The organism is Levilactobacillus tujiorum (genome assembly GCF_012641185.1).
Taxonomy (GTDB): domain Bacteria; phylum Bacillota; class Bacilli; order Lactobacillales; family Lactobacillaceae; genus Levilactobacillus; species Levilactobacillus tujiorum.
This window is the reverse complement of record NZ_JAAXLK010000002.1, coordinates 115,344-173,014: the sequence shown is the minus strand read 5'-3', so window position 1 is coordinate 173,014 and position 57,671 is coordinate 115,344. Positions and strand designations below refer to the sequence as shown.

General features: G+C 49.3%; 48 protein-coding genes (2 of these 48 cut by a window edge). 9 read left to right on the top strand and 39 right to left on the bottom strand.

Annotation, left to right across the window (positions count from 1 at the left end):
- The 3 genes from comGA to HF569_RS01615 all read right to left on the bottom strand — a co-directional run.
- Positions 1-491, bottom strand: partial view of a competence type IV pilus ATPase ComGA gene (gene comGA / locus HF569_RS01625; RefSeq protein WP_168901087.1) — the 5' portion only. The gene continues 475 nt to the left of window position 1, outside the view; only the first 491 of its 966 coding nucleotides appear in the window; it begins with the start codon at positions 489-491; its stop codon lies beyond the left edge, outside the window.
- Between the two features lie 138 nt (positions 492-629).
- A complete protein-coding gene (locus tag HF569_RS01620) occupies positions 630-3,755 on the bottom strand; it encodes a YhgE/Pip family protein (RefSeq protein WP_168901086.1) in 3,126 nt (1,041 codons plus the stop codon).
- 268 nt (positions 3,756-4,023) lie between these two features.
- The gene (locus tag HF569_RS01615) at positions 4,024-4,761 is read right to left on the bottom strand and encodes a YebC/PmpR family DNA-binding transcriptional regulator (RefSeq protein ID WP_168850198.1); all 738 of its coding nucleotides are present in this window, start codon (positions 4,759-4,761) and stop codon (positions 4,024-4,026) included.
- A 298-nt stretch (positions 4,762-5,059) separates the two neighbouring features.
- On the opposite strand from HF569_RS01615, the gene HF569_RS01610 reads away from it, so the two are divergent.
- The gene (locus tag HF569_RS01610; RefSeq protein WP_408610783.1) at positions 5,060-6,517 is read left to right on the top strand and encodes an ABC transporter substrate-binding protein/permease; all 1,458 of its coding nucleotides are present in this window, start codon (positions 5,060-5,062) and stop codon (positions 6,515-6,517) included.
- Complete coding sequence (locus HF569_RS01605; protein ID WP_168850196.1) at positions 6,510-7,250, top strand: amino acid ABC transporter ATP-binding protein; 741 nt, start codon at positions 6,510-6,512, stop codon at positions 7,248-7,250. Before HF569_RS01610 ends, HF569_RS01605 begins: the two co-directional genes overlap by 8 nt.
- Positions 7,251-7,334: 84 nt before the next feature.
- Here HF569_RS01605 and HF569_RS01600 read toward each other — a convergent pair whose 3' ends face one another.
- The 3 genes from HF569_RS01600 to ccpA all read right to left on the bottom strand — a co-directional run bounded on the left by HF569_RS01600 (position 7,335) and on the right by ccpA (position 14,406).
- Complete coding sequence (locus tag HF569_RS01600; RefSeq protein ID WP_168901084.1) at positions 7,335-11,519, bottom strand: leucine-rich repeat protein; 4,185 nt, start codon at positions 11,517-11,519, stop codon at positions 7,335-7,337.
- A 387-nt stretch (positions 11,520-11,906) separates the two neighbouring features.
- Positions 11,907-12,737, bottom strand: a complete 831-nt coding sequence (locus HF569_RS01595) for a hypothetical protein (RefSeq protein WP_168901083.1) — start codon at positions 12,735-12,737, stop codon at positions 11,907-11,909.
- A 667-nt stretch (positions 12,738-13,404) separates the two neighbouring features.
- Positions 13,405-14,406: a catabolite control protein A gene (gene ccpA / locus HF569_RS01590; RefSeq protein WP_168850563.1), complete on the bottom strand. Its 1,002-nt coding sequence runs from the start codon at positions 14,404-14,406 to the stop codon at positions 13,405-13,407.
- A 217-nt stretch (positions 14,407-14,623) separates the two neighbouring features.
- Here ccpA and HF569_RS01585 point away from each other — a divergent pair, with 217 nt between their 5' ends.
- The 3 genes from HF569_RS01585 to HF569_RS01575 all read left to right on the top strand — a co-directional run bounded on the left by HF569_RS01585 (position 14,624) and on the right by HF569_RS01575 (position 17,062).
- The gene (locus HF569_RS01585; protein WP_168901082.1) at positions 14,624-15,721 is read left to right on the top strand and encodes a M24 family metallopeptidase; all 1,098 of its coding nucleotides are present in this window, start codon (positions 14,624-14,626) and stop codon (positions 15,719-15,721) included.
- A gap of 150 nt (positions 15,722-15,871) precedes the next feature.
- Positions 15,872-16,201: a toxin-antitoxin system HicB family antitoxin gene (locus HF569_RS01580; RefSeq protein WP_211089032.1), complete on the top strand. Its 330-nt coding sequence runs from the start codon at positions 15,872-15,874 to the stop codon at positions 16,199-16,201.
- Between the two features lie 12 nt (positions 16,202-16,213).
- Positions 16,214-17,062: an SPFH domain-containing protein gene (locus HF569_RS01575; protein WP_168901081.1), complete on the top strand. Its 849-nt coding sequence runs from the start codon at positions 16,214-16,216 to the stop codon at positions 17,060-17,062.
- A 117-nt stretch (positions 17,063-17,179) separates the two neighbouring features.
- On the opposite strand, the gene ptsP is transcribed toward HF569_RS01575, so the two are convergent.
- The 6 genes from ptsP to HF569_RS01545 are packed head-to-tail and all read right to left on the bottom strand — an operon-like array spanning position 17,180 to position 22,175.
- The gene (ptsP, locus tag HF569_RS01570; protein WP_168901080.1) at positions 17,180-18,910 is read right to left on the bottom strand and encodes a phosphoenolpyruvate--protein phosphotransferase; all 1,731 of its coding nucleotides are present in this window, start codon (positions 18,908-18,910) and stop codon (positions 17,180-17,182) included.
- A 33-nt stretch (positions 18,911-18,943) separates the two neighbouring features.
- Positions 18,944-19,483, bottom strand: a complete 540-nt coding sequence (locus HF569_RS01565; protein ID WP_168849808.1) for a hypothetical protein — start codon at positions 19,481-19,483, stop codon at positions 18,944-18,946.
- Positions 19,484-19,527: 44 nt separating this feature from the next.
- Positions 19,528-20,010 (bottom strand): PTS system mannose/fructose/N-acetylgalactosamine-transporter subunit IIB, encoded by a 483-nt coding sequence (locus HF569_RS01560; RefSeq protein ID WP_168901079.1) that lies wholly within the window; start codon positions 20,008-20,010, stop codon positions 19,528-19,530.
- A 33-nt stretch (positions 20,011-20,043) separates the two neighbouring features.
- Entirely contained in the window at positions 20,044-20,460 is a 417-nt protein-coding gene (locus HF569_RS01555; protein ID WP_168849810.1) for a PTS sugar transporter subunit IIA, read from the bottom strand.
- Positions 20,461-20,477: 17 nt separating this feature from the next.
- Positions 20,478-21,383 carry a PTS system mannose/fructose/sorbose family transporter subunit IID gene (locus HF569_RS01550; RefSeq protein ID WP_211089033.1) on the bottom strand — a complete coding sequence of 302 codons (906 nt, stop codon included), beginning with the start codon at positions 21,381-21,383 and terminating at the stop codon, positions 20,478-20,480.
- A 21-nt stretch (positions 21,384-21,404) separates the two neighbouring features.
- Positions 21,405-22,175, bottom strand: coding sequence for a PTS mannose/fructose/sorbose/N-acetylgalactosamine transporter subunit IIC (locus HF569_RS01545; protein WP_168849811.1), 771 nt, complete (start codon positions 22,173-22,175; stop codon positions 21,405-21,407).
- Between the two features lie 170 nt (positions 22,176-22,345).
- On the opposite strand from HF569_RS01545, the gene HF569_RS01540 reads away from it, so the two are divergent.
- A complete protein-coding gene (locus HF569_RS01540) occupies positions 22,346-23,002 on the top strand; it encodes a histidine phosphatase family protein (RefSeq protein ID WP_168901078.1) in 657 nt (218 codons plus the stop codon).
- Positions 23,003-23,052: 50 nt separating this feature from the next.
- On the top strand, positions 23,053-23,955 hold the full coding sequence (locus HF569_RS01535) for a LysR family transcriptional regulator (RefSeq protein WP_168901077.1): 903 nt from the start codon (positions 23,053-23,055) through the stop codon (positions 23,953-23,955).
- 144 nt (positions 23,956-24,099) lie between these two features.
- Here the strand turns inward: HF569_RS01535 and HF569_RS01530 are convergent, their stop codons facing one another.
- The gene (locus HF569_RS01530) at positions 24,100-24,480 is read right to left on the bottom strand and encodes a hypothetical protein (protein ID WP_168901076.1); all 381 of its coding nucleotides are present in this window, start codon (positions 24,478-24,480) and stop codon (positions 24,100-24,102) included.
- A 21-nt stretch (positions 24,481-24,501) separates the two neighbouring features.
- A complete protein-coding gene (locus HF569_RS01525; RefSeq protein WP_168849815.1) occupies positions 24,502-24,906 on the bottom strand; it encodes a DUF948 domain-containing protein in 405 nt (134 codons plus the stop codon).
- Between the two features lie 213 nt (positions 24,907-25,119).
- Between HF569_RS01525 and HF569_RS01520 the strand changes: the two genes are divergently transcribed.
- The gene (locus tag HF569_RS01520) at positions 25,120-25,992 is read left to right on the top strand and encodes a mechanosensitive ion channel family protein (RefSeq protein WP_168901075.1); all 873 of its coding nucleotides are present in this window, start codon (positions 25,120-25,122) and stop codon (positions 25,990-25,992) included.
- Between the two features lie 248 nt (positions 25,993-26,240).
- On the opposite strand, the gene cbpB is transcribed toward HF569_RS01520, so the two are convergent.
- The 4 genes from cbpB to racE are packed head-to-tail and all read right to left on the bottom strand — an operon-like array spanning position 26,241 to position 28,705.
- On the bottom strand, positions 26,241-26,729 hold the full coding sequence (gene cbpB, locus HF569_RS01515) for a cyclic-di-AMP-binding protein CbpB (RefSeq protein WP_168901074.1): 489 nt from the start codon (positions 26,727-26,729) through the stop codon (positions 26,241-26,243).
- Between the two features lie 7 nt (positions 26,730-26,736).
- Positions 26,737-27,270, bottom strand: coding sequence for a metallophosphoesterase (locus tag HF569_RS01510; protein ID WP_168901073.1), 534 nt, complete (start codon positions 27,268-27,270; stop codon positions 26,737-26,739).
- 1 nt (position 27,271) lies between these two features.
- Positions 27,272-27,871 carry an XTP/dITP diphosphatase gene (locus HF569_RS01505; protein WP_168901072.1) on the bottom strand — a complete coding sequence of 200 codons (600 nt, stop codon included), beginning with the start codon at positions 27,869-27,871 and terminating at the stop codon, positions 27,272-27,274.
- Positions 27,872-28,705, bottom strand: coding sequence for a glutamate racemase (gene racE / locus HF569_RS01500; RefSeq protein WP_168901071.1), 834 nt, complete (start codon positions 28,703-28,705; stop codon positions 27,872-27,874).
- Positions 28,706-28,891: 186 nt separating this feature from the next.
- On the opposite strand from racE, the gene HF569_RS01495 reads away from it, so the two are divergent.
- Complete coding sequence (locus HF569_RS01495; protein WP_211089581.1) at positions 28,892-29,410, top strand: YslB family protein; 519 nt, start codon at positions 28,892-28,894, stop codon at positions 29,408-29,410.
- Between the two features lie 219 nt (positions 29,411-29,629).
- Here HF569_RS01495 and HF569_RS01490 read toward each other — a convergent pair whose 3' ends face one another.
- The 21 genes from HF569_RS01490 to rny form a co-directional block, all read right to left on the bottom strand.
- Positions 29,630-34,609: a phosphodiester glycosidase family protein gene (locus HF569_RS01490; RefSeq protein WP_168901070.1), complete on the bottom strand. Its 4,980-nt coding sequence runs from the start codon at positions 34,607-34,609 to the stop codon at positions 29,630-29,632.
- Positions 34,610-34,975: 366 nt separating this feature from the next.
- Positions 34,976-35,290, bottom strand: a complete 315-nt coding sequence (gene trxA, locus HF569_RS01485) for a thioredoxin (protein WP_168849819.1) — start codon at positions 35,288-35,290, stop codon at positions 34,976-34,978.
- 121 nt (positions 35,291-35,411) lie between these two features.
- Positions 35,412-37,775 (bottom strand): endonuclease MutS2, encoded by a 2,364-nt coding sequence (locus HF569_RS01480; RefSeq protein WP_168901069.1) that lies wholly within the window; start codon positions 37,773-37,775, stop codon positions 35,412-35,414.
- Positions 37,776-37,805: 30 nt separating this feature from the next.
- Complete coding sequence (locus HF569_RS01475) at positions 37,806-38,336, bottom strand: CvpA family protein (RefSeq protein ID WP_168901068.1); 531 nt, start codon at positions 38,334-38,336, stop codon at positions 37,806-37,808.
- Between the two features lies 1 nt (position 38,337).
- Positions 38,338-38,595, bottom strand: coding sequence for a cell division protein ZapA (locus HF569_RS01470; protein ID WP_168901067.1), 258 nt, complete (start codon positions 38,593-38,595; stop codon positions 38,338-38,340).
- A 215-nt stretch (positions 38,596-38,810) separates the two neighbouring features.
- Positions 38,811-39,122 carry a DUF1292 domain-containing protein gene (locus HF569_RS01465; RefSeq protein ID WP_168849823.1) on the bottom strand — a complete coding sequence of 104 codons (312 nt, stop codon included), beginning with the start codon at positions 39,120-39,122 and terminating at the stop codon, positions 38,811-38,813.
- An 8-nt stretch (positions 39,123-39,130) separates the two neighbouring features.
- A complete protein-coding gene (ruvX, locus tag HF569_RS01460) occupies positions 39,131-39,568 on the bottom strand; it encodes a Holliday junction resolvase RuvX (protein WP_168901066.1) in 438 nt (145 codons plus the stop codon).
- A complete protein-coding gene (locus HF569_RS01455) occupies positions 39,565-39,837 on the bottom strand; it encodes an IreB family regulatory phosphoprotein (protein WP_020088343.1) in 273 nt (90 codons plus the stop codon). Before HF569_RS01455 ends, ruvX begins: the two co-directional genes overlap by 4 nt.
- A gap of 449 nt (positions 39,838-40,286) precedes the next feature.
- Positions 40,287-42,926: an alanine--tRNA ligase gene (alaS, locus tag HF569_RS01450; protein WP_168901065.1), complete on the bottom strand. Its 2,640-nt coding sequence runs from the start codon at positions 42,924-42,926 to the stop codon at positions 40,287-40,289.
- Between the two features lie 327 nt (positions 42,927-43,253).
- Positions 43,254-44,612, bottom strand: coding sequence for a DEAD/DEAH box helicase (locus HF569_RS01445; protein ID WP_168901064.1), 1,359 nt, complete (start codon positions 44,610-44,612; stop codon positions 43,254-43,256).
- Positions 44,609-45,574, bottom strand: a complete 966-nt coding sequence (locus tag HF569_RS01440; RefSeq protein ID WP_168901063.1) for a DHH family phosphoesterase — start codon at positions 45,572-45,574, stop codon at positions 44,609-44,611. The genes HF569_RS01445 and HF569_RS01440 overlap by 4 nt, the downstream gene beginning before the upstream one ends.
- 99 nt (positions 45,575-45,673) lie before the next feature.
- Entirely contained in the window at positions 45,674-46,789 is a 1,116-nt protein-coding gene (dinB, locus tag HF569_RS01435; RefSeq protein WP_168849828.1) for a DNA polymerase IV, read from the bottom strand.
- Positions 46,790-47,009: 220 nt separating this feature from the next.
- The gene (gene yajC / locus HF569_RS01430) at positions 47,010-47,444 is read right to left on the bottom strand and encodes a preprotein translocase subunit YajC (protein WP_332870948.1); all 435 of its coding nucleotides are present in this window, start codon (positions 47,442-47,444) and stop codon (positions 47,010-47,012) included.
- A gap of 70 nt (positions 47,445-47,514) precedes the next feature.
- On the bottom strand, positions 47,515-48,657 hold the full coding sequence (tgt, locus tag HF569_RS01425) for a tRNA guanosine(34) transglycosylase Tgt (protein WP_168901062.1): 1,143 nt from the start codon (positions 48,655-48,657) through the stop codon (positions 47,515-47,517).
- Between the two features lie 13 nt (positions 48,658-48,670).
- The gene (gene queA / locus HF569_RS01420) at positions 48,671-49,705 is read right to left on the bottom strand and encodes a tRNA preQ1(34) S-adenosylmethionine ribosyltransferase-isomerase QueA (RefSeq protein WP_168901061.1); all 1,035 of its coding nucleotides are present in this window, start codon (positions 49,703-49,705) and stop codon (positions 48,671-48,673) included.
- 15 nt (positions 49,706-49,720) lie between these two features.
- Positions 49,721-50,743 (bottom strand): Holliday junction branch migration DNA helicase RuvB, encoded by a 1,023-nt coding sequence (gene ruvB / locus HF569_RS01415; RefSeq protein WP_168901060.1) that lies wholly within the window; start codon positions 50,741-50,743, stop codon positions 49,721-49,723.
- Positions 50,744-50,797: 54 nt separating this feature from the next.
- Positions 50,798-51,403: a Holliday junction branch migration protein RuvA gene (ruvA, locus tag HF569_RS01410; RefSeq protein ID WP_168901059.1), complete on the bottom strand. Its 606-nt coding sequence runs from the start codon at positions 51,401-51,403 to the stop codon at positions 50,798-50,800.
- 110 nt (positions 51,404-51,513) lie between these two features.
- On the bottom strand, positions 51,514-53,523 hold the full coding sequence (gene mutL / locus HF569_RS01405; protein ID WP_168901058.1) for a DNA mismatch repair endonuclease MutL: 2,010 nt from the start codon (positions 53,521-53,523) through the stop codon (positions 51,514-51,516).
- Between the two features lie 32 nt (positions 53,524-53,555).
- A complete protein-coding gene (mutS, locus tag HF569_RS01400) occupies positions 53,556-56,246 on the bottom strand; it encodes a DNA mismatch repair protein MutS (RefSeq protein WP_168901057.1) in 2,691 nt (896 codons plus the stop codon).
- Positions 56,247-56,278: 32 nt separating this feature from the next.
- Positions 56,279-57,073 (bottom strand): TIGR00282 family metallophosphoesterase, encoded by a 795-nt coding sequence (locus tag HF569_RS01395; RefSeq protein WP_168901056.1) that lies wholly within the window; start codon positions 57,071-57,073, stop codon positions 56,279-56,281.
- 278 nt (positions 57,074-57,351) lie between these two features.
- A protein-coding gene (gene rny / locus HF569_RS01390) for a ribonuclease Y (RefSeq protein ID WP_168849836.1) crosses the window boundary here: on the bottom strand, positions 57,352-57,671 show its 3' end. 1,240 nt of this gene lie beyond the right edge of the window; the window shows 320 of its 1,560 coding nt (coding positions 1,241-1,560); its start codon lies beyond the right edge, outside the window; it ends in the stop codon at positions 57,352-57,354.

Sequence of the window (57,671 nt, the reverse complement as noted above, 5' to 3'; positions counted from 1 at the left end):
GTTAGAACCGTGGCCGTATCTGCCAATTGACTGGCAATCGTATACATCATTGTGGTCTTCCCAGAACCAGTCGGCCCCGCAAAGAGGATCAGGCCCCGCTGTCCTGCCAATCGATGCAAGTGCTTAGGCTGCCGATCGTCTAAGTAGGCCATCCGTCCCGTGTAATAAGGATAGATCAGTCGGATCACCAGCGACTCTCGTCCAGCGTAGTCGCCAACGGTGGAAAATCGCAATTCCACCGGGCTTTCTCCCGGCCACGTCAAGGCACCGACCTGTGGGCGTCGATGCTCACTCACCCCCATATTTGCTTGAAACTTAAAGTAAGTTACCACCTGCTCGCCAAGCGATTGACTCACCTGCCGCCATGCCGTGACGGCCCGCACATTTCTAAGGCGAATCTGATACCCCGATTGCCACGGTAATACGTAGATGTCGCTAGCATGTTGGCTGTGGGCCGCTGCTAAAAGTTCGCCGATAAAATCTCTAATCATCCGTCCATCCCCTGCCCTTTTCTATTAACTCCGTCAAAAGTGGCCGATTGTTTTTTATCCGACAAAAAAGATCTGGACCCAAGCCCAGATCTTTTTAAGATCACTGAATTTATAGTTAATGCGACCGCATCTCCGTGGTTAATTTTCCACATCAGTCGCCGCTGTTCGCTCTGCCTGAACCACCTTCATCCCAATTAAGCTTCCCCCAATTAGGATAATCGCCAAGGCAGCGAAGATTCCCATCGTCAATACTGACGTGCTAATTCCCGTTCCGCTCAAGGCTTGGGTTAAGCCCAGGTTGGCATACGTGATGGGTAAGAATTTCGCCAGGGGTGCATAGAACGTCTCCACCGTTTGCACGGGGAATAGGCCATTGGCCACACAGAGCTGTAGGAAGAAGAGTGCTCCAACAGCTAGCACTGCGGCTCGTCCCAAGAAGAAACGCAGGCCTAGTTCTACGACCAGCACTGCCGCGGCAAAGAGTTCCGTCAAGGCGACAAAGGTCAGTGGTTGTGCGGCATGCAGCATGATAGCCATCCCCGCACTGGTGATCAGCGTCTGTACACCGACCCAACCAGTCAGGTTAGCCAGTTGCCGCAACGTTTGTAACTGCTGACGATAATCGAACCAAGCGACCAGTCCCGTCAGTCCCAGGAACGTTAACAACGAGACCACGAATGGCGCAATCGCATGACCAAAGTTAGGCACGTAGCTAAACCGGTCATGATCCAGCGTAGATGGCGACGCAAACATTGCCGCCGTACGACTGGTCAGTGGCGTCGCATTCACCTTATCTGCGCCGGCTTGTAACGCCGTTGCCAGTTTGTGGTTACCCGCTTTGAGCTGTTGGGCACCGCTAACCAAGCGCGGTGAGTTTTCCGCCAACCGTTGGGTACCCGTTGAGAGTTGCTGTACGCCATCCACCAGCTGTGGAGTCTGCTTATCAAGGGTCGTTAAACCACCGGCCATGCGTTGGCTTCCCGCTGCTAATTGCGAAACCCCAGCAACTAACGTCGGCACCTGACCATTTAATTGCCCTAATCCACCTGCTAATTGTTGTGAACCCGCGGCCAAACGTCCTGACCCTACCGCTAGCTGAGTGACGCCGCCTGTCAAGGCTGGTAATTGACCAGTTAAGAGGCTCAACCCATTGGTAACCTGCAGTGACCCCTTAACTAATCGCGTGACCCCATTCGTTAGAACCGGCACTTGTGTCTTAAATTGATCTGTTCCCGAAGCTAACTGCTGCGTTCCCGCCGTCAGCGCTGAGCCATTCGTCGCCAGTTGCTGGCTACCAGCGGCCGCCTGGGAAAGTCCGGCGGTCAGCGTAGGCACTTGCGCCTGCGTCATTTGTAGACCGCCCGCTAATTTCTGCGTCCCTGCCACTAACTTCTGGTATTGCGTCACTAGCCCCGCTTGCTGGCCGTTGACTCCCTGGTTAAGCTGACTCAAGGCCGCATTTTGTGCAGCCATCAACGCGCTGGCATTCTTAAATACAGCTTGCAACGTCTGGGCATCCTGCATCACTGCCCCTAACGCTGCTTGAACGCCTGTACCTGGCGTGGGGGTGGTCCCCGCCAAATCGGCAACGTCACGCTTCAACTGCGTCAAAGTCTGGCGAGTCGTCTGCTCACTTGAATCAGCGGCACCACTCGCCTTGACCAATTCCGTAGCGGCCGTGGTGACTGCCGTCTTAGCCGCCGATGATTGGGCTGTGGCATCAGCCGACGAGGTGCCCGCGTTAGCCAGTGCAGTCGTCATCGCCGCCTTTTGTTCGCTCGTCATTTTGGTTGCGCTAGCCACCGAAGCGACCTTAGCCGTAATCTCTGCTTGGGTCATGCCCGAGCGAGGAGCCGGCTGATCCGTAGTCACTTGGTCAACAACGGCCTTCAACTTGTCTACTGCCTGGGTTGTCGGCGTCGCTGTCGTGGCGAGTTGTTCATCAAGTTGGTTGACCTTAGCTTGAATGGCTGACGCCTGAGCGGTTGATTGCGCAGCCGCTGGTTGGACAATTGCCGTCGCTAACGCCTGTAAATCCTGGGACATCTTCTGACTAGCGGCTTCAGCCTGTGTAGTCAATCCGGCTGCACCTGTCTGCGATTGCGTCGTCAGCGCCGCAACCGATCCCCCAAGTTTTTGGACCCCGGTGGACCCAGCTGCCACTTGTTGTGCGAGCGTCCCGGAGCCGGTCGTCAACTGATCAAGTGCTGCCGCCAATGACTGACCACCCGTATTTAATCGCTGTAGGCCCGTGTTGACCTGATATACACCGTTAACATACTTAGTGGTACTTACGGCGAGTGCCTGACTCCCATCGGCCAGCTGAACAACTCCCGATGCCAATGCACCGGTTTTACGGTTTAGTTTTTCCAAACCCGCCGTGACCTGCGACGAGCCCGCATCTAACTGCCGAACCCCTTTTGCCAGTGGCTGCGTCTTCTGCGCCAACTGTTGCAAGCCACCGTCGAGTTGCTGACTCCCCTGCGACAGCTGAGTCGCCCCAGTTGACAGCTGCTGAACACCAGCAGCTAACGGCTGGGTCTTGTCCTGTAAAACACCCAAGCCCGTGGCCAATCGCCCGGCACCCGTCGTCAATTGCCGCACCCCGGTTGGTAACTGGTTGACCTTAGTCGATAGCTGTAACAAACCGTCCTTAACTTTCTGAACGCCAGTCGTGTACGTATTCATACCATCAGCTAAGGTGACAGTTCCATCCTTTAACTGGGTGGCCCCTTTGGCTGCCGTTTGAAAGCCCCGCCCACTGGCTTTGATTTGCTGGAACATGCTTAGCGCGTAGGCCTTAGTGACCGCCTTTTTCACGGCCGCATTTAACTGCGTGGCTCCGGTCTGACTGATAATTTCACCAATATAGCTTAGTGAATCATTGGTCTGGTAAGCTAAGTGCATTTGCTGCGGGTGGGCATCCGTCACCGTCGTCGCCCGGCGAGAAAAGTTCTTAGGAATGGTCACCACCGTGTAGTAGCGATTGTGTTTCATGCCCGCTGTGGCTTCCTTGGCCGAGAGGAACCGCCACCCCAATTCATGGTTGTGTTTCAGCTGATCGACAACCTGTTGTCCGACCGCTAAGCGTTTGCCCTGATAGGTGACGGGCTGATCCTCATTGACCACCGCAACCGGCAACTTAGCCGTTCGGCCGAATGGGTCCCAGAACGAGTGAATCACCAAACCAGCACAAACGACTGGTAACACTAATCCAGTAGCCACCGCCCCCATCACCAGATACTTATGTTTATTCTGTTTCATTCTCAGCACTCCTTAAGTATGCCGTAAAATGTATATGGCATGTTGCATTTTACAATATTACCCCATTTAATTTTACTTATCACCGTCAAAATTAGTATAGGGCATGTTGTATACGAGCTAAAAAAATGACTGAACCCTCAGCCACATTTATGGAGTTTACCCGTCACTCCCACAGAATGCAAGTTTATTTTTTAATCACTGCACACAAAAACCCGCCACCAAGCTAGGCCTGGCAACGGGTTTGCTGACTCGAATTATTCGATTAAATCTAGTCAACACTTTCAGGTAAGACAGCGGCTTCGTAAATATCGGAAACATCGTCGTTGTTTTCCAGTTCGTCAATTAGGCCTTGGTATTGAGAAGCTTTTTCTTCTGGTACTTCGGTCGTGTTTTGAGGGAACATCCGAACTTCAGCGGTGTCCAACTTGTAACCCTTATCCTGTAAAGCGTCACGTACTGCAATTTCATTTGAAGGATCCGTGTAGATCTTGAATTCTTCATCCGTGGTTTCCATGTCGTCCGCCCCGGCATCTAAAGCATCCATCAACATCGTATCTTCATCCGTATCCAAGCCATCACGTAAGATTACAATGTAACCCTTCCGATCAAACATGTAAGAAACGGAACCTGCTGCACCAAGTGAGCCACCGTGGTGCGTGAAGGCAGAACGAATAGCCGCAGCCGTCCGGTTCTTGTTATCCGTCAAAGCAGCAACCATGATCGCTGTCCCTGCTGGACCGTAACCTTCGTAGGTGATTTCTTCGAACTTAGCGCCACCAACACCAGAGGCCTTGTCTAAAGCCCGCTTGATGTTTTCCTTAGGCATGTTAGCTGCCCGCGCCTTGTCCATTTCCAAACGAAGTTGAGGGTTACCGTCGGGATCAGGACCACCTGCTTTTGCAGCTTGGTACAAATCACGTGAGATTTTTTGGAAGATTTTTCCACGCTTTGCATCCTGAGCATTTTTCCGGCCCTGGATGTTATGCCATTTAGAATGTCCTGACATCGTAACTCCTCTTTTCTAAAATTTTATAGATATCCGTATAAAACAGACACTATTCATATTAGCACTTACTCCCCATTCGTTCAATTGCAAAGCTTATAAAAACCGCTTATTCATCAAAAATGTATACGAAAAGTTGTCTTTCCCTTTAAATCAAGGTTGGAAGCGAATTTCATTTGAATAAGTTGTGTATAAAGATAAATTTATCAAAATAAAACTTGTATAAATACACGAAACCGGCTATACTCTATTACATCATCACATGATAGAGGAGCAAGCCATTATGAAAAATAAATTAATTATGGCCATCGCATTAGTGATGGCACTGGTTGCGGGATGGGCTGCCACAACGACCACCGCACAAGCCGCCACCGATAACTCGTTGGCCAAGGTACAAAAGAAAGGGACCTTAATCATGGGAACCTCCCCTGATTACCCCCCTTACGAATTTCAAGCAACCGTCCACGGCAAGAGCCAAGTCGTCGGGATGGACGTCGCCGTCGGTAAGAAGATTGCCAAAGACCTGGGCGTCAAGCTCGTGGTAAAGTCCATGTCCTTTGACTCACTGTTAGTTGCCCTGCAAACGGGTAAGGTTGATATGGTTATTTCCGGGATGAATCCTACCCCTGCTCGGCGGAAGAATGTTGATTTCACACATACTTACTACCAAGGTGGTTACAGTATCGTCATCAACAAGAACGACAAGGGCATTTATAAGGATAAGGATTCATTCGTCGGCAAAACGATTGGGGCCCAAACCGGTTCAACGATGTATAACGAATCGAAGAAGCAAACCAGCGGGACCACGGTCAAGGGAATGACCTCCGTTTCTGACTTAATCTTAGGGTTACAAAGCCACAAGCTCCAAGGGGTGGCGATGGAAAAGCCTTCTGCTCAGGCTTACGTTTCCAACAATAAAGAACTCGCCATGATTCCCAGCCACTTTGATTTGAGTGCCTCAGATACCAGCGCTTCCGTGGCCTTCGCTAAGGGGTCAACCTCTTTGGTAGCTGCGGCCAACAAGTCTGTCGACCAAATCAGAAAGCAAGACCTAGTAAACAAGGACTACCTCCCCGCTGCCGGGAAATACTTAAAGACCAACACGGTGAATACCAGTATGCTTCATTACTGGAAAGCCTTCCTTAAAGGGATCGAGTATACGCTGATCATCACCGTTTGCTCTGTGTTCTTTGGATTTATCTTGGGTGTGCTGCTATCCTTGGCACGCATGGCTCAAGGTGGCGTCTTCGCAACGGCCCTTCGGTGGTTAGCGACCGCTTACGTCGAGTTCATTCGGGGCACGCCAATGATGGTTCAAGTCATGTTCGTCTACTTCGGACTAGGCTTGATCGTGAACCTGCCTGCCCTCATGTCTGGGATTATCGCCATTTCATTGAACTCTGGTGCTTACATCGCTGAATACATCCGGGGTGGGATTAACTCCGTCGATAAGGGACAGACCGAAGCGGCCCGGAGTCTGGGGATGACCAGCGGCTACACCATGCGCTACGTCGTCCTTCCCCAAGCCTTGAAGAACATCTGGCCATCTCTAGGGAACGAATTTATTACTTTAATCAAGGATAGTTCAATTGTCTCCATCATCGGGGTTTCCGAACTGATTTTCCAAAGCAATATTGTTCGGTCTGACACGTACAGAGGGGTTGCGCCAATTGCGGTGATCATGGTGCTCTACTTCATCATGACGTTCACCGCATCGCGGATCTTAAACCACTTCGAAAGGAAGATGCAACATGACTAAACCAATTATCGAGGTTAAAAACCTCGCCAAAAACTTTGGCGACAACCAAGTCTTAAAGGATATTTCAGAACAAGTTGATACCGGTCAGGTGATTGTGGTCATCGGTCCATCTGGTAGTGGGAAAAGTACCTTTCTGCGTTGTCTGAATCTCCTTGAAACTCCAACCAGTGGTGAAGTCGACTTCGACGGTCAGGACCTGACCACCCTGGACACTAAAAAGGTAAACACATTACGGGAACAGATGGGAATGGTCTTTCAAAACTTCAACCTCTTCCCTAACATGACGGTTTTGGAAAACATCAAGCTCGCGCCCATGAAAGTCAAGGGAATCAGCGATACCGATGCTACCAAACGGGCGCACGAGTTGCTCAAACAAGTCAACTTGGATGACCACGCCGATGCCTTCCCTACGAGTCTCTCTGGTGGTCAAGCGCAACGGGTTGCCATTGCACGGGCACTAGCGATGGATCCTAAAGTCATGCTCTTCGATGAACCCACGTCTGCCTTAGACCCTGAGATGGTTGGTGAAGTACTCAACGTCATGCAAGACTTGGCGCAACAAGGCATGACCATGGTCGTGGTTACCCATGAAATGGGCTTTGCCAAGTCCGTCGCCGATCGTGTTTGGTTCATGGCCGATGGCTATATTCAGGAAAACAACACGCCTGAAGCCTTCTTCAGTAATCCGCAGACCGAACGGGCACAGGACTTCCTATCAAAAATTTTGATGTAACCTTCACTTATTCATCACTCTAACCAAAAGACCGGTTTAACCAGGAATCATTCTGGTTAAACCGGTCTTTTCTATTATTCAAAATTAATCATGACGCCGCTTACGATATCCTACCAGGCCCAAGCCCCCTAAGAAGAGCCCGAGTACGGACCACCAAGGCGTTGTCGCCTCACTGGTTTGGGGTAACGTCGCTGCTCGCGCGTCCTTAGCTTGTGATTGGGTTGCCTGATTTGACCGTGCTTCTGCCTGCTGAGTCAACCGGTGGGTCATGTTCTGGCCGGAGTTGTTAAGCCCAGTTGTAATGTGACCGGCCGCACCACCGTTTCGCAGTTGTTGTGGTCGATTAACCGTCACTACAATTCCCGGCTTAATCTTAGCATCAACGCCACCATCACTAATCACCTGATGATGGTTGCCTGTGTCAGGGACTTCAGGTGTGTGCGGGTCACTCGGATCAACCGGCGCAACCGGATCAGTGGGATCGGTCGGGTCAGTCGGGTCAACCGGCGTCGTGCCACCACCCGAATTACCCCCATCACCAGCGCCGCCATCCGTTGGCTTAGCAACCACCGTGAGCGTCACCGTCACGTCTGGGGCATCACCATACCGTAACGTCACTTGATACGTTCCAGGCTTAGTCACATCCGCGTTTCCCAGATCAACGGACACCTGATCGCTGCCGACAGCCTGCCCATTGGTATCCGTTGCTGCGGCTTTAAAATCAGCTGCGGTTGGCGTTGGATCACCGACCGTCATCGTGTAGTTGCTGCCGGTCAGGGTAGCCTTCACTGGCAAAATGGTCAGTTTGCCGAGATTGGCCTGAGCCACCGTGTAATTGGCGTTAAGACCGTTGACGTTTAAATAATAGTTATACGTGCCCACCACCTGTCCAGGTTCCCGACTAACGGTCAGGCCAGAGTCCGTGATCACACGACCATTGCTGTCCACGATCGTCGGCTGAATGGTCGGATCAGCGGTTCCCACCGCCTTCGATTGATCAGCCAGCGTTATAGTCAGCGGAAGTTTCTTAATCGTTAATGTCCCGACGGATGACCCATCAGCTAACGTATAATTAGCATTATTGACCGTAACGTGATACCCGTAAACGCCCGCGTCGTTGTCACCATCACGTGTGACCGTAATGTCTGGATTAGCAACTGGTTGGCCGTTCGCATCCACCACTGTCACTTGAGGTTGCGGCTCCTGGTTGCCGTAAACCATCGACTGATCAGCCACCGTTACCGTCAGCGGTGCAGGAGCAATCGTTAACGTGGCTAGGGAAGTTGATTTCGACCAGTCATAATTAGCCAGTGCGGGTGATTCTGCCGTCAAACGCGCCCAGGCGTCCGGATTTACCACAACTTGGTACGTGCCCACGTTAGTGAAGTCAGCAGCGTTGTCGTCCGTCAACAAGACCTGATTACCCTTGGCGTCCGTGTACGCCAGCGTTAAATCGCCGTCTTTCAAGGTGTAAGGTAAATCGTTAGACAATGCCACGTTGAAGTCAGCACTATCCGGAACAGGTGCTTGCCCATTGTAAGTTACGGTCTGTGACCCCGTGACGGTGTAACTTGCTGATCGCTTGTTCACCGTGACCAGCGCTACTGCTGACGAACTGCTCCCATAGCTATAAGTCACTTGGTAGGTGCCCACTTGATTGGTTAACGCGTCCGCCGCAATTTCCACCGGTTTGCCCGTATCATCGGTAACGACCTGTCCCTGACTATTCAACTGATGAATCGTGACGGTCAGGTCACCGATCGCCGCCGTTGATCCGTCTGGTTTAATGGCGCTGAGTAAATTATCCGCGGGTGTCCAGTCATCGCCGTAGAAGATCGTCGAATTAAATACCTTGATATCTGGATTATTGAGCACAACCTGATACTGCCCGGTATAAGTCCCACCAGCCATTGACCAGTTAAAGGTAAACTGATCAACACCAGTTGGCACCACAAACGTGCCATTCGCTCCCAGCGTGACCCCATTCGATAAATGACTAATGTCACCGGGGGCGATCGTCGCTGTGCCCAACGTCGTCTTGAATAGATCGTTGAGTGAGACTGTCGGCTGATCGGCAAAGTAATACGCATTCTGATTCAGGGCCAGATTACTCGTCCCCGCGGCAGCCGTCAGCTGCGTGATGCGATTGTAGCTAAACACGTCCGTTCCCAGCTGTGTTACCGTCATCGGCACACTGACGGTTGTCAGCCGATTGCCATAGAATGCATGATCGCCAACGTTTGTCAGCGTCGCCGGTAGCGTGATGGGGTCAGCCAATTGGTTGTAAACGAACGCACTCTCACCGATACCCTGTAGCTTGTCGTTAAAGACCACCCCCGTCAAATTATTGACGGCAAAGGCCAGATCACCAATTGTCGTCAAATTTGCTGGCAACGTCAGGCTCCCCGTCAATCCCGCGTATTCAAAGGCACCGTTGCCGATTGTCGTCAGACTAGTGGCTCCCGTCATATCCACAGTTTTTAACCCTTGATCGTAGGTAAAGGCGTTAGCCCCGATGCTCTCCAGTTGTGCGGGCAGAACAATCGTTGGCAGGCTAGTAGCTGACAGGAAGGCCTGATCGCCAATTGATATCAGATTTTCCGGTAAGGTCACTTGCGTCAAACCGATATCATAAATGAACGCACTGTTACCGATCGTCAATGGCTGACTGCCATTAGCAAACGTAACCGTTTCCAAATTGTGCAGTGTACTGAAGGCGAAGTCCCCCACCGTCGTCAAACTGGCTGGCAGAGTTAACGTCGTAATGCCGTTATCGTTCTCAAAGGCGTGGTCTCCAATCGTCGTGAGTTGACCGTCAGCGGCAAAATTCACCGCCGTGAGTGCCGTATTCGCGGCAAACGCACTGGCCCCGATTGATTGCAGACTAGCAGGCAAGGTCAGGCTGGTCAACGCATCATAGGTAAATGCCTGACTGCCGATTGTCGTTAATTGTCCATCTGGCGCAAAGGTCACCGTGGCCAACTGACTATCCTGTAGAAAAGCTTCGTCGCCAATTGATTGCAGGCTGGCCGGAAAGGCAATACTCGTCAACTTAGAGTTAGAGGCAAACGCCTGCTTGCCAATCGTTTGGAGGCTAACTGGCAAGGCCACCGTGGTCGCTTGCGCAGCAAAGAAGGCCAAGTCCCCAATTGACGTTAACCCGGTACTCTGACTTAAATCAATACTCGTCAGTGGGTCGTACTCGAACGCTTCGTTCCCGATGGTCTGGATACCCGTGCCAAACGTCACGTTAGCCAAGGGGTTACTAGCAAACGCTTGATCGCCAATGGTTGTGACACTGTCCGGCAAAATTAGCGTAGTAATACTATCATTGAGAAATGCCTGTTTGCCAATCGTTTTCAATGTCTTATTTTGACTCAAATCAATCGTTTGTAAGGTCTTCAAGTAAGAAAAGGCATTGTCCGCAATCGACGTAATCCCGTTTTCAATTATCAGCGTCTTGAGATTAGTTGTGTTTGGGAAGTTGGAACTGAACCCCTGACCAATGGCGGTCACCTGTAATACTTTACCGCTGTCGTCGGTAATCGTCGAAGGAATCACCAGAGTATCGCCAACATCTTGCTTGGCTCCCGTGATGGTCGCGGTGCCGTCGCTATTTAGACTGTACGTTAAATTACTCGTATCCGGAATGACTGGCACGGTCGCGGCTAAGCTCTTCACTAGGGATGATGCCGGACTTGCCGCAATTGCTGGTTGGCCAGCGTGGTCGTCCCCACCAGTGGCAGCACCGCTGGTTGCCGTGTCACTAGACGTCTCTCGGGGCGGCGTTAAATTCTGATCCTCATTTTCAACATCATCTTGGCTACTCACTGCACCGGCAGACGGCGCGGTCTCCGGCGTACCGGTCTGGTTTTGGCCATTGCCGTCAGGATTGACAACTTCATTGTCAGTCGTCTCACCCGAATCCCCAGACGCCGCTTCCTGTGGCGTGTGACTGGCCTCGTTAGTTTTACCATCACTCTCATTAGTGATCGTTGCGTTATCGTTATCCCCCAACGCAGTCCCCTCACTGGCTGACGTGCCACTGGTCTGATCTCCCGTCGACTCACCAGTGGATGGAAGAGCCACCTCATTGCCTGACATCGTACTCTCAGAGCTTGACTGGGTCGTGGCCGTTGGCGTTGTATCAGCGTGTACCGGCGTCTCTTGACTCATCGCCGTTCCTAAGCCAATAGTGGCAACCGTAATTGCGGCGAAAACCCAGTGCTTACCATCCTTGTACATCTTGTAGTGCTCTTTAGCATTCATCTTGATTGCTCCTCTCAAAAAATCAGGTTAGTCGACCTGATGATCACCTCGCAATTTCAGGTGATGTCCCCTTACTCTCCACATAATTTTAACGACCAGTTTCGTTTGTGCAACTAATTCTTATTTGTGAAACCAAGTTAGTCCCTCAACCTTATTAAATCGCGACTTATAATATTTCATTTTAATTCATAGTTTAAAATAATTGTCCTTATTCTATACCGACGCACTCGTTTTGGTCAATAAATAATTGAGAAATCAATTAATTATTTTAACAATACTAGTAGCTAATCAATTCAACATGACCTGTCGTAATCCTAGCGTTATTTTTTCACAATAAAAAACGCCTAAGATACCATCATCTTAGGCGTTTTTGTGAAATCAAGTGATTTACTTTCTGAACGTTCGGTGCCCTAACATAATTAACAGCCCTAGCACAATTTCTACCACTCCAGCAAAAATGACGACTTCCAGGCCACTACGACCAACCGTTGCGACCAAATTCGTTACGGTAGCTGAAGCGGTTGGCACCACCAGGGGTAGAAAATAATAGCCAGCAGCGCCTAGCAGGCCCGTTAACAAGCCTCCTAGCGTCATTCCTGGACCCAAGCTTGCCATTACGTGATGCACGCTAAAAGCGTAGATTGCTGTTACCAAGGCCAATAACAGACTTCCCATCAGGATCAAGAAATTCAGGCGTTTTAACTTCTGAATTTTGGCCGACGCTTGCGTCATGGCTGGTGTGGTAAAAGCGGCCTTAGCGGCTTGGCGGGCCTCTTTAGCAATCGCGGCGGTCATCGTCGACGTCACCGTGACCCCTACCGTCTGGGCTTGGGCACTCATTGCATTAGCGAGCGCCGTGCTATCCACAGTAGTTGTAGCCGACTCACCATATAGCTGGGCGACACCCTGGGCCAGGTAAGGCTGGGCAATGCCGGAAGTTACGGGATTGCCACTGATGCCGATACTTTCCAACTCATTATTCAGTTGGTTAATCACCTTTTGTCCCGTTGTGGAACGAGAGACGACACCTGCCATATAGTTGGCATTAAACACCGTTATCTTTAACCCTAACGTCAGCGTTAATAGCAACACCAAGATTGCCACCCACCGAGCTAAGGCAGGTCGGCGTTGATAGGTTGGCTGTGAGCCCTTTGGGGGTTGCTGCGGCGCTGGTTGGTCTGCCGAATGGTAGCGCGCCATGCGACTATTGTCACTCATCAACACCACCTCCAATTCGATCAATTTGTCCCTTACATTTGTATGTCATCACCCGATCACACAAACTTGGCACATGATTGTTATTTATTGTAGCATATCTGAATTCGACAAATGTTAAGCCCGGCTTAATTTTAATCGAATTCTTCCTTTATTGCGTAATCAACTGAAGGCTGTAAGAACCAAAATCATTGCCAGAGCTTGCAGTAGTAAAGATAATTGGGTGAAAAGTAGGCTAAACCCGCCACCTGCGGCTGGCAGAGATTCCGCCTGCTGTGGGGACCGCCTGCGGCCTGAGAAGCGGTTCTCCGGCTCGGTTGGAAGCCCGGCAGTTCACCAGTCTCCCAACACGTCCCACGCTGTAAGCCGAAAATCGGCTAACACCGTTGTCACAGCTGGCTCCACCTCTGCCCTCCTCCGGTTACGACAGTCGTTGACCATCAAGCTATCGCAAACTGTTGGGGTACCAGCAGTTGTCCCACAGTAACATAGTAATTGACGACATCTATACAGCCGATAGTGAGCTCAAATTTGGCGAACGGCAAGGCGGCATTCTGATCCACATCAATATCAAAGCACGCAACCAGGCTCTGTACGGGATAACCCGTTATTCAACGATTAGAAGTTAAACAAAAGACACGAAAGTTTTCTTCCGTGTCTTCCTGGTGCTCTACTTGGTTGAGCTCCGCTTCATCAAGCCGTATGGCAAGATAACCGTGTTTTCATCAACCGTTTCATTATTCATTAATTTAGTCAGCAACCGCATGGCAACGGCACCAATATCATACAAAGGTTGAGTGATTGAACTCATCTTTGGTCGAACCAATTCTGTTAGCTTAGTGTCGTTACTCGTGATGACTTCAAATTCATCTGGCACAGCTACGCCAGCATCCGTCAACCCATTCATCACACCAGCAGCCAGTTCATCGTCACCGACAAAGGCGGCAGTGGCCCCAGCAGCGCTCAAGGCTGGTTCCAAAGATTGACCTGCCTTGTAGGTGTAGTCCGTCTCAAAGACCAGCTTATCATCGTAAGCGATACCGGCATCCTTCAAGGCTTTCTTGTACCCTTTCAACCGGTAGTCGTGGTTGATTGCTTGATCCATTGAGCCTGAAACAAAGGCAATCTTTTCATTACCATGGTCGATCAGGTTCTTAACAGCTTCGGCAACCGCCGCAACGTAGTCAATATTAACACTAGGTTGCGTCTTTTCAGCGTCAACTGAACCCGCCAATACAATTGGGGCCTTTGAACGACGGAATTCTTCCCGCAGTTCGTCAGTGACTTGGTTCCCCATGAAAATGATCCCGTCGACTTGTTTGGCCATCAACGTGTTCAGGACTTGAACTTCCTTGCCACCATTTTCATCAGAATTTGTCAGGATGATGTTGTACTTGTACATCATTGCAATATCATCAATTCCCCGTGCTAATGAGGAGAAGTAAGCGTTCGTGACATCTGGAATAATGACCCCAACCGTCGTTGTTTTCTTACTTGCTAAGCCCCGTGCAACAGCGTTTGGCCGATAGTCTAAGCGATCAATGACCTCCAAAACTTTCTTCCGTGTTGCCGGTTTAACATTGGGATTGCCGTTAACGACCCGAGAAACGGTGGCCATTGAGACCGCCGCCTCGCGCGCCACATCATAAATAGTTACTGTTTGTTTTTCCATAGCGAGAGCCCTTTCTTTCTTGTTTTGATTTGTTTTCATTCGTTTTCACGCAACTTGACCAGTATACAGAAATGTTTTCATACGCGCAAGGGTGAAAACGCTTTCACATCAAAGAATACCTTATTTTCACAGAATTTTCAAGACAGAACCCCTATATTCCCCAAATTAATCGCAGAATTGATGGTATACTAATGACATTAATTGAAGGGGTGATTTCATGACGAAACTCGAACAGATTCAGCAATGGACAGAGGAACACCACGCTAGTATGACCTATTTAAGCAACCCTAAGACCATCCAGTACCTCACCGGCTTTGGGAGTGACCCCATCGAACGGGTCTTAGCTTTGGTTGTCTTCCCCGACCAAGACCCATTCATCTTTGCACCGGCCTTGGAAGTCGAAGTCATTAAGGAAACTGGCTGGAAGTTCCCTGTTGTGGGCTACTTGGACCATGAAAACCCATGGGCCATGATTGCCGACCAAGTTAAGCAACGCCACGTAAATCCAGAACACATCGCTTTGGAGAAAGGTCAACTTCAAGTGGCCCGGATGGAAGCCTTAGCCGCTCAATTCACCAGTCCCCGCTTCGACTTGGACATTACCAGTTTTATTGAACACATGCGGTTAATCAAGTCTGAAGAAGAAATCAAGAAATTGAAAATTGCCGGCAAGTGGGATGACTTCGCCTTTGAACACGGTTTTGCTGCCGTCAAAGCGGGCAAGACGGAACAATCTGCCGTAGCCGAACTACAATACGCTTTGATGAAGGAAGGCATTATGGAAATGTCCTTCGGTAGCTTGGTTCAAGCCGGTGCTCACGCCGCAGAACCCCATGGCGCTACCAACGATACCAAGTTTGCCAACAACGAACTGGTCCTGTTTGACCTAGGAACTGTCTACGATGGCTACATCTCTGATGCTTCCCGGACGGTTGCCTTAGGGACCCCGACGGCCAAGCAAAAGGAAATCTACGACGTTTGTCTGGAAGCCCAATTGACCGCCCAAGCTGCGGTTAAGCCTGGTCTGACGGCTGCTGAACTCGACAAGATTGCCCGCGATATCATTACCAAGGCCGGTTATGGCGAATACTTCATTCACCGACTGGGCCACGGGATGGGCATGAGTGATCACGAATTTCCATCTATCATGGAAGGCAACGACCTCGTCTTAGAACCTGGTATGTGCTTCTCCATCGAACCCGGGATCTATATTCCTGGTGTGGCGGGCGTTCGGATCGAAGATTGTGTCCACGTCACAGCAGATGGCAGCCTGCCATTTACCCACACACCTAAAGAATTAACTTACGTGGGCTAGAACCACCTTACGAATCATAGCGAATAACCGCGTTTCTTACTGTCATCACTGGCAGAGGAAGCGCGGTTTTTTGATCTTAAAATTGCCAAAGTGATATCATCATGATATTATTAAGCTATCATCTTGGGAGAAGTCTTAGGAGGCCACATTATGGCAAAAGAAAAACAAAAGCGTTTCCTGCTACGCATGGATGAAAGCCTCTTCGAAAAGCTTTCACAGGCCGCTACCGCAGACGGTCGTAGTATCAACGCTTATATCGTCAATATCTTATCCAAGACCGCGACGCCTGGAAACTGGGAGACCCGCCAACTGGTAGGACGAACGGTCCCCGGAAACGCTTTGGACGCCAAAACCGGGCTGGTGTTAGTCGCCGGTATTTACTATCGTTACCTATTGGAGCCGCGGGAAGCGCCCGATGCCAACGCAGAGTATACGATCATTGAAAGTAACGGCAACATCCTGACGTTTAAGAAAGTTTGAGGAGGAGATACGATGTTTGGAATCAAAATCGTGCATCAAAATAATGAAGGTTTAGTTGAAACTTTGGGAAAATACAAACGGAGTGTCGCCCCCGGCGTTCATTTCTATTTTCCCGGTCTGCAAAAGATTCGGACGGTTGAGCTGGCCATGACGCCGCTCGCCCTGCCCAATTATTCCGTCATCACCAAGGACAACGCCGACGTCTCCGCTAGTCTGACGCTGAACTACCACGTGACCAACTCCGTAAAATTCCAATACGAAAACACAGATTCAGTCGAATCCATGGCACAACTGGTGCGGGGACATTTACGGGATATCATCGGTCGGATGGATCTGAACCAGGCGCTAGGGTCGACGGCCAAGATTAACCAGGAGCTGGCGACCGCCATTGGCGATTTAACCGACACCTATGGGATTAACGTTGATCGTACCAACATCGACGAACTCACCCCGTCAGCCGCCATCCAATCCGCTATGGATAAGCAACTCACTGCCGATCGTGAACGGATCGCCGCCATCGCTAAAGCTGAAGGGGAAGCCAAGTCCATTGAGCTCACGACTAAAGCCAAGAACGATGCTTTAATGGCAACGGCCTCCGCTCAAGCCACGGCAACCAGAACTCGTGCCGATGCCGAAAAATACCGGATTGATACGGTCAACTCCAGTCTGGAAAATGCGACACCAGAATTTTTCGAAAACCAATCCATCTCCGCCTTCAGTGACCTCGCTAAGTCACCAGCGAACGTAGTGGTTGTCCCCAAGGACGGGATCGCTGACTTGGGCCAGATTCCGGCGATTGGGGCTGCTTTGCGAAGTGGCTTGCAGACGCCGGTAACGCCAGAACCCAAAGCCAAGAAGTAACCATCTACGCTCATCTATCGTTCAAATTTCCGGTTTCTCAGTCTGTCCAAGCATTATCTAACAACTCAAAAATAACCGTAGCGAATTTAACCGCTACGGTTATTTTAACGTCATTATTTAAACTTGACTCGTCTTCAACTTCTCAACCAGCGCCTTAACCTGATCACTAGTCTCACAGTCATTAATGGCTGATTCTGCCAAATCCGTCAGCGTCGAGGCATCGAGATGTTTCATCAGGTTCCGCGTCTTCAGAACGGACGTGGCACTCATGGAGAATTCATCGAGACCCATACCCATCAGAAGCGGCACCGCCGTTTGATCACCGGCCATTTCACCACACATGGCGACGCTCGTCCCATGACGGTGAGCAGCCTTGATCACGTGGTTAATCAGACCCAAGAGGCTGGGATGATACGGTTGATAGAGGTAAGAAACCCGTTCGTTACCCCGGTCAGCCGCAAACGTATACTGAATCAAGTCGTTGGTCCCAATACTAAAGAAGTCAACTTCCTTAGCGAAATGATCGGCAAAGATAGCTGCATTAGGAATTTCAATCATCATTCCCAACTTGATCTTTTCACCAACCTTGACGCCCGCTTCAACCAGCTTCGTCTTTTCTTCATTGAAGATCGTCTTAGCCTGCCGCAACTCCTCCAGCGTGGCAATCATCGGGAACATAATTCCCAGATCGCCAAACGCCGAGGCCCGGATTAGCGCTCGGAGCTGTGTCCGGAAAATATCCTGCCGTTTCAAGGAAATCCGGATGGCCCGGTATCCCAAGAACGGGTTCATTTCCTTAGGCAGCTGCAGGTAAGGGAGATCCTTATCGCCCCCGATATCCATGGTACGGATAACCACCGGCTTACCATCCATTTGCTCGACGGCCGCCTTGTAGGCTTTAAACTGCGTTTCTTCAGAAGGCAACTGGTCGCTGTCCATATAGAGGAACTCGGAGCGGAACAGCCCAATTCCTTCAGCTCCCGACTTCAAGACCGCTGGTAAATCCGCCGGCGTCCCAATGTTGGCAGCTAACATGAAGGATTGCCCATCCTTGGAGACCGTGGGTTGGTCCTTTAGCTGCTCCCACAAGGCCTTTTGCTCTGCGAAGTCTGCCGCTTGCTTCTGGTAATCCGCCAGCTCATGCTCATCCGGATCGGCTAACGCCACACCGTGCAAGCCATCCAAAATGACCGTTTGACCATCTTGAATCGTAGTCGTGGCCTTCTCAGACCCCACCACTGCAGGAATCTCCAAGGTCCGTGACATGATGGCCGAGTGACTCGTCCGGCCCCCCAGATCAACCAGGATCCCCTTTACAAAGTGCCGGTCTAACTGCGCCGTATCCGAAGGCGTGAGATCGTGAGACACGACCACGACTGGTGAATCAACCAGCGCTAAGTCAGGCAACGGTCGATTCAAGAGGTGGCTGAGCACCCGCTTAGTGACATCCCGCACATCAGCTGCCCGCTCTTGCATGTAAGCGTTGTCAGTCATGGCCTCAAGGGTCGCCGCAAATTGATCCGCAACATCCTGCTGGGCTGTCTCGGCATTGCAAGACTGCTGCTTAATCTCGGCTTCAACTTGCTGGATAAAATCAGGATCATTCACCATCGCTAAGTGGGCATCGAAGACTTCGGCCTCTTTAGGACCCAAGTTGGCTAACGCCTTAGCCTTGATTTCCTCTAATTCCGTCACCGTGACTTGTCGGGCCGTAGCCAAACGATCAATTTCGGCTTGTGGATCAGTTACTGTCTTCTTTTCAAAACTCAAATCTGGGTCAACTAACGTGTAGGCTTTCGCGATGCCAATCCCATCGCTTGCCGCAATTCCTGTAATTTTCGTCGACATACGTCATTTCTCCTCGAGTAATTCAGTCCGTCATCAGCGCTTCTTCTCCAATACCTTATTGACTAAGATACTGGGATTGTGTTTCACTCCTTGACGTTGTAGCTCCTCAAAGATGTTGAGAAATTGCTTCTGACGGAACTTAAACCCATCGATCATAATCGAATAAAAGGCCATGTTGCCATTGCTAACCAAGTTTCGGGCCAGCACGACATTCTTTTCACCCTGACTGACCACCGTCTTGCGTGCCAGAATACCAATCTGCATGACGGCATTATTCGGCGTCATCTCAATCTTCAAAATGTCCGACCACGGCACCACCACTGCTGGTGTCTGGGTGTTGTCCGTAATCCCCTGATCATTAAAGATGTAATCCGGTTGCTTGCCCAAGCCCTTCTTAGCCGTCTCAAAGGCCGCATAGAAGAACAACAGACCGAAGGCAACCGCCAGCACCTTCATAATCAGCCAAGTCGAGGTAAAGACGACCCCACAAATGGCAAAGCCAAACAGGATAAAGACAATCGTGGTCATATAGATTCGTAATCGACTGGGATAAACTTCATACGCATCATTCATTTTCAATTCCTCAAATCATTTCTGAACTAGCCCGCCACCAAGTCTTACTTGATTGCTGAGTCGTATTCTACTCGCTTAGAGTCTGGCACCGTTTGGAAATAAATTTCCAAGCCCTTGTCATGGAATTCCTTCAAAAGGGCCTTTTCTTCATCACCGATGGCGACCGTTGGGATCACAAACTTGGTGTTGGCCTTCTTGGAAACCCCACCGACGTTGAGTTCATCTAATTCAAGTCCTGCATCCAAGGCTTCTTTAACTTCCTTGATGTACTTGAAAACGATCACAACTTTGTCATCACCGAATTGGTTCTTCTTCCATTCTTCAGCGACTTCAGTAGCACTGTAAACCTTGATACTCAAGCCACCAGTAGAGTTCGTGCTGACATAGATGTCCTTCATAAAGTCATCAGCAGCCGTCGCGTTATCCACCACGTAAACGGAATTCGTTCCAAATCCCTTGGTCCACTTAGTCATGACTTGGCCATGAATTAAACGATCGTCAACTCGTGCTAAATTAATTTGTCCCATAATATTTATCCTCCAATTTTAACGCTCTTAAATTTACGATTGGTGTAAGAAATTCTTGTCGATTAGTTTCATCCCTTCAGTTGCGACGCCGATGGAATCCGTAATCAACTTTTCAGTATTATCTTCTGCTTCAGAGAAATTCAGAATGTTGACTAACAATGGCAGACTCAAGCCCGTGACAATCTTGATGTCATGGTACTTTGCCAGAGTCGACAGGGACACGTTAGATGGACTACCACCGAGTAAGTCGACTAACAAAACTGTTTCATCGTAATCGGCTTCATTGGCTTGTAAAATATCATAAACTTTTGTCCGCAAATCATCAACCGATTCTCCTGGATGAAGGCCCAGTGCCTTGACATTTTCCTGAGGTCCCATTAATAATTCCATGCTTTTAACCGTTTCAATTCCCATGTCACCGTGGGTAATCACTAAGAATGCACGTTTCATAAGACTGACTTCCTCCTTTAGATGATGTAGAAGATACTAAGCGCAACCAACGCGATCGTGAGATAAATCAATCCCCGCGTGATCTTGAGACCTTGCTTCTGGAAGTACCAGTACAGCATCAAAACGGCAAACAGTGGCAAAATCCCTGGCAAGATGGTATTCAGGATGTCCTGAACGTCGAAGGTCTTCTTACTAATGGTAAATTTCAGATAACTTTGAATCTTAATGTACTGTCCGGCTAAGATCCCCATCATGTAGAGTCCTAGGACACCTAAACCATCAATGATACCGGCCATTCGACCACCCGTCATGATTTCCTTGGCGGCCGCCCGACCTAGTGAATACCCCATCTTGGTGAAGTAATAACCATAAGTAAAGGTGGCAATCGCAAAGCAGAGGAATGGCAGCAAGGCTCCCATGAAGTTCCCTTTTTGCGCAAATGGCAAGAAGATGGCGATGAAAATGTACTGAACCGTCCCGGAGTCAATGGAATCCCCAATCCCGGCTAAAGGCCCCATCAACCCCACCTTAGTGTTGTTGATCATGTCTTCAGAGATGGGTTCCTCGCCATTGGCTAAGGCCTTAGCCCGTGCTTCTTCCAGCGAAATGGTCACCCCAGTTAAGGTCCCACCACCCCAAGTAGCTTGGGTGTTAAAGAATAACAGGTGTCGTTGAAAGGCCTTAGCTAGTTCGGCTTTATCCTTATAGAGCTTCTTCAACGTTGGAATTAGTCCGAAACAGAAGGCTGGTGCCAGCATCCGGTCAAAAGTATGGGGAACTTCATTGGCCCACCACCAACCGAACCAGGATTTCATCAAGTCTTTGTTCGTAATTTTATCAGGTTGCGGAATCCGATGTTCTTCCGCTTGAACGTCCTCTGATGCTTGAACGTCAGCGTTCGTTGCAGCTACTTCTTCACTCATTGAGTTCTACCTCCTTAATCCTTAGTTGGTTGACTTCTTAGACGTAAATGTCACGTAGAGGATGGCAAAGATGGCACCAAAGATGGCGTAGATCGTCATGCTAATGTCCAGCTTGGCAAAGGCCACGCTCATGAAGTAAGCCAGGAAGAAGAATGGTAAGAGTTGTTTCTTCCCAATAACTTGCATGATTACGGCAATCCCTAAGGCAGCCAACCCACCACCAACACTGTTCAAGACGTGAATCAACGTTCCGTGTTCAATGTTAGCGACTAAACCGGAAATTACCGGTGCACCGAAGTACAGGGCGATAAACATCAGTGGGATAAACAGTGCGAAGGAAATCAAGGTTGGAATCCCCATGATGGCAAATCCTAAGCCCCGGGCATTCCCTTCCCTAGCGTATTTATCCATAGGTTTCAACGCGAAGGTGTTTAGGAAAAATCTGAATTGATAGAGGTAACTTCCGAGCAACCCCACGGGCACCGCAATCGCGATCGCTCCTTGAGGACTCATGTGGCCTAGCAGCGCAACTGGCACCGCAATGGCCGTGGCGATACATGGTTCAGCGGGCAAAGCACCCCCTGGGGCAACGAAGCCCATGTAGACCAACTGAATGGCAGCGGTTACAATCATGGCTTGTTTGATATCCCCCATAATAAAACCAACCATCATCCCCGTCATCAGCGGACTAAACCGCATCGTCAGGGTTGAAAAACCTAAAATCCGTGATTCAACCAGTGCGACCCAAAGTGCAATTAGTAACGCTTGCCAGATTGATAACGTCACATGCATGATAAATGCCTCCCTAAAGTAAATGTATAATGGCAACAAAAGATAATCATTCTTACCTATCTGGTAAAAACATCTGCCTCTATTATAAATGAAATCGGTTTCATTACAACCTTGAATATAATCTTTTTTTCGAATAGAATGGAATCAAACCATAATGGGGGTAAAACAGTATGACTGAAATTAAGATCTATGTTGTCCGCCACGGCGAAACCCTACTCAACTCTTTTGACCGCATGCAGGGATGGGTCGACTCCGACTTAACCGCTAAGGGCCGGCAACAAGCTGTGGCCACTGGTAAACGGCTCCAACATATTCCATTTGATTATGTTTGCTCCTCGGATCTAGGCCGCGCCATCGAAACCCGCGACTTAATCCTGGATCAGTTGCCACATCAACCCAAAATTCTGGCGCCTAACAAAACCTTTAGAGAGGTTTGTTTCGGCTACTATGAGGGATTGAACGCCCCGGCGACTTGGCAAGCAGTGGCGCAAGCGACCGGCTACGCGGGACAAGAAGAACTCATTGCTAATTTTGGGTTTTCCAAGACCCGGCAGCTTATGCATGAGAGCGATCCCGCCAAGATGGCAGAAACTTATGATCAGGTCATTGCCCGGTGGCAGCACGGTTTCGACGTCATTCACGAAGCGTGCCCGGATCAGGCCACGGTGCTGTTGATTACCCACGGCACGTTCATCCGGACACTCGCCGATTACCATGGCATCAACATCGTAGGTAACTTTCCCCTGAATGGCAGCATTTCAATCGTCGAGGAAACGGACGATGCCATCAAACTAGTCAGCTATAATCAAACTGCGGATCGCGATTAGCTTCCCTGTAATCCCGCTCACGCACGATTCCCAAAATTGGAGATAGACTCATGAATTCAGAGCTGTTGCAGACCTTTTTAAAAATTGTAGAATACCGGCAAATCTCCCAGGCTGCGGATTCTTTGTACATTACGCAAGCCGCTGTAAGTAACCGGTTACATCGGATGGAGAGCTTACTAGGGGTCAAATTGATCAACCGGGTCAAAGGAAATAATACGATTTCTTTGACGCGCTATGGTCAACGTCTTGTACCAATTGCCCGCCAATGGATTCAGCTTAATGACCAAGTAGATAGTCTCAAGGAAATGGGTGACTACCACGTCCTAAGCATTGCCACTTCCTTGGACATTAATACGGCCATCCTATCTGAAATTGCGCCCACCACCCTGATGGACGATTCGCTCTTACGTTTTAATATCCAGACAACTGATGATTTGAATATTTACGACCTCATTGATAACGATTTGGCTGACATTGGCTTTTCATTCGTCGAGTCGACGCGGCATAAAATCGAAACGCGTAAGATTGGGCAGGAACGTCTCGTGTTGGTCACCCCACCGGATAGTGCCTACCCCGACTTTGTAGGAACAACCATGCTGTCTCGTTACGATGAGATTATGATTCCTTACAATGACAGCTACCGTAAGTGGCACATGCTCTGCTGGGAAGATAAAATCCCCCCATTTGTGCACCTAGACGCCAGCCTGCCAGTCCCTCAGTACTTTGTGAATGACCGGAATTGGGCATTGATTCCAGAGTCGATGGCGCGGTTCTTTCTCAAACACGGTCAACCGCTGCGCGTCCTGCATTTGCTAGAGAAGCCGCCGGTACTCCCCTTAATTGCCGTCAGTCGCCCTCAGCGAATCAATGCGCCAGAGGCCAAAAAACTAGCTGTGAAATTGCAATCAGAGCTGTTTAAACAACAACAGGATAACGACTTCTTCCAAAGTTAAGTTATCTCCACTCCGTAAAAAGACAGAATCGCGGTGGCGATTCTGTCTTTTTGTGTGGCGTTCAACCGGTGCTGCGATTGACTTAACACCAAATAAAAAGCGTAACCCCGAGAGCAACCTCAGGCGTTACGCGAATACATTTCATTAATCTTGTTGATCATCTTTAGCCTGATCATCAGCTTGGTCGTCCTCGGCAGTCGTCGCTGCACCGGAATCAGGCAAATCAGTAACTTGATCACTACTCAACACAATGTCATCGGCCGGTTCATCATTGACCTCATCAGGCACTGTCTTCCACGCTGGAGCATCATTTTTGGCTTCTAATTTGTCATTCAGAGATTCCTTGAAGTCGTCTGCCGCATCGGCTGCATAGAATGCATAATCAATAGCACGATCTTTAAAAGCATTGTAACGATCACGCGCAGCATCCTTCAATGCTTCACGTTGTTCCAAGTCCAGTGCATGGTAAGCTGCAAAAGCGGCCCCGCCGACTAATAATCCTACTAATAACTTGTGTTTTGCCATAATAATGACTTCCTTTCGTGATTAATCCTTATTCTTGTGATTTCTGTAAAGATCAAACGCCGTCTTACCAACTTTAGCTGCTAGCGACGTCTTGGCCGTCTGCTTAGCGGTATCGGTCACCCGGTCGGTCAAATTACGCGTTGCCGTATTCAAGTCGGACACACTCTCACCTAAGTCAGCAGCGGCCTGGAAGACGGGATCGATGGTGGCAACTTTCTTATTAACGTCTTCCAGTAATTCATTTGCGTTGGCCATAATATTTTCAGCTTGATGACTGATCACATCCAAATCCGACGTCATCGTCTTCACCGATTTATTAACTTCACCCAACGTTTTATTCATTTTGACTAAGAACATGCCAATGAAGAGGACCAGAATCAAAAACGCTATTGCTGCGATCAGGCCCGCTACTTGTCCACCGGTCATGACAACCCCTCCTTGTACTCAGTTACTTACCAATAGAATAGCATTCTCAGCAGACCGGTGCAATTAAAACCCCAAATCTAGCCAGCTTTTCTGCTACAGAACTGGGCGCTCCCTTAAAAATCTGCTAAACTAGAAAGAAAACTGATTGCGTCCCTCCTGCGTAATTTCCACTACCAGGAACTACTCGCGACGCACTTAAAGGAGACTCGCTTCTTGATGGATTTAGTCACCTCAACTGCCACTTCTTCCAAGTGGTTTCAACACTACATTAGCTCGTTTGACTGGGAAAAGTTTGGTCATTTAATCACCAGTCGCTTTTTATCCCTACTCTTTTTGACGGTTTTGTTCTTCGCCATCAACGTGGTCGGTAAATTCATTCTTCGCCGTAGCTTTAAACGCTACCTGGTACCCAAGTCTGGTCCCAGCAATCGACTACAAACCATTAGTATGCTGACCATGAACCTCTTTCACTACACCATTCTCTTCTTCTGGATCTACGCGATTCTTTCCACCCTCGGTGTCCCCGTTGGTACACTAATCGCCGGTGCTGGAATCTTCAGTTTAGCTTTAGGTCTTGGTGCCCAAGGCTTTGTGAGCGACTTGGTCACAGGAATTTCTATTCTGCTCGAACAACAACTGGACGTGGGCGACGTGGTCCAGATCGGGACGATTGAAGGAACCGTCACCTCGATTGGTCTACGGACCACTCAGGTGACCAGCGCCGATGGCACCCTGAACTTCATCCCCAATCGCAATATCACCATTGTTTCCAACCGTTCACGTAATAATATGCACGCGTTGGTAAACATTCCCATTGCACCGACCACTCCGGTTGAAAAGCTTCCCGATATTATCCAGGCTGTCAACGAAAAACTTTTGCCACAACACCCTAGTGTCATCGGTGAACCGATGATCACGGGAGTCGTCACACTACCGCCCAACGAACTGGTCTTTCAAGTTAGCCTGACGTGTAAAAGCGGTAGCCAGTACACCCTGCAAGCGACCTTTCTCACGGCCTACCTGAAGGCCATTCGACAAGCTGGTATTCAATTGCCAACTCACGCGTCGCTGCTCGGCAGTAAGTAGGTCAGTGACTCTTGGGCTAAACCACCAAAAAAACGCTTGAATCCTCGATTGTAGGATTCAAGCGTTTTTTGGTGGCTAACTAAAGGTTGAAAGGACCAAAATCATTACCAACGCTAAAGTGACCAGGATTTTAGTCTGAAAAATAGCCTAAACCCGGCACCTGCGGCTGGCAGAGATTCCGCCTGCTGTGGGGATCGCTTGCGGCCTGAGAAGCGGTCCTCCGGCTCGGTTTGAAGCTCGGAAGTTCACTAATCCACCTTGTCGGTCAGCGACTTCTTCGCCGTCACCGCGTAGTAATTATGCAGATTGTGCGCCATAAAATTAATGCGTTTGAGAATCTCACGTCGGGTAATAATCCCTTGAAAGACCTTGTGCTCATCCACCAATGGAATGAATGGCTCATCCACTAAGTAGTTTAAAATCGTTTCTAATTTTGTCGGATCATCCACCCACCGATTAACCGGTAGCATCGCATCCGCCACCGTATATCGGCTGAGCTGATCGACGGCCGCCCCTGGCACGTGTAACAGATAATCTGAAATTGCCGCCAGCGAAATCATCCCTTGTAAATGATCGTCAGGGGTTAAGACCGGAATTCTGCTATAGCCCACTTTAGACAGCACCATGAAGGCGTGTTCTAAGGTGTTGGTAGCCGTCACATTGGCAACGACATCTGCTGAAATCACGTAACTTTTGGGGTCTTTAAGTAGCATTTGCTCGACGGCTGGGTCAATCATGCCTGAGTCATCCTTTCTGTGTTTCTACCCGGGCAAAAGTAAACCTAAGATCAGGTACGGGTTGCCCATCCCGTGTCACGTACTGTACATCCCATTGGGTGGCCGTTACGGTAATCAACGCACACGTCCCACCCAAGGTTTGAAATTCACCCCTAGGCTGACTGATACTCCCGGGATTAACAAATAAGTGACCGGCGACCATTTCGACAGCCAGTTGGTGGGTATGTCCATAAAATACTGCATCAGCTTGAGCCGCATCTGCCCGTAACTTTAACCGGGTCAGATTCCAGTTGACACCATCAAGATGCCCGTGCGTCAATAATACCTGACACCCGGCCACTCGTGGTGTGAGCACTTGTGGGAGGTTGGGATCGCTGTCCATATTACCTTGCACGACATAGGCATCTTGGAACCACGGATCATCTGCTCGCATTTCCGAATCGCCACAGTGAAAGATTGCATCCGGTTGAAGCTGTTTTTTTAATTTGACCAAGATATCCCGGTCACCGTGATTATCACTCACCACTAACCATCGACTCATCTTAAGCCTCCCACCAAGCATCGAACTGAGGCAACATTGCTGCCGTCGCTTTCGCTCTGTGACTGTGCTGATTCTTAGTTGCCAATCCCATCTCGGCAAACGTCATCTTTTCTGCCGGTACATAGAATAAGGGGTCGTAGCCGAAGCCATCGTGGCCTCGTGGCGCGGTCAAAATCTCACCACGTATTTCACCCGTTGCCACCAACTTTTTGCCATCTGGCTTGATCAACACTAACGACGTGTGGAAAGCCGCGCCCCGTTTAGCAGCCGGAACTCCAGTCAAGTTAGCCAGCAATTTTGCATTATTCCTCGCATCATCGTGGTCGCCAGCATAACGTGCTGAATAGATGCCCGGTTCTCCGTTCAAAGCGTCCACCATCAATCCCGAATCATCTGCCAACACCGGTAACTGCGTTTCTTGCGCGACCGCGGTCGCCTTGAGCGTTGCATTCTCCGTAAACGTTTGGCCGGTCTCCGCAACTTGTTTTAACTCTGGAAAATCAGCTAAAGTCTTAACCGTTAGTCCCTTGGGCTCAAAGATTGCGCGAAACTCACGCGCCTTACCAGCGTTCTTCGTCGCAATGACAATCGTGTTTTCCATTTAGTTAACCTCCGTCGTGTGAGTCAATGCTGTCAGGGATAAATGTTGTGCCCGGACAGGTGTCTCCTCTAACCAATTATCAGCTAATTCATTGAAACGGTCAATATCACCTGTTGTATAGTAATCGCTTTGGGGATGACGGACCCCTTCTGGATTGGCTAAATTCCAATAATCCAGTAAGGACGTGGCCATCTTAGCCGTGGCCGTCCCCGGATCGACTAACGTCACCCCGGCGCCCATGACGTCCTGAATGAGCGGCCGCAGAAGTGGAAAATGCGTGCACCCCATGACCAGAGTATCAATGTCTTGATCCAGCAGTGGCGCCAGTCCCGCTTGAACAACTGCCCGCGCATGCTCTGAATTCAGGTCGTTTTGCTCAACCAACGTCACAAATTCTTGGCAAGCTAAACTGATCACTTCATTATGCGGGTCTTTAGCCAAAATCGTCGTCCGATACTGGTCGCTCTTAACAGTCCCCGTAGTCGCGATGACTCCAATCCGGTGATTGTGCGTCGCTTGAACCGCTGACCGTGCGCCCGGTGCAATGACCCCCACCACGGGAATTGTAAGCTCACGCTGCATCGTCGCCAACGCCGCTGCCGTGGCCGTATTGCACGCAATAATTAGCATCTTTATATCCGCTTGCTGCTGTAAGAACCCAGCAATCTGCCGCGTAAACGTGGTGACTTCCGCCGCGTCCCGTGGCCCATAGGGTAACCGTGCCTGATCCCCTAGGAAAACTGTCTTTTCGGTAGGCAGTAACCGTTGAACCTCTTTTAATACCGTTAAGCCGCCGACTCCAGAATCCATTAACCCAATTGGACTGTTTTGCATGAATCAACGCTCCTCTCAATTACTTGAAACTATATTATCGCCTTTTTATGAAGCGGATTCAAGTTTCTTGCTGTTAAAATCTCAACAGGTGATAAAAAAGCATTAAATTTATGGGGAAATCAAAGTTGACCTATTTTTAAGGTATAATAAAATTAGAATCTAATTCGGACAAAGGAGCCAACTATTTTGAAAAACTTATACCAGACCGTCATGAATGATCCTGCTGGGACTGCCATCTTGCCCCAAATGATTCTTCGTGATGCCCTTATTCCAGAATTACTAGGTGAGGATAAGGGAGCCATCGAGTACTGGGCCGGTAAGTCATTGGCACGACGCTTCCCCATTGGCAACCCCACTGACGCCGCTATTTTCTTCAATCAGGCCGGCTTTGGTACACTGACACTTGAAAAACAAACTGCGGAAATGACGAAGTGGCAACTCAGCGGTGATCCGGTACGCTTACGGCTCAAGACCGCTGGTGATACCGACTTCACTTTAGAGGCTGGCTTTTTAGCCGAAATGATGGCGCAACAATTAGGGGTCGTCACGGAAGCCGAGCTCACCGATACCAATCGTAAGCTCAAGGATCAAGCCGTCACTTTTGCCGTCTACACAGATCCTGACGACATCATCCCGGATTATGATGCTCCGGAACCACTGAAGTTGGTTAAACCAGACACTGATACCGATAATACCGCAAAGTAGCTAGTCTCATTGACAACTAGGTGCCAATGTTCTTCTATACTCTGCTTAATAAACTGTTCAAAAACGACTACCACGGAGAAGTTCTGTAGTAGTCGTTTTTTGAATAGTTTTAAGTATTCAATTCTATTCCATACACTTGAATACAATATCCTCTAAATCGTCAAAAGAATCACTACTAGAAGTAATGACTCTTCTGAGATCTATTCTGCTTATTTTGCCTTAATACTTCACTAACGTACGACTTGCCGTAATGTATCCCCCGGCAACCTTGTAGTGGCGAATCCCATTACTAGAGTAATCCCAGCCGTTAATCTTTAGCACGGTTTTACCAGACACTCGACGTAACTTGTGCTTAAAGTTAACATCACGGTAAAGGTTAATCCCTTTCTTTACGGTAACCTGCTTAGGTGCCGCGTGCTTGCCAACCTGAACATTTTGTTTATTGGCGGACACATACTGTCTATTCGTTAACTGGAAACTATACTTTCCGTGTTGTTGAACGATTCGTTTTACCTTTAACACTTGGCCCTGTCGATAATGGTGCTTAACCTTTCCCGTCAACTTTCCGTTATCATAAGCCTTCAGGCCGCGAGTATTAATCACTGTAATAGTCTTAGCCTTCTTGTTATATTCAGCTGGCTGAACATACTTAGAACTAGCCGTAATATAGCCTGTTTTGCCATAACCTTTAGACTTTTTATTCATATCCCGAACGTGATACCGTAAGTATCCAGTTTTAGACTTAGTTGTTCCTAAAACTTTAAACTGCGGCTGGTGCATCTGTGGCTGACGATGATAAACCTTCATTCGATTAGCCTTGGAAAAGTCTGGCTTACGATACAGTGCCATTCCTTTGATTGCAATAACGCTGGTTGGAATTGACTTTTGATGAATCACTGATGGCTTATTTTCGTTGCTCCCCGTTTGATGACCATTCCCAGTAGTATTAGTTTCAGTCGTTGTGCTTTCTGGCGTCGTGCTTGCACCGTTACTGCCCTGACCATTGTTACCACCAAAAATAGTTTGTGGATGGTTATTCGCAACTAAGTCAACTGAATCAACTTCTTTACCGTCCGGATCACGCGTCACAATTTTCATACTCTTATCATCAATTTGTGCCGTTAAATAGACTTTTTGATTTTTATCAGCCTGTTTGTATGCCCAAGCATCGGGTTCATTAGGCAAAATATCATAAGTCTTCAAACCGGTATGTCCCGCAGCTAGGTAAGTTGTTCCTTTAGTCGTATTTTCAACGTTATTGAAGAGCTTTTTCGTTCGACCATAAGAATGGTCGTGACCACTGAAGACAACATCAATACCTAATTCATCACAAACTGGCGGTAACATTTTATGGAACATCGTCGACTCAGAATCAGCAGGGTTCTTATTGTACGGTGGTTGGTGGGTGGCAACAATCTTCCACGTCTTGTTGGAAGAACGCATGTCCTTACGAAGCCAATCCAATTCCTGCTTCATTTCGTCAACATTATTAGTCCAACCCAGCGAGGCAATATGCACGTTACCATAGTCAACCGAGAAGGTCCCCTTCCGGTTAACTGGCGCACCATTATGACTAGGTGTCCCCAACATTGCCGTTGCCTTGCTACCATCATCTCCCATGTACTCATGATTCCCTAGCACGTGAATCATATCTATGGAGTCATAAATCGGATGATTATCGAACATTTGCGATGTCACGTCAGCTTCATTGAAAACGGCTTGATCATCGTTAAAGTCCCCAACATGTAACGCAAAATCGGGACGATGATCAGACGTTTCTAAGCGCGCAATAATTTTATCAAAATCTTCTAATTGATCTGCTTTGTCAATCTGCGTATCCCCAAAAATATTAAAAGAAAGCTTTTTACTATCCGTTAATGTCTTAAACTGACGTGGAGTCGACCATTTCTCACCATTTCCAACCCGATACGTGTATGCCGTCCCCGGCTTTAACCCCTTCGCTGTAACACTATTCACTCGAAGCGCTTTACTATCACTTACATACGTAAAAGTCTTTTGCTCGCCCTTATAATTTTTAAAGGCTTTTTCTTTTTGAGCCGCATAGTCCTTGGTCGGAGCAACCTGCATAATGGCCGCTTGCTTCCCTACGATTGGATTCGTAAACCATGTAATCGTCTTTTGCGTTGCTGGATCTTGGGTTGATCCAGCTAATAAGTTGGAAGGTGCATCTGACTTTACTGGCTCAAATGCCTGAGCGGGGGTGGGAAAACTACTATGACTACCAACAAATGCAGCTAAAGTGAACTTGCCAGCTTTTTCGGTTAATTTGTCACTCTTAATCTGTCCCCGACTATCAGTCTTGCCAACTTCAACTGACTTCCCATCAGTCGTCTTCGACACTACTGCACCACCAACTGGTCTGTTGTGTGCATCCGTCACCGTTAACACACCCGCTTCTCCAACGATCATTTGGCCCAATTTCATTTGGTAGCTGGCAGTAATTTTAACAGGCGTTGGCTTCGATGCAAAGGTGTTCAGCATGTCTGCATTTTCCGTCATACCAGCAAATTCAGCAGTTCCTTTGGTAAGTTGTAAGACAAGCTTAGCAGTCGCCTCGGTATCCGCCGGCAAACTCAAGGTCACATGAGCAAGTGATTTATTTGTTCCCTTACCCTTGCCGTTTTCCTTAACATGAAGCTTTAAAATTCCAGTATTCTTGTCATAGTTAAAAGTATTGTCTTTAGAATCATCAGCGAACGTAACCTTCTTGACCGGGAAACCTTTCCCAACATTGATTGTGAACTCGCCAGACTTAACTTTCGCCAGATTCTCTGCCATAATATCAAATTCAGCCGTGCTTCCCAAGTTAGCCGATGCATTCTTGGCGACTTCTAAGCTAATGCCGGTTTCGTTATTCGTGTGAACATTGAAATAAGCATCTTTATCCGTCCGGTTTCCAAATTTATCATACACGGATACCTTAACGTGGTGGGTACCGTTAGCATACTGATAGCCTTTTAACGTAAACGTGCCATCCGGATCGAAGGTATATTTCGTACTGTCATTAGTCCTGTCCTGACCGTCAATATAAATCTTGTTCTTTTCCCAATCAATTCCAGACATATTGGGATCATTTTGATCATCATGTACCTTGGTTGTAATTGTAATATTTCCATCTTTGAACGTCTTACCATCAACGGAAATATTATCCACAATTGGGCTCTTTAAATCATCAACGTTAGCACCATAGACTGCTCGAATATTATCGACGTAAATACTTCCCTTAGTCTGTGGTGAACCACCCGGATTTCCAGACTTCAACGCCATCACTCGCACCACTTGTTTAGGGAAAGTCGCATATGGTCCTTGATAATTGGCTGGAATCTCAGCTTCTACATACTTCCAGCCCGTCCAGTTGATTCCCACTTTTTGATCAGTAAAGTTCAGTGGCTTAGATGTCCCCTTGCCATCATAGATTTGGCTTCTTAACCAATATCCCTGTGCTTCTGGCGTTGCATAAACCCACATTCCAATGGCCGTTGGTGTCCCCGGAATTTCCGTCCTTTCCTGTGGACCCGCGTAGGCACCTAAAGTCGTTCCCTTTTGTCCAGTAGTGAAGTCAAACTTGACTTCCATGGCATGGTCACCAAAGCGAACCTGCCCATTTTCTGGACTCGCGAGCGCAAGTTCATTTTCCTCTCCACGGCCTGAACCGCTAACTTTCCAATCACCCAATCCCTTTTCAAAGTCATACAGAACCACTGGCAATTGTCCAATTTGAACTTCTACTGAAGCCGTAATCTTAGTCCCAGTAATTGACGCTGTAACAGTTCCCTTAGCGTGCTTACCAGCCGTATGTAGCTTATTTTCACCGTCAATTGTTCCTAATTCTGCAGGTAGCTGCCAATCAACATCGCCGGCCTTCAACGTAACGTCGCGGCCTTTATAACGGGCCGTCATTCCCAATGAAACGACATCATCCGTTTTCAGACTCAGCTTCTTATTCAAGAAGTCTAGTGTATCTGGTTTGGCAATGGTAACCGTCGCCTGACCAACTGTTTTACCTTCACGAACCACATTAGCGGTGACATCACCACTCTTACCATTTGACTTGAACACGCCAGTCTTGGCATCGATTTCACCCAAGCTCTTATCCTGCAGCGACCAAGTAATGTCGGCCGGAAGGCTTGCGTCATAACCAGCCTTATCGACCCCCTTGGCTACGAAGTTGACGGTTGATTCTGGCGTGTACACATGATCCTTAGGCGTTACTTGCGCACGATCAAAAATATGATCCGATTTCTCAGTTGTCGTAATTAGCCAAGTATTGGCAACCTTACGTTCCTCACCATCGGAGGGCTTATTCTTCAAGCTAAGGTCCGTATCCCCAGGCGTTCGAGATAAATACGTAGCAGACCCGCCCCCATCAAGGTTCAACGCGTCAACTGCTCCTTGGTCTTTCATCGTTTCCGCGAGTTCTGCCGTCGTCATCCCGTTGGAATACGGTGATTGTTTCCCATCAATGGTCACGAAGAACACGGTGCCATCTGCCCGAATTCCGACAGCGCTGCGAGCAGCAAAGGCATCGCCATACTGTGTCAGACCAGTCTGAACGACCCCTTGCTTTACCAGAATTCCTAAACCACCTAGTGCTTGTTGTAAATCCCCCTTCACGTCATCGTACTGCTTTTGATCGCCAATCATGGCTTCACCGTTCTTCTTAACCCCAAAGAAGGATTCACCACTATTTGCCTTTGCAGCGTGAATTTCAACGCCATCCTTAACGACGTTTCCAGAAGGCTCACCAGTTCCCATGTTAAAGAAATCTGCATTCAGCCCAGCAACAACTTGATGACCATTTTTGATTGCAGCTTCGGCTTGACCACGAACAGTCTGCAACCCAATGTCTTTACTGTCATCCATCGTTCCGGCGTACAATCCAGCCGTCTTATCTTTTAAATCAACCGATACAGAATGCATGACCGTCCGATCACCAGCTGTATTCTTATAGGTCACTTTGCTTTCCGTGATCCCTGAGGCCAGTTGATTTCCAGTCTGCTCAAATGTATTGCCCTTTACATCAACTGCTTTGGTACCGGCTGCAGTCTTGGCTGCCACCTGACTCGCTAAAATCTGGTGGGTCATACTCGTTTGTGCATGCGCCACTGGTGTCAGCAACGGCATCAATACCAGAGCAGTTGCGAGTGTTGCTCGTAATTGTCTTCCCCGGGTAGTCATCTATATCTCGAAATCCCTTCTGAATTTGTCTGCAGTTAAACTATTGAATACTTCGACTGCTTTTCCTCCTAGCAACCGAAATAACATATTACAAAGTTTACCTGAGTTTTCATTCAAATTGGGCAACTACATCAACCCTGTACAATTCATCTACACAACTTTTACGTATTTATAAAGATGCCTATATAACAGCGTTTACAGTACGCGCATTCATAACTCTCTTTGTTTTATGTTCGCTGCTTCTCCCGGACAGCTTTCTAGTCATTATAGTAATTGGTCCAATTAAAATTCTTGAACAAGCTATTTTTTTACAAAAAAAGTGCTGCTGGATTTCTCCATCAGCACCACATAACCTAACGCAAGACACTAAGCCTCAACGTATTGGTCCAAAATCTTCTTCAATTGATCCTTAGAATGGTAGCCCACGATGGAATCCACCACTTGACCATCCTTCTTAACCAACAAAGTTGGAATACTCATGATCCCGAAAGATTGCGGCGTGTTAGGGTTAGCATCCACGTCCATCTTGTTAAAGGTCACATTATCCATCTCTTCAGCCAGTTGTTCAACTACTGGTGATTGCATCCGACAAGGACCGCACCACGTTGCCCAAAAGTCAGTCAGGGTAACGCCCGTAGCAGTATCTTGTTCAAAGGTTTTATCCGTTGTTTCCGTAACCATTGTATTGCCTCCCTATCAAATTCGATCGTTAACTACCAGCAGCATGTTTGGTTGCTTCAATATTTAGTCTACCAGACTTCGCTGAAATCACAACTAAGTTGCTCACAATTCAATTGTTACGTTATTTAAACCGAACGACCGTTGACCCATCCCCACCGGCATTAGCTGGTGAGAAGCCAAAACTCTTGATCCGATTGTTGCGCTTTAAATAATTCGTCACGCCTTTACGCAACGCTCCGGTCCCCTTACCATGAATAATCGTAACTGACGGGTAACCCGCAAGTAGCGCGGAATCAATATACCGATCCACCTCAGCCATCGCTTCCTCGTACCGGTGACCACGCAGGTCCAGCGTAGGCGACATGCCACTAGAGCCAGACCGCCGCACTGACGCACGGGGCTGCTTCTTACTCTTGGCTGGGTCCTTAGCTTTCTCGAGGTCATTATTCGCAATCTTCATCTTCAAAATGCCCAATTGAACTTCCCAATGCTCATCGTCCAACTGCTGCATCAAGACACCGACCTGTCCATACGACTTCACCAGGACACTGTCACCCTTATGGAAATCATGCTTAGACTTTTCCCGCCGCAAGACACGATTCTTCTGTAGTTTGGTATCCTGTTGCAAAGCATTCAGTGCACCCTGCGCCGCAATCAACTCGTCTTCCTTGACGACACTGTGGCCAGCCGCTAACTGCTTCTTGCGCAAGTCAGAAATGATCTGATTGGCTCGTTTCCGTGATTCATCAACCAACCGGTTCGCATCCCGTTTAGCATCCGTCATCAGTTGATTCTTCTGCTGTTGATACTGTTCAAATTGCTTTTGTAACTGATCGTGCAACTCGTTAGCTTCCTTGAGTTGGGTCTGCAGTTCCTCAGCATCCCGATCCGCGTGACGCTTTTGTTCCGTCAAATCACTGATCATGGCATTGAGGTCCTGACTATCCTGGTCCGTCAGCCCCCGGGCAGCGGCCACCACCTGTGAAGGCATTCCCAGACGTGACGCGATATCCAAGGCGTTACTCCGACCCGGAATACCAATCAATAAGTGGTAAGTCGGTTGTAGGGTCTCGCCGTCAAATTCCATGCTGGCATTGATCGTATCTGGCCGATTATACCCATAAGCTTTGAGCTCTGGGTAGTGGGTTGACGCCATCACATAACTACCCAGGGTCCCAATCTCATCCAAGATCGCAATCGCTAAAGCGGCCCCTTCTTGTGGATCTGTCCCCGCACCCAGCTCATCGACGACGATGAGACTACGCTCGTCGGCTTGCTTAAGGATAGCGACGATATTTTCCATGTGTCCTGAGAAAGTACTCAAACTCTGCTCGATGGACTGTTCATCCCCGATATCCGCAAAGATATCATCAAACACGCCAATGACACTATTTTCATTGGCAGGGATAAACAGCCCCGATTGTCCCATTAATTGAACCAACGCTAGGGTCTTCAAGGTAATCGTTTTCCCACCAGTGTTTGGTCCGGTGACAATGATGGCCTTATAATCGCGGCCAATCTTAATATCATTAGCCACGACCTTTTTCTGGTCAATCAAGGGATGCCGGGCTTGCCGCAAATTAACCTGGTTGTCCAATGATAATTTGGGCTCACTAGCCTTGATCTGATGGGCGTAGCGAGCTTTCGCATTCACAAAGTCAAAGTGACCGAGCAATTCTGCATTCCGCAAAATTTCATCTTGATAAGGGGCCAACAGCGCCGTCAATTCGGCTAAGATTCGTTGTTCCTCGTGCCGCTCGTCAATCTGATTTTGCCGCAAGCGGTTGTTCAGACCAACCACTGCTTGCGGTTCAATGAACAAGGTCTGACCGCTGGCACTCTGGTCGTGCACGATACCCCCAAACCGTTGCTTATACTCAGCCCGTACCGGAATCACGTACCGATCGTCACGAATCGTCACAATCGTTTCACTCAGGTACTTGGCATCCTTTCCCCGCGTGTATTGATCCATAGCCGTTCGAATGGCCGCTTCCGTTTGCGTAATGTGTTGCCGAATCTGACGCAATGCTGGCGAGGCCCCGTCGGTGATGTGCCCATCACCTTCCAACGACGTTCGTAACCGTCGCGTCACATCGGGTAAGGTCACCAGTTCCTTCACGACCCGGTTGAGGCGGCGTAAATCAATCTCCTTCTCCTCTAGATCCCGGAAGAATTTGACGACAGAGCCGGTCGTCCAGAGCACGCGACTGATCTGTGCCAATTCCAACCCATTTAGCGTTGCTTCCATTTCTAACCGGTGGAGATGTGGGCGAATATCGTCCAACTTAGGCAACGGAATACCGCTTTCTAAACGATAAATATCCGCACCATCCTTGGTTTCATCAAGCCAAATCTGTAGTTGCTTCACGTCAGTCGTCGGTTGGAGTTGACTAAGTTCATGTTGTCCTGCCGCCGAAACCAAGTAGCCGCGTAGAGCTTGTTTAATGCGGTCATACTCCATGATTTTTAGTGTTTTCTGATTCATAGGACGCTCCTTTCTCACGAGTCGTCAGAATTAATGTTCGGTTAACCACCAGTGATACACCTGTTTAGACAGGATCGGCGTTTGCTTGACGATCCATTGGGCCACTGGTGATGCTTGATAACTGGTTTGAAACCCTTGCACGGGTAACAAAATCATTAAATTTAAGATTAAAAAGATCACCACGTATCGAATGACCAAATTGATCAAGCCACCAGCTAGTGAATTGACTTGATGGATCACGGGTAACCACGTGACTTTGTTCACGCCATAAGCCACCCGGTGCACTATGAAGAAGCCCACGGTTAAGATGGCTGAAAACGCGAGTCCATTTAAGAAGAAACTACTACTCTGACTCGCAGTCACCACACTGGCTGAGCTGTCCAACGACAGGTTGCCGATGAACTGGCCAATTCCAGTTGCGAGCGGTCTAGCCAAGAAGCGCGCCGCTACCCAGACGATAATATAGCCAATCGTGTTTAAGATCTGTAGGACTAACCCGCGACGATAGCCACGGCGAAAGCCAAAAATTAAGACGCCTAAAATAACGAGACTGAGAATCAACCTATTCCCCCGCTTCCGCTGAAGCTGAGTCAGCCGCATCCTGTTTTGCGGCCATCTTTAATTGATCAGAGATCGCATTGAACGCCATTAAAATAGCGGCGTCTTCCTTAGAGATTTCAGGTGATAATTGCTTCAATTGTGAAAATTGCTGGTTGAGCACCTCAGTGACCGCCCGCATATGCTCATCGGAGGTTTGACCTACAATTGTGTAGGTTTTACCAGCGATGACGGCTTTGAAGCGATGTGTCTGTTCCGTCATTTCTCATTCCCCCTGCTTGTCACAGCGTATCTGCTAAGGATTCTTTCGATCGCAGAAATACGCATGAGATTCTATAAGGCACAATACTTGATTTTACCATTATTTCCTAATCAGTTGCACGTTTTGTCTCCCATAATCCGCCATTTTGACCCGCAACCACGCTTTCACGGCAAATAAAAAGAGCGGAAGCCTCCGCCCTTTTATCTTATCAATGACTAGCCTTGCTTACCAGCGTTAGGATCAATCGTCCCGTCTGCTAAGAAGGTGTTCAATACGGACTCAACCATATCCCATTCATCATCGGATTCGATCAATTGTAAATCGCCACCAGATGGGTTAGCTGGATCATCGTCGGCTGGTAATGCGTAGGCTTGAATATCAACTTCTTCATCCTCACTCTTACCGGCTGGGTAAATCAAAATATATGACTTACCAAAATCGTCAGATTCAAAGGTAAATAAGACATCGTATAACTCTTCGTTGCCATTTTCATCAACTAATGTGATTTGTTCTTGGTCGTCGTTCATGGGAAACCTCACTTTTCTCGGGTTAACTTACCCTGCCGATCTAAATAGTTCTGCAGAATTAACCCGGCTGCTAATTTATCAATTACTTTTTTACGCTTACGGCGTGATGTATCAGCCTGTTCCACTAACATACGCTCCGCCTCTACGGTTGTCAACCGTTCGTCTTCGAAATCAACGGGTAAGTGGAACCGTTCCGTCAACATCTCACCGTACTGCTGAGAAGCGGCGGCTCGTGGCCCTAATGAATTGTTCATATTCTTAGGCAAGCCGACGACGAAACCGTCGACATCATGCTCGGCGACCAGTTCCGCCACTCGATCCAATCCGAAAACTTCAGACTCTTCATCAATAGGAATAATTTCGACCCCCTGAGCCGTCCAGCCCAGCGCATCGCTGATCGCAATTCCAACCGTTCGTGAACCAACATCTAACCCCATTAATTTCATGAAGGCTTCACCGGTCCATTCTGGTTCAGGTAAACGCGTACCAATTCCTCAATAATTTCGTCTCGTTCATGCTTACGAATCAGATTCCGCGCATCATTGATCCGCGGAATGTACGCAGGATCGCCTGATAGTAGGTAGCCGACAATCTGATTAATTGGGTTATAACCCTTCTCTTCTAGTGCTTGATAAACCGTTACCAGCGTATCATGGACGTCCTTTGGCTGGTTGGCACCAAAGTCAAAATACATCGTTTTGTCTAATGAACTCACTATAAAACACCCCCGCACTTCCTCACTTAGACTCAATTTTACTCGATAATTCGGGAAACTACAACGAACGCGACCTAATGTAATCTATTCGTAATACTGCAACTATAAAGGGAGCCGCCCATTGCGGACTGCTCCCCCATTTGCCAATATTATCGCTATTTATAACCGCCCAAGCACCGGCTGGACTGGACTAAAACTAATGGTTCTTTCCGCCTTACCGTTCGTCAAGCTTTGAGCTGGAACGCTGTGGGGAGGACGGCTCGAGCCACAGACCGGTCTCGAACCTCGCTTTGAGCCGAAAAAACACGTCTCAAAGGCGCCATTTACCAAGAAAACCACTTGGTAAATCCCACGGCTGAGCTCAAATTTGACTCACTCACGGCTACGTGAAGATTAACGATTGCCTATGGTTACATGACTTAGTAGCACGTCACGTCTAACCTCGTGACTTAGTCTTGTGCCGTCAACCAGTCAACCGCTGCTGTCATGGCATCTGGCAAGCCCGCTGGGTTCTTCCCACCAGCCTGCGCCAGATTTGGCCGACCGCCACCACCACCGTTAATCTTTGGTGCGATGGCCTTGATCAAATCGCCAGCCTTCACTTGTTTTTGCTTGTCTGCACTCACAGCAACAATTAGGTTGGCCTTGCCATTCACTTCAGCACCTAATACCAGTACATCAGAAAGGGCTTGATCACGCCAAGTGTCCGCTAAGGCACGTAATTGGTCCATCTTGGAAACTTGAACCGTGCCGCTGATCAACTTGTAGTTACCAGCAGTCGTCACTTGATCGAAGACCGCACTGGCCTCTTGACTGGCAAGCTTGCCTTCTAAGGCTGCTTGCTTCTGTTCTAAGCTCTTAACTTGAGCTTGTAGGCTCGTTACCTTCTGTTCAATTTCAGCGTCCTGAGTGACCTTTAAATGGCCCGCTACGGCGTCTAAGATCTCACTGCGTCCTTGCAAGTACTTATAAGCAGCTGCCGAGGTCACGGCTTCAATCCGGCGAACACCGGCGCCGACGCCAGATTCTGACGTAATCTTGAACAAGCCAATTTCATTCGTGTTCTTGACGTGATTTCCACCACAGAATTCAGTGACAAAGTCGCCCGCGCTCACAACTCGCACAACCTTACCATACTTTTCACTGAAGAGCGCAATGGCCCCCATCTTCTTAGCGGATTCAATATCAGTTTCCACCGTCGTGACAGGAAGTTCGGCAAAGATCTTTTCGTTAACGATTGCTTCGGCCTTAGCCAAATCAGCTGGATCAACTTGACCAAAGTGGGTGAAGTCAAACCGCAGGTAGTCACCTTCAACTAGTGAACCCGCTTGTTGGGTATGTTCGCCAAAGACCTCACGCAACGCCTTATCTAACAAGTGAGTTGCCGTATGGTTCTTTTCAACCTTGCTATGGAACTTGCGATCAACCTTTAACTCGTAAGTCGTTCCCTTCTTCAAAGGTGCAACGACCGTCAACGTATGCAGATTTTGCCCATTAGGTGCATGCTGAACGTCTGCAACGTGTGCGACAACGTTGCCGTCCAAGTCATAAATATCACCCTTGTCAGCAACTTGACCACCCATTTCTGCGTAAAATGGCGTGGTATCAAACATGGCTTCCACCGTGCCAGTCGTGGCGTCATCGGCTAACTGATCGTCAACTACCAATTCCGTTAGCTGACTCTTTGTCTCTAATTGCGTGTAACCCACGTATTGACTAGGCGTTTTCACGTTGATCAACAGATCGTGTTGTAAGCCCATGGCCTTTTGCTTGCCGCGAGCGTTCCGGGCACGATCCTTTTGCTTCTGCATTTCTGCCTTGAAACCTTTTTCATCGACAGTGATGCCTTGATCATCCGCATATTCCTCGGTCAATTCAACCGGAAACCCATACGTATCATACAGCTTAAAGGCATCGGCACCAGCAATCTGAGTGCCGCCCTCTTGCTTCAAGTCGGCAATCAAACTGTTCAACAGGTTCAAGCCACCGTCCAAAGTTTCACCGAACCGGTCTTCTTCGGAACGGACCACCTTGGCAATATAGTCGCTTTGCTTAAGCACATCTGGGTAGTAAGATTGCATGATCTTACCCACGACCGGTACCAGTTGATCCAGAAAGGCACCGTCAATGCCCAACTTCTGGCCATTCACAATTGCCCGCCGAATTAACCGCCGGATCACGTAGCCCCGACCTTCGTTGCCAGGCAGTGCCCCATCGCCAATCGCAAACGTGATGGCCCGGGCATGGTCAGCGATCACCTTGAAGGAAACGTCGTCTTCATGATTAGCGCCGTACTTCTTACCAGCGCTCAGTTCAGCCGTCTTTTCAATAATTGGCAAGAACAGGTCGGTTTCAAAGTTAGTCTTAGCATTTTGGAAAATAGACACAACTCGTTCCAGGCCCATCCCCGTATCAATGTTCTTCCGTGGCAATGGCTTGTAAGTGCCATCGGGTTCATGGTTGAACTGGGAGAACACGATGTTCCAAACTTCCAGGTAGCGTTCATTTTCCCCACCAGGATAGTTTTCAGGATCATCAGCGGCTAAATTGTTGAAGGATTCGCCCCGATCGTAGAAGATTTCGGAATCGGGACCAGAAGGACCCTCACCAATATCCCAGAAGTTATCTTCAACCGGAATAATGTGATCCGGTGCGACGCCGGCAGCTTCCCAGTCTTGCTTGGCATCAGTATCCTTAGGATAAACGGTCATATACAATTTATCGGGATCCCAGCCGAACCAGTCGGGAGAGGTTAACAGTTCCCACGCCCAGGTGATGGCTTCCTTCTTGAAGTAATCCCCCACGGAGAAGTTCCCCAACATTTCAAATAACGTGTGGTGCCGCGCCGTCTTCCCAACATTTTCGATATCGTTGGTCCGAATACTCTTCTGTGAACTGGTTAACCGCGGATTCTCAGGAACCACTTGGCCAGAGAAATATTTCTTCATCGTAGCAACTCCGGAGTTAATCCACAGTAATGATGGATCATCCTTAGGCACTAACGATGCACTGGGTTCGATGGTGTGACCCTTAGACTTAAAAAAGTCGAGGTACATCTGGCGAATCTGACTACTACTTAACTCTTTCATCTCTAAATACCTCCAAAAAAGTATAAAAAACACCGTTGCCCGTAAAGACGCCGAAGCGCGGTACCACTTTACTTGCAACGATGTTTTAATCGTTTACCTCTTAAACTCATAACGCTGAGTCGCGATGAAACTGAGGGAGCGCCGTTTACCTGCCGAATCGTTTTTCACAGCTACCAAAACGTTTCTGAAAATCGGGAAGTAACAGTATGTCCTCTAACTAATTATTTAAATGTCCATTAGAAATTATAGGTGGCGACCGGCGCCTTGTCAATCAAGGTTTCCGATTCAAGCCTGGCAAAAATGGCTGACCAGCCTTTCACCCCGTGTCTATTGGTAACGATCGGATTCGCGCTTACGCCGTTTCCGTTCATTCCGGGCACTTTGCCGCGCCGCAATTCGCTTCTCTTGATCCTTACGACGGTGAATTTCTTGTTTGATTTGATGCTTGTAGCCCGGTTTGATCTTCTTTTTCTTCTTCTTGACGTAACCGATCAAGGACGGATCGAGTTTCTCCGTACTCTTGTTTCGCTTAGTCCGCCGGTTCCGGTCGTAAGAATCCACAATCTCACCATTGCTAATCCGCTTAGGCTGGAACTTAATCCCCATTGCTTCGATCTCTGAGATCTTGGCTTCTTCGTCTGGTGAGTACAGCGTAATCGCCGTACCTGGCATTCCTTGGCGACCGGTCCGACCAACCCGGTGAACGAAGAAATCAAGATCCTCTGGAATGTCATCGTTAATGACGTGTGACACCCCTTCGATATCGATTCCCCGTGCAGCCAGATCGGTGGCGACGACGAATTGGTACTGTAGATTTTTGACCTCACGCATCACGCGCTTACGCTCACGTGGCTTGATTCCCCCGTGAATCATGGCGACCTTTAAGCCTTGGGCCTTCAAAAAGTCGTGAATCTGTTCAACCCGCGTCTTCGTGTTGGCAAAAATCAAGACCAGGTATGGCTCGCCCATTGTGATCAATTGTAAAATCAGTTGATTACGATTCTGACCCTTCGTTGAAATCAACCAGTTATCAATGGTTGGCGAAATTACCGTTGTTGTCGGAATTTCTTCAATCACTGGATGGTTCATATATTTCCGCAAGAACGGATCTAAGCGTTGTGGAATGGTGGCAGAAAAGACCATCATCTGCAAGTTCTTAGGCATCCGTCCAGCAATCTTATCGACTTGATCCAAGAAACCCAGATCCAGCGTCATATCCGCTTCATCGACGACGAATTGTCGCGTCGTGTGAACGTCTAGCGCCTGTGATTGGATTAAATCCAAGACCCGCCCCGGCGTTCCGATAACCAGTTGCGGCTGATAATGGTGTAACTTATTCACTTGCCGCTGCTTGTCCGTCCCCCCGACGTAATTACCAATTCGAATTTCAAACGGGGCTTCGGCAGCTAGTTGCTCCGCTGCGGCGTGAATCTGATAAGCCAATTCCCGACTAGGCGTCGTAATCACCGCCTGCACTTGGTTCTCAGACGTTAATTGATTAAAAATGGGCAGTAAGAACGTATGCGTCTTACCACTCCCCGTTTGTGACTGGCCCACAACATCCTTGCCAGCCGCAATCGTGGGAATTAACTTTGCCTGCACCGCAGTTGGCTTAGCAAAGCCAATCTTCTGCAGCGCCGTCATTAAGTACGGTTGCAGGTTGAACGCTTTAAAATTTTCGGTCATTCATTTTCTCCTTTATACGCCGCCACCAACTCATCGAGTTCGTGGACGACCTGATCGATCTCGGCTTGGTCCTTAGCGCCCGCGCCACTGGCTAAGGCGTGACCGCCCCCACCGTGGTTCTTTGCCAATCCATTGATCGATGGCCCCTTTGACCGCAACCGAATGCGGTAAGTGTGGTCCTTAGATTCAACGAAGATGGCCCAAGCAACGACTGATGTAATCTTTCCGGGTAGTGGCACGACTGCTGACGTCGAGTCACCCTCGCCCAGACCGAAGGGTTCAATCACCTCATCACTTAGCTTGAGGTAAGCGGCCCCGCTCGGTAAGATTTCCAAATTCTGATAAACATAGGCGGACAACTTGGCCACCGCTGGCGATACTTCGTCTTCGGCTTGATTGACTGCGGAAGCTGAAAAGTCATACGCCATCAACTTGCCAGCAACGGCCATGGTATTGGCAGAGGTTGCGGGGTACATAAACCGCCCCGTATCGCCAACAATTCCGGCATAGAGCAATCTAGCTGCATCATCGAGCATGGTTAACTCAGCCTCATTAGCTGCAAACCAGTCATACAACATTTCAGACGTACTCGAGGCCTGATCTAACACCCATTGCAGGTCACCAAAAGCATCCTCATTCGGATGGTGATCAATCTTAATTAGAGCCTTACCCGTCGACCACCGTTCGTCGTCAACGCGTGGCTGATTAGCCGTGTCAACCACAATCACTAAGGCGTCTTGATACACATCGTCAGCGACATCCTGATCTGCTTGACCCATCCAGTCAAACCCAGGATAGTGCTTACCCACAGCGTAGACCGTCTTTTCGGGAAAACTTGCCCGCAGGATTGCCCGCAGCGCCAATTGTGCCCCGATACAGTCAGGATCTGGCCGTTGATGCCGGTGAATAATGATTGTTTGATACTTTTTTATTTCTGCTAGAATCGCATTTTCTATAGCCATCTGGTGTTCACCCATTTTCTATCCGATTTTCCAACGCAACTGCGTAGATACCGCGTTTCAGTATACAAGTTTTACGGGGTAATTTCAAAGGAAAGTCTCTCAACGTGGCTGGTCACCACCGAATAATGGTAGCTTTAGCTCTTCGAATGTTTGCGGTGCCAAGCCTGTCAGGGTAATCCCCAGTAGCCGTACCTGTTCGTCCTCGCGCGCCACACTTTGATAAATTTCTAACGCCAAATCATAGTAGACGGTGGCATCGTTGCTGATGAAATCCGGCTGAGTCACCCGCTTCGTAATCGTGTTGAATTGACTATCACGGAGCTTCAAGACCAAGGTTTTACCGTGACGTTGTTTCTGCCGCACCGTTTGCGCAACCATTTCGGCTAAGCGGCGCAATTGAGCCTCGACCTCCCCAGTCGTCCTGAGTGGCGGCCCGTAAGTACGCTCTTTACCAATCGACTTCCGTTCGCGCTGATACTCCACCGGTCGCTCGTCAATCCCACGCACCCGCTGATACAGCACGTAGCCGAACTTACCAAAGTCATGAATCAGCTCGAGTTGGCTGCGTTGATACAAGTCGGCCCCGGTCAAGATCCCCAGTTCGTGCATCTTAGGCACCGTCTTCTTGCCCACGCCACGAAACCGGGCAATCGGCAAAGCCATCAAGAAATCATGGGCATCTTCGGGCAAGATCACACAGACCCCGACTGGTTTACGAAAATCTGACGCTTCCTTAGCTAGAAATTTGCTGTACGAGATTCCCGTCGAACAGGTCAAATGCGTTTGATCAAAGATTTCCGCCTGAATCGCGTGGGCCACCTGGACGGCGGAGTGGAGCTGATGTTTATTCACGGTCACGTCTAAATAAGCTTCATCAAAGGCGACCGTCTCAATCTTATCCGTATATTCATGAAAGATGGCATGAATCTGATCGGATACTTGCCGGTAACGGGGGAAATCCGGCGTTTTGAAGATCGCATTGGGACAGAGCTTCAGTGCCTCGTTGGCATTCATTGCCGAGTGCACCCCCGTCTGCCGCGCAATATAATTGGCCGTCGTGACCACGCCCCGTCCGCCAGTCTTCCGGGGGTCCTGCGCCACAATCAGGGGGTGACCCTTGAATTCCGGATGGTCGCGCTCCTCAATGGACGCATAGAAAGCATCCATATCAACGTGGATGATCTTACGTTGCGTATACTTGGCTGCTGGCTTCATCGGACTCCCCCCTATCATTGTGACATCATCTTGCTTAAATTATAATCGAACAGACGTTTGTTCTCAACTAAAATCACCACCAGTAGCAGCTAAATCTTATGCACCACGCGCCATTCCACTGTTAGTCACCACTCAAAGTAGCTTTCACCAATTCAAAAAAGGACCTGGAATAGTCCCAGGTCCTTAAACTCACCGACTGATCAGTGAGTGATGGTCAACTTTATTTAGTGTCGTCTTTAGCGTCATCCGCAGCACTGTCGGCCGTATCAGCTGAATCATCAGCTGCACTTTCAGCAGGTTGGGCATCACTAGCAGCTTCACTGGTGGCTGCAGCGGCAGGTGCCGTCACAGCAGCTGGTGCTTGTGCCGTTACTGATGAGATGGCCCGTAAGTCAAAGACCAAGTAGATCCCATCGCAATCCAAAGTAACCGTCTTATCAGTCTCGTTGATTTCATCAATGACACCGTGTAAGCGACCAATCGTTACCACGTGGTCACCCTTCTTTAATTGACTCATCATTTCACGGTGCTTCTTTTGTTGCTTTTGTTGTGGCCGCAACATTAAGAAGTACATGAGGGCTAAGAACAGCACTAAGATACCAATCGTGTAAACTTGGCTACCCCCGGCAGCGGCAATTACAAAATTATCAAACACGTTTCCTTCACTCCTTCGTATTCTCTACTGAACAACTTTACCAGAACCAACGGATTCCGTCCAATTATTTCTAGAAGTTCTTGGGATGTTCGGCATTGTAGCCATATTTTTCAAAGACTGATTCCCGCAGTTCTAGTAAATTATCATCCCAAATTGCCTGCCGAACCCGTTTCATCAGGTTGTGTAAGAAGTAAAGATTATGATAACTGGCTAGCCGTTGACCAAAGTATTCATCAGCCTTGAACAGGTGCCGGATATAGGCCCGACTATAGTTCCGGCAAACGTAGCAGTCACACTCCGGATCAAGCGGCCCAAAGTCGTGGGCATAGGCGGCATTCTTGACGACCAGCCGACCCCGACTGGTCATGCAGGTTCCCTTTCGACCAATTCGTGTAGGGAGCACACAGTCAAACATATCGACACCCCGAATCACGCCATCAATCAAGGAATCAGCCGTTCCGACACCCATCAAATAGCGCGGCTTGTTCTCCGGTAGCAGTGGCGTCGTAAAAGCCAAGACGCGATTCATTTCTGCCTTGGATTCGCCCACGGAAAGGCCGCCGATCGAGTAGCCGGGGAAGTCCAGACTGACTAAGTCCTTCGCCGATTGCCGCCGCAAGTCCTCATAGCCGGCGCCTTGAACGATCCCAAATAAACCTTGGTAATCGGGATGGGCGTGGGCCTTTAGTCCCCGCTCCGCCCAACGACTCGTGCGTTCGACGGAATGCTTCACGTAATCATAACTCTCAAAGAATGGCGGGCATTCGTCTAAGCTCATCATGATATCCGGGCCTAGTTTGTTTTCAATGCCAATGGCCTTCTCTGGTGACAGGAAGAGTCGGTCCCCGTTAATCTCATTTCTAAAGTGGACCCCTTCTTCAGTCAGCTTCCGGTGTTTGGATAATGACCACACCTGAAAGCCCCCTGAATCCGTCAAGATTCCCTTGTCCCAGTTCATGAATTTGTGCAGTCCGCCCGCTTCTTCAATCAGGTCCGGACCGGGTTGAAGCCACAGATGATAGGTGTTCGCTAAGATCACTTGCGATCCCATCTCATCCAGTTCATCCGGGCTGATATTCTTAACCGTGGCCTGAGTTCCCACTGGCATGAACATTGGTGTCTTAAAAGTCCCGTGGGGGGTGATTAATTCACCCAACCGGGCCCCCGTGTGCTTTTCTGTTTTTAACAGGCGATACTTAATCGCGGGTTCCATGGATCATCCTCCGTTATTTGATAAACATCGCATCACCAAAGCTAAAGAAACGATAGCGTTCCTCGATGGCGTGCTGATAGGCGTTGAGAATCTGGTCGCGACCAGTAAATGCTGCGACCAGCATCACTAGCGTCGACTTCGGTAAATGAAAATTAGTGATGAAGGCGTTCACGACCTGCCAGTGATACCCTGGCTTAATGAAAATGTCGGTCCAACCTGAATCTGGGCGAATCTCGCCGTGGAATTTACTCCCAATCGTTTCTAACGTCCGAATCGACGTGGTTCCAGTCGCCACAATCCGACCACCGTTGGCCCGCACCTCATTCAGGGTTTTGGCAGCCGCTGCATCTAACCGATAGAATTCGCTGTGCATCTTGTGATCTTCGATGTTTGCCTCTTCCACCGGGCGGAAGGTTCCTAAGCCAACGTGCAACGTGACGTAGACTAGTTTAACCCCCTTAGCCGCGACCTTATCCAACAGCGCTTGAGTCCAGTGCAGACCAGCCGTTGGGGCCGCCGCCGATCCATTTTCCTTCGCGTAAACCGTCTGATAACGATCTGGGTCGTCTAGCTTAGCCTTAATGTAGGGTGGCAGTGGCGTTTCACCCAAGCGCTCCAGGATCTCCATAAAGATTCCCGTGTAATGAAATTCAATCAAGCGAATTCCCTCGTCGCGTTCTTCGGTGATCGTCGCCGTCAACTGCCCATCGCCAAAGTTCACCACGGTTCCCACGTGTAGGCGTTTGGCCGGCTTCATCAAGGTCTCCCACACATCGCCTTCGACGTTGTGCAAGAGTAGCACCTCAACGTGTCCTCCGGTCTCCTCACGAATACCGTACAACCTCGCCGGCAACACCCGTGAATCGTTCATCACCACGGCATCCCCGGGGTGCAGCTCGTCTAAGATATCATAGAAATGTTTATCTTCCAGTGTATGTGCTTGGTGATCCAGCACCAATAGCCGGGACGTGTCCCGCTGCTTAATCGGTGTTTGGGCAATCAATTCCTGTGGCAAGTCGTAATCAAAGTCATCTAAGGTATATCCCATGGTGGTTTAGCTCCTTTACGCGTTGTCTTGATGAGGCATCGGCAATCCCAAATGTTCATAACCCGCTGCCGTGACGACGCGGCCACGCGCCGTGCGCTTCAGATACCCACATTGTAGCAGGTACGGCTCGTACATCGCCGCAACGGTTTCGGTCTCTTCACCGATATTGGCCGCCAGGGTATTTAGCCCCACTGGCCCCCCGTCATAGTAATTAATCATCGTTTTTAGTAATTTAATATCGGTTGGGTCAAGTCCTGCCGAATCGACTCGCAATAAAGTGAGGGCATGATCGACAATGGCACGGTCAATGGTCGAATGATCCGGCGAAACCTCCGCGAAATCGCGAATCCGCCGCAATAGTCGATTGGCAATCCGCGGGGTGCCGCGCGAGCGTAGCGCCACTTCATGGGCCCCTTCCGTCGCAATGGACGTGTTGAAAATGTCAGCCGACCGTTCCACAATTTCCTGCAGATCACGCGTCTCGTAGTAAGCCATATGCTCGACAATACCGAATCGATCACGCAACGGCGCCGACAAGAGGCCGGCCCGGGTGGTGGCCCCAATCAACGTAAACGGTGGCAGCGGGAAATGCACGGGATGGGCGGTTGGTCCCTGCCCCACCACGATGTCGATATAAAAGTCTTCCATCGCTGAATAAAGCATTTCCTCAACGATCTTAGGCAGCCGGTGAATTTCATCAATAAATAGAATATCACCGGGCTGTAGCTCATTGAGTAGGGCAACCAGATCCCCAGGCTTCTCGATAGCCGGTCCACTGGTTGTTCGAATGTGAACGGCCATCTCATTAGCGATCACCATGGCTAACGTGGTCTTCCCTAATCCAGGTGGCCCATACAACAACACGTGGTCCAAGGATTCTTCACGCTGTTTAGCCGCTTGAATGTAGACCTGAAGCTCGTGCTTAATCGGATCCTGACCAATATATTGCGCTAGTGTCTGGGGACGTAACGACTTTTCAATTGAATCTTCATTTTCATTCTCCGGTTCTGGCGATACCAGTCGATCATCATCAGCCATCGTTCAGTCTCCTTTCACTGAGTTTAGTGACTTTCCCGTCGTAAGTGCTAGTTTTTAAGTGGTTAACAGCCGCAACCCCTCGCTGAGGTAGTCATTGGTTGACTTGCCCGCAAACTGCTTAAGCTTAGGCGTAATCTTCTTGACGGCCGTTTCGCGATAACCCAAGGCCGCCAGCGCAGCCAATGCGTCTGCCAGCTGCGGATTTTCCTCATCCGTAGTCGCCACTTCTGGTGTAAAAAGTGCGCCGTCATCGGCGGGTGTCAAATCATCCAACTTGCCTTGCAGGTCGAGCACAATCTGGCCCGCGGTCTTCTTACCCACGCCAGGAAACTTGGTTAAGAAGCTGACGTCATTGGTTCGAATGGCCTGCATCAGGCCTTGATGATCCGGATTGGCCAGAATGGCGAGCGCACTCTTAGGACCAATCCCGTTCACATTAATCAATTTTAAAAACAGTTGTTTCTCTGCGAAATCTTGGAACCCATACAGGGTCTGTGCAGTATCACTCACCGCCTGATAAACGTAAATGGTTACGGCTGCCGTGCTCACCTGATAGCGGTAGGGATTGGCCGTGTTGACCAAATACCCCACGCCGTTAACCTCAATCACCACGTGGTCCGGGTACACTGCCGTAATGACACCATGAAGGTATTCATACATGACCAGTCTAATCTCCTTTAATAAAACGTATGTTTGCTTTTTAAATTGTACCATATTCACCACTGACCTGCAGTGAATTCGGCCAAATTAGCCGGTGGTGGGGCCCAGCATTATTCGCCCCAGTCATCCCCACTGTGATGAGGATCTTGAATCCGCTTGAACAGTTTTTCCAAGTCCTGATCCGTCAAATGCACTAGAACTGGGCGGCCGTGGGGGCAGTTGAATGGATTTTCTGCCGTTGCTAACTTTTTGAGCAACGCCCGGGCCTGCTGATCATCGAGATGGTGATTGGCTTTAATTGCGCGTTTACAACTCATCATAATCGCCGTCTTTTCCCGGAAAGCCGCCACCGAGATCTTGCCGTCCTTGAGCACCCAATCCACCATTTCTTTAATCGTATCCGTTTCTTGCCCCGCTTTGAACCACGTTGGATGCTCGTGCACGATAAAACTATTAGGCCCGAAGGATTCCAAATGAACCCCGACACTATCCAACGTGTCGATATGGTTACTGAGCTCCAAGACATCAGTGGTCGGGTAATCCAACACAATCGGCACCAGCAACTTCTGTTCATCGTCACTTACCTCGCCGATGGCCTGGCGATAGAACTCGTAGTTAACCCGTTCCTGTGCCGCGTGTTGGTCGATCAGATACAGACCATCGTCGGCCTCTGCTAGCAAATAAGTGCCGTGCACTTGACCCAAATAGCGAAGCGCGGGGAACCGCTGTTGCGGCTGGGCTTGGCTGAGCTGCGTCGCTTGGGGCACCGGCTCAAGCGATTGAGCGGCCACGGCGGGCTCATCAGCCGCTGACTCGGTAGCCCCACCCAACGGCGCTCCCGGTTGTTCCACCTGGTATTTAGCATCGAAGGCCTGAACACTCGGCAACTGAAAGTCAGTACGTTGGTGGACTACTACCGGTTCAACGGGCACTTCTTCGGGTGTCGTCAGTGGTTGTGGCCCCGCCGCAGGGGTCGGCGCTGGCCTCGACGGTGCAGCTGAATTGGCAACTGGCGTTGGTGCCGCCTGAGGAGCCTCATACTTAGTCGAAGCGTCATTTAACGCCATCGTCAGTTGATCGGTAGCCGGTTCAGTCGTCTTGGCCTTCGGTAGCTCATTGAAGACATCTGGAATCAAATTCTCCGTTGAAAGCCGCTTAAAGACCGTTTCCTGAATCAATTGCGTGAGCTCTGGTTCCTGGCTAATCCGCACCTCCTGTTTCGTGGGGTGCACGTTGACATCAACCAATAGCGGATCCATCTTGATATCTAACACCGCCAAGGGATAGCGTCCAACCATCAGCTTCGACCCGTAACCCGCAATCAACGCCTTACTCAGCTGAAAATTGTGGATGTACCGGCCGTTCAGTAAGAGTGAAATATATTGCCGACTGGCCCGCGTCAACTCTGGCAAGCTCACGTAACCCGTCACCTTGAAATCAGGATTGGCCCCTTTAATGGCGACCATCTTGCGAGCACTCTGAACGCCATAAATGCCGGCGATAACCTGCTGCAAGTCACCTCGCCCAGTCGTTCGCGTCAACTCACGGCCATTGTGGATCAGTGAAAATGCCACCTGCGGATAGCTCAACGCCAATCGGTTCACAATATCTGTAATCCGCGCTAACTCTGTCGCCGGCGACTTTAGGTATTTTAACCGTGCCGGTACGTTGCCAAACAAATCTTTAACCGTGACGGTCGTTCCCTTGCGTGCCGCCGCAGCCGTGTGTTCTTTAATGATCCCGCCCACGTTGTGGATTAAAGTCCCCACACCACCCGTGGACGTCGTCAAGGTCACGTCGGCAACCGAGGCAATACTGGGCAGCGCCTCGCCACGGAACCCTAGCGACTTAATCCGAAAGAGATCTTTTCGATCCGTGATTTTACTGGTGGCATGCCGTTTAAAGGCCATTTCGGCGTCTTCATCGGCAATGCCATCCCCATCATCGACCACGGTAATTCGTTGTAATCCGGCTTCTTCCACGGTGATGTCAACCTGTTTACTGTGCGCATCAACCGCATTTTCAACCAGTTCCTTAACGACGGAGGCAGGCCGTTCAACCACTTCACCTGCAGCAATTTGGTCGGCCAACACCGACGCCAATTCATGAATTTTAGGCATGTACGGCCCATCCTTTCTTTAGCTTTACTTCGTTATTTAGATAATTTCTGTTGCCACTTGTAGACTTGACTCATCACGTCCATTGGCGTCATGCCCATCAAGTTCAATTGGCTTAACTGGGCAATCACCTTGGCCCCAGCTGGACTCATCTCTGGTTCATCGTTAAAGAGGGACAACTGTTGATCAGTCGCGGTGGCGGATTCAGGGGATGTCTCAACAGTCGACGCCGGGGCTGGTGCAGCGGATTCAGGCGCACTTGCGGCCGACTGGGTGGTTGGCGCTGCGTCTGAAGTTTCCGCAGCAGGCGCTTCCGTCACGGGGGTCTTCGCTGCCATCGCTGGTTGCTTAGCCGCTTCATCCTCCAGATCCGTTAAGATCACCTCAGCGCGTTTTAACAACGGCGTCGGCATCCCCGCTAATTTAGCCACATGAATCCCGTAAGACTTGTCGGCGGGTCCTGGTTGCATCTGATGCAAGAAGACCAAGTCACCGTCTTGTTCCACCGCGCCAACGTGTACATTCCGCAGCGCTTTTAGAGAATCTTCCAGCGCCGTCAGCTCGTGATAGTGGGTGGAGAAGAGGGTCTTCGCATGAACCTGATCATGAACAAACTCAATAATGGCCTGGGCTAACGCCATACCGTCATAAGTCGCAGTTCCCCGGCCAATTTCATCAAACAAGATGAGGCTGTTAGCCGTGGCGTGGCTCAGGGCCCGATTGGCTTCCTGCATCTCGACCATGAAGGTACTTTGCCCAGAAATAAGGTCGTCGGCCGCACCGATTCGCGTAAAAATTTGATCGAAGACGGGCATTTGAGCGGATTCAGCCGGGACAAAACACCCCATCTGCGCCATAATCACTGTCAACGCTAGCTGCCGCATGTAGGTACTCTTCCCGGACATGTTCGGCCCCGTGATCAAGAGAATGTTGGTCTGATCATTCATCGAAACGTCGTTAGGGACGTAGGACTGACGCCCCAGAACCTTCTCAACCACTGGGTGGCGGCCCTGCTTGATCTCTAGGTCATGTCCAGCAATCAGCGTTGGCTTCACGAAATGATAGTCCTCACTGACCACTGCAAAACTTTGTAAAACATCCAAGCTGGCAATAATCGCCGCTAGCTTTTGTAACCGTGTAATGGCCTTTTTCACTTGTTCACGTAGGTCCACAAACAATTTATATTCCAGTGCCGTCGACTTTTCTTCAGCTTCCAGAATCAGCCGTTCCTTATCTTTAAGTTCCGGCGTTGAGAACCGTTCGGCGTTCGCCAACGTTTGTTTCCGTTCGTACCGATCGGCAGGCAATTTGTTCAAGTTAACCTTAGTCACTTCAATGTAGTACCCAAAGACGTGATTGTACCCAATCTTGAGGTTATTAATCCCCGTGACTTCACGTTCATGCGCTTCTAATTCGGCTAGCCACTGCTTACCGTGACGCATGGCATCGCGATACTCATCGAGTTGGTCGCTGTAGCCGTCGCGAATCACCCCACCATCCGTCACGGACAACGGCGGTTCGGGAACAATGGCATCGCGAATCGCATCCGCAACGTCGTCCACTGGATCTAGTTGTTGTAGCGTGGTATCAAAGACCGGCTCATCCAGTTCTTCAATGGTGTGGGTAATCTGCGGCACCTGTTCCAACGACGTCTGCAACTGAATGAGGTCCCGGCCATTAACACTCCCAAAGGCTACCCGACCAGCCAAACGCTCCAAGTCATAAACTTTTACCAGTTCGGCTTGCAAGTTACTCCGTTCAAAGTAGTGGTCCAGCAGGACACCGGCCTTGGCCTGACGTTTTTCAATTTGTGCACGATCAATCAACGGCCGATCGAGCCACTGCTTCAGTAACCGCCCACCCATGGCCGTCTTGGTCTCGTCCAATAGCCACAGTAGGGTCCCGGATTTCTTCTTCGTCCGTAAGTTCTGGGTAATTTCCAAATTAGACTGTGAGGCATGATCCATCTTCAAGAAGGCTGCTGGCTGATAAGCCACCGCCCGCTGCAAGTGAGCCAGGCTCCGCTTTTGTGTCACCGTGACGTAGGTTACCAGCACCCCCGTCACCTGTTTCAACAGATCACTCGTCAGGTCTTGTTCAACGTAGCTCAACTCAGAACTCGTCTGAATATCCGGCTGGGCGGAAATCATCATTCCCAGTTGGCGGCACCGTGATTGCAGGTCTTCGCTCACACTGGGATCAACGACCACTTCTTTAGTTTGCAAGCTCATGAGCTCGTTAATTACCGTGTCGACGGTTCCTAATTCGGCCGCTTTCAGCTCCCCCGTAGAAAGATCGGTATACGCCAATCCATAGTGCGTCGCATCTGTCATGGTGAGCGCCGTTAAGTAATTATTCCGCTTGGCTCCGGCCGCCCCCGTGTCAGTCTGGGTCCCCGGCGTCACCAGTTGAATGACCTCCCGTTTGACCATTCCTTTGGCTAGTTTAGGGTCTTCCATTTGTTCACAGATGGCGACCTTATAGCCCTGATCGACCAGAATATCAATATAACTCTGGACCGCTTTGTGGGGCACCCCGCACATGGGAATAGGATTCTTGGCGCTGTGGCTCCGAGTCGTTAACGTTAACTCCAACAACTGGGAACCCTTGACGGCGTCCTCGTTGAACATTTCATAGAAGTCCCCGAGTCGATAGAACAGGAAGGCATCCGGATATTGATCCTTAATCTTTTGATATTGAGCCATCATGGGCGTTGTTTTCGTCATGGAAATTGGTTCATCCTTTCACTTCAAAAAAATTAACTTTGGTACGGGTGTTGCGGGCTGATTAGGATCGAGTGAATCCGAGTGGCGTGGCCCGTCTTGTCATTCAAATCAATCACACAACCGGATAAGAGCCCCGCGCCCTTTTCTTGTACGGTGTAGCGGGTCGGCCGTTGATTCTCGAAGCGTTCAATGACGCTGTCCGCTTGCATCCCTAAGATGCTGTCAGCAGGACCAGTCATCCCTGCTTCCGTTAGAAAGGCCGTCCCGTGTTTGAGAACTTGTGCATCACTCGTCTGAACGTGGGTGTGTGTCCCCACCACTGCGGACAACTGCCCATCGTAACGCATCGCAAAGGCGCGTTTTTCACTTGTCGTCTCGGCGTGAAAGTCAACAAAGACAAAGTCCGTGTCCAATTCTGGCAGTAACGCTTGCATCTTAGCAAAGGGATCATCCATGGGGTTCATGAAGACCCGTCCCTGCAGGTTAACCACTGCTAACACTTGTTGATTAACCTTAACCTTCGTCCAGCCCTGTCCCGGGGTATCGCCCGGAAAATTTGCTGGCCGTACTAGGCGGTTCGCACCACCAATAAAGTCATAAAGCTCGGCGTTATCCCACGTATGATTTCCCATGGTAACCACGTCTGCCCCATCTTTCAGCAGTTGCTTATAAATATTGTGACTGATCCCCCGGCCAACTGGGGTAGAATTTTCCCCATTGACGATGGTGACTTGCGGTTTAAGATCCCGCTTGAGCTGTGGCAAGTACTCATGAATCATGTCCACACCAATATTTCCAACAACATCACCAACAAAAAGAATACGCATCTTCGTTCCCCTATCTGTGACCCCACATGGGCCCTCATTAACCGGTTTAACCGATATTTTTAATGAACGGCGCCGACGGAAAACCGCCCAGACCGCTCTGCTGATTCCAACTTAATCTTGCCAAAGGGTCGGTGGCACTAACTAACCACTCGCCAGCCGCCCCTTGAGCGCTCTATCTAACTTATTCGCTTCTATAAATTGCATACGGTCTATTTTACCATGGATTACCCTGTAATGACGTAAAAAAGCTAGGACCGAAATGGCCTAGCTTCTCTGACTTATTTCGCATATTCAACTGACCGGACTTCCCGAATGACGGAAACTTTGACGTGACCTGGATAATCCAAGTCGCCTTCAATTTGTTTCTTAATGTCTCGTGCCAAGACAACGGCATCCGTATCGGAAATCTTCTCTGGCCGCACGATAACTCTCACTTCACGTCCCGCCTGAATGGCAAAACTATGATCAACCCCATCAAAGGCGTTGGCGATAGTTTCTAACTTATCGAGGCGATGAATGTAGCTTTCAAGAGAATCAGAGCGTGCGCCTGGCCGGGTGGCTGAGATCAAATCAGCTGTCCCCACCAGTTCCGCAATCA

What these genes read in the sequence shown, in the direction of transcription:
- HF569_RS01620 (WP_168901086.1), bottom strand. Translation starts at nt 3,755, where the DNA reads ATGAAACAGAATAAACATAAGTATCTGGTGATGGGGGCGGTGGCTACT.
- HF569_RS01615 (WP_168850198.1), bottom strand. Translation starts at nt 4,761, where the DNA reads ATGTCAGGACATTCTAAATGGCATAACATCCAGGGCCGGAAAAATGCT.
- HF569_RS01610 (WP_408610783.1), top strand. Translation starts at nt 5,060, where the DNA reads ATGGCCATCGCATTAGTGATGGCACTGGTTGCGGGATGGGCTGCCACA.
- HF569_RS01605 (WP_168850196.1), top strand. Translation starts at nt 6,510, where the DNA reads ATGACTAAACCAATTATCGAGGTTAAAAACCTCGCCAAAAACTTTGGC.
- HF569_RS01600 (WP_168901084.1), bottom strand. Translation starts at nt 11,519, where the DNA reads ATGAATGCTAAAGAGCACTACAAGATGTACAAGGATGGTAAGCACTGG.
- HF569_RS01595 (WP_168901083.1), bottom strand. Translation starts at nt 12,737, where the DNA reads ATGAGTGACAATAGTCGCATGGCGCGCTACCATTCGGCAGACCAACCA.
- ccpA (WP_168850563.1), bottom strand. Translation starts at nt 14,406, where the DNA reads ATGGAAAAACAAACAGTAACTATTTATGATGTGGCGCGCGAGGCGGCG.
- HF569_RS01585 (WP_168901082.1), top strand. Translation starts at nt 14,624, where the DNA reads ATGACGAAACTCGAACAGATTCAGCAATGGACAGAGGAACACCACGCT.
- HF569_RS01580 (WP_211089032.1), top strand. Translation starts at nt 15,872, where the DNA reads ATGGCAAAAGAAAAACAAAAGCGTTTCCTGCTACGCATGGATGAAAGC.
- HF569_RS01575 (WP_168901081.1), top strand. Translation starts at nt 16,214, where the DNA reads ATGTTTGGAATCAAAATCGTGCATCAAAATAATGAAGGTTTAGTTGAA.
- ptsP (WP_168901080.1), bottom strand. Translation starts at nt 18,910, where the DNA reads ATGTCGACGAAAATTACAGGAATTGCGGCAAGCGATGGGATTGGCATC.
- HF569_RS01565 (WP_168849808.1), bottom strand. Translation starts at nt 19,483, where the DNA reads ATGAATGATGCGTATGAAGTTTATCCCAGTCGATTACGAATCTATATG.
- HF569_RS01560 (WP_168901079.1), bottom strand. Translation starts at nt 20,010, where the DNA reads ATGGGACAAATTAATTTAGCACGAGTTGACGATCGTTTAATTCATGGC.
- HF569_RS01555 (WP_168849810.1), bottom strand. Translation starts at nt 20,460, where the DNA reads ATGAAACGTGCATTCTTAGTGATTACCCACGGTGACATGGGAATTGAA.
- HF569_RS01550 (WP_211089033.1), bottom strand. Translation starts at nt 21,383, where the DNA reads ATGAGTGAAGAAGTAGCTGCAACGAACGCTGACGTTCAAGCATCAGAG.
- HF569_RS01545 (WP_168849811.1), bottom strand. Translation starts at nt 22,175, where the DNA reads ATGCATGTGACGTTATCAATCTGGCAAGCGTTACTAATTGCACTTTGG.
- HF569_RS01540 (WP_168901078.1), top strand. Translation starts at nt 22,346, where the DNA reads ATGACTGAAATTAAGATCTATGTTGTCCGCCACGGCGAAACCCTACTC.
- HF569_RS01535 (WP_168901077.1), top strand. Translation starts at nt 23,053, where the DNA reads ATGAATTCAGAGCTGTTGCAGACCTTTTTAAAAATTGTAGAATACCGG.
- HF569_RS01530 (WP_168901076.1), bottom strand. Translation starts at nt 24,480, where the DNA reads ATGGCAAAACACAAGTTATTAGTAGGATTATTAGTCGGCGGGGCCGCT.
- HF569_RS01525 (WP_168849815.1), bottom strand. Translation starts at nt 24,906, where the DNA reads ATGACCGGTGGACAAGTAGCGGGCCTGATCGCAGCAATAGCGTTTTTG.
- cbpB (WP_168901074.1), bottom strand. Translation starts at nt 26,729, where the DNA reads ATGATTGACCCAGCCGTCGAGCAAATGCTACTTAAAGACCCCAAAAGT.
- HF569_RS01510 (WP_168901073.1), bottom strand. Translation starts at nt 27,270, where the DNA reads ATGAGTCGATGGTTAGTGGTGAGTGATAATCACGGTGACCGGGATATC.
- HF569_RS01505 (WP_168901072.1), bottom strand. Translation starts at nt 27,871, where the DNA reads ATGGAAAACACGATTGTCATTGCGACGAAGAACGCTGGTAAGGCGCGT.
- racE (WP_168901071.1), bottom strand. Translation starts at nt 28,705, where the DNA reads ATGCAAAACAGTCCAATTGGGTTAATGGATTCTGGAGTCGGCGGCTTA.
- HF569_RS01490 (WP_168901070.1), bottom strand. Translation starts at nt 34,609, where the DNA reads ATGACTACCCGGGGAAGACAATTACGAGCAACACTCGCAACTGCTCTG.
- trxA (WP_168849819.1), bottom strand. Translation starts at nt 35,290, where the DNA reads ATGGTTACGGAAACAACGGATAAAACCTTTGAACAAGATACTGCTACG.
- HF569_RS01480 (WP_168901069.1), bottom strand. Translation starts at nt 37,775, where the DNA reads ATGAATCAGAAAACACTAAAAATCATGGAGTATGACCGCATTAAACAA.
- HF569_RS01470 (WP_168901067.1), bottom strand. Translation starts at nt 38,595, where the DNA reads ATGACGGAACAGACACATCGCTTCAAAGCCGTCATCGCTGGTAAAACC.
- HF569_RS01465 (WP_168849823.1), bottom strand. Translation starts at nt 39,122, where the DNA reads ATGAACGACGACCAAGAACAAATCACATTAGTTGATGAAAATGGCAAC.
- ruvX (WP_168901066.1), bottom strand. Translation starts at nt 39,568, where the DNA reads ATGAAATTAATGGGGTTAGATGTTGGTTCACGAACGGTTGGAATTGCG.
- alaS (WP_168901065.1), bottom strand. Translation starts at nt 42,926, where the DNA reads ATGAAAGAGTTAAGTAGTAGTCAGATTCGCCAGATGTACCTCGACTTT.
- HF569_RS01445 (WP_168901064.1), bottom strand. Translation starts at nt 44,612, where the DNA reads ATGACCGAAAATTTTAAAGCGTTCAACCTGCAACCGTACTTAATGACG.
- HF569_RS01440 (WP_168901063.1), bottom strand. Translation starts at nt 45,574, where the DNA reads ATGGCTATAGAAAATGCGATTCTAGCAGAAATAAAAAAGTATCAAACA.
- dinB (WP_168849828.1), bottom strand. Translation starts at nt 46,789, where the DNA reads ATGAAGCCAGCAGCCAAGTATACGCAACGTAAGATCATCCACGTTGAT.
- tgt (WP_168901062.1), bottom strand. Translation starts at nt 48,657, where the DNA reads ATGGAACCCGCGATTAAGTATCGCCTGTTAAAAACAGAAAAGCACACG.
- queA (WP_168901061.1), bottom strand. Translation starts at nt 49,705, where the DNA reads ATGGGATATACCTTAGATGACTTTGATTACGACTTGCCACAGGAATTG.
- ruvB (WP_168901060.1), bottom strand. Translation starts at nt 50,743, where the DNA reads ATGGCTGATGATGATCGACTGGTATCGCCAGAACCGGAGAATGAAAAT.
- ruvA (WP_168901059.1), bottom strand. Translation starts at nt 51,403, where the DNA reads ATGTATGAATACCTTCATGGTGTCATTACGGCAGTGTACCCGGACCAC.
- mutL (WP_168901058.1), bottom strand. Translation starts at nt 53,523, where the DNA reads ATGCCTAAAATTCATGAATTGGCGTCGGTGTTGGCCGACCAAATTGCT.
- mutS (WP_168901057.1), bottom strand. Translation starts at nt 56,246, where the DNA reads ATGACGAAAACAACGCCCATGATGGCTCAATATCAAAAGATTAAGGAT.
- HF569_RS01395 (WP_168901056.1), bottom strand. Translation starts at nt 57,073, where the DNA reads ATGCGTATTCTTTTTGTTGGTGATGTTGTTGGAAATATTGGTGTGGAC.